A 54,894-nucleotide genomic window follows, 5' to 3' on the forward strand; every position below is an offset into this window, starting at 1 on the left:
AGCCCGACAGCGTTAGCTTAGTCGCCGTTTCCGCGACGACCTGGCAAGTACGAGGTCAGCGAGACGGGGATGAGCCAGCCTCCGATATCCTCGGCTACATTCAACACGTCGGAGATACCTTCGAGGCAACGAATCTCATCAGGCCTCTAGAATGCCGTGCCATGTCCACCCTGGCCCGAGCGGTGGAGAGTATCGCCGGGGCGGCAACGAAATGAGCGCCGAAACCCAAGCCCCGACGACCACCTCCCCAGTCTCGCTTGTTCGCCCGGCGGTCGCCGGGCGCTATACGCGCGAGGCCACAGATACTTTCGGTGACTATCTGCGCCGCATCGGCAAGGGCCCGCTCCTCAGCGCCGAGGACGAGGTCAACCTCGCCCGGCGCATCGAAGTCGGACTCTTCGCCGCAGAGAAACTCTCGCACGGGGTCGACGACCCCGAAATCTCCCGGGAACTCTCCTGGCTCGCCCACGACGGCGGCCGGGCGAAGAACCACTTCATCGAAGCCAACTTGCGCCTCGTCGTCAGCATCGCCAAGCACTACTCCGGCCGCGGGGTGCCGATCATGGACCTCGTCCAGGACGGCAACATCGGCCTCGTCCGCGCGGTAGAAAAGTACGACTTCACGACCGGCTACAAGTTTTCCACCTACGCCACCTGGTGGATCCGCCAAGCAATCCACCGCGGCATAGCCGACAAGTCCCGCATGATCCGCATCCCCGTGCACACCGCGGAAAAGCTCAACAAAATCAAGCTAATCCGCCGCGACCTAATGATTTCCCTAGATCGGGAACCAACCATCCAGGAACTGGCAGCTGCCACTCTTCTCACGGCCCAGGACGTGTCCCGGTTACTCAGCTACGACCGCGAACCCATCTCTTTGGACATGCCGATCGGTGATGGTGTCGGGGACATCTCCGAACTCATCCAAGACGGCGACCTGCCCGAACCCGAGGAATACGCGACCCTGACCCTGCGCCGGGCCGATATCTCCTTCCACCTTCACCGACTGCCGTCCCGGGAACAGGCCATCTTGACCGCCCGGTTCGGACTCGACGGCGACGAGCCGCACACCCTCGAACAGGTCGCAGCCGTCCAGGGCGTCACCCGGGAACGCGTCAGACAAATCGAAAAACGCGCCCTCGCACTCCTGCGCGTACCCCGACTCGAACAATACCTCTACGACTAAACCCGATAAGGAAGACAACCCCCGGTCGGTTTCGGTCACGGTGAGGAACTTCGCACCTTCATGCGCGCGTTTGCTGGCCCCGGCAGAATGGGCAGGTCAACAGGATTCCGTACAGCGACGGCTAACCCACGACTGAGCGGCGGCCGATCCCCCCGACAAGTCCAGAGGTGTGAGCTGCTGCGGTAGAACCTTCTGCGCGTGAAGTGGGCCAAGTACAAAACATAGACAACGGTGCTCGTTTGGCGAAATTGGCGGAATTCAACATTTTTCGAGCGGCCCCATTTTCGGGTTGACTACGAGGCTGCTGAGTGTGATTATCACGATCCGACTCGAAAGGCGTACAACCATGAAAGTACTCGCATACATTTTGTCGGTGCTCGTGGCAACCGGCCTCATTATCGGCGGCACCTTCCTGATCCTCGTCCAAGCGCCAACAGGTTCAAGCGGCCTGCTGATACTGGCGATCGGTGCGCTCTGTGTCTTCATCTACGGCCCGCTCATCCTGGGTTCAATCACGTCATATTGGGATGTGAAGAAAACGGGCGAGAGTCGACGGTATTTCAGATGGTGGTTCGGGATAGTGCTCGGGCTCGAGGCACTCGGAGCGGTCGCGATCATTCTCTATGCGCTCCTCACCCACGCGCCTGCTTGGCTGCCGATCGTCTTCATCGGAGCCGGGGTCGTGCTCACCGCGCTCGCACTGCTCGTGGGACAAACGCTCCTCCGACACGAAGAAGCACGTCCCCTCGTCGAACGACCCTGGGTTCCGATCAGCCGAAGGGAGATCGTGCGCAAGATCACCATCGTTGCCATCACCTTTGTAGCCACACTCGTGCTCGCTCTCGTGCTGTTCACCGTTCTCGCCCGTGGGAGCACTTCCGCCATCTCGGAAATCGGCGTACAGCTGTCCTTCGCGGCAGAATCTGCGTTCTTCGCCGCGGCCCTTGCCTGCATACTCGTTGCCCTGCCACTGAATCGCCGTCTTCGCGAAAGCGTCAGCCGGGACCTTGGAAGATTGAGAAAGATGGGCAAGGTAGTGCTACGCGGCAAGCACCTAGAGCTCGATCACGACGAGCAGGTCGCAGCGGCCAAATACGCGGTGCTGATTTCTATAGTCTTTCCCTTCCAACTCGCTTACATCACGCTGCTGTATGTCGGACTCGGAATCCAGCAGTCACAGTCCCTCGTGTCGGGAACCCGATCAGACTTTTCGATCGGGCTACTTATCGCGCTCATCGTCGCGCTGCTGGCTTTCTTCCCTCTGTTCGGTCGACGGATATACCGGGCACGCAAATACGCCCGAGACCACGCAGAACTTCTTCCAACAGATGATGTCACGTCCACCCCCACCACCAACGGCCTCGTCCGTTAGCGGAGAGCCTTTCAAACCTCAGCGCGGAGATACGCGTAAACAGTTTCACGGCTGATACCAAAGTCTCGAGCGAGAGCAGCCTTCGTCACACCGCCGGCCGCCTTCTCACGCAACTCCGCAGCCCGGGCCGCATCCAGAGATGGCGCGCGGCCTCGGTATACGCCACGCCTCTTCGCCAGGGCAATACCCTCACGTTGACGTTCGCGAATCAGAGACCTCTCGAACTCAGCAAAAGCACCCATCACGTTCAGGAGCAAGTTCGCCATCGCATTGTCCTCCCCTGTGAACGAGAGCTGCTCTTTCACGAACTCGACTCGGACCTTCTTCGCCGTGAGCCGGCGCACGATCGAGCGGAGATCCTCCAAATTGCGGGCAAGGCGGTCCATCGAGTGCACGAGAACAGTATCGCCATCCCGGACGAACTTGATCAACTCCTCCAACGCAGGGCGATTCAGGTCCTTCCCCGACGCCTTGTCCTCGAATACCCGATCGACGTCGACACCATCAAGCTGGCGGACGGCGTTCTGATCGAGGGTGCTGACTCGCACGTATCCAACTCGTTGACCCGTCATGAAGCCTCCGGCCCTTTCCGTCAGGTTGAACTCTAAGACCCGACAATGAATGCTGTCAGACAATACAAATATAACCCTATCCTGACGGCATTGAATGCGTACGCTTGACGTCTAGTTGGGGTGTACCCCAAATTGACCCACCCCAATCAAGAACCGAGGTCGGCGCTTGAAAATACACGTCATGGTCAAAAATTACTATTCACAACGGCCACCTGCGTGCGAGCGAGCGAGAATGGATCGGTAGAGAACCACAATGCCGGGAGGCCGCGAAGGCTCAACACGGCGCGCCGGAACATCATCGATCTCGACCATGGGCTGCCGGCGGTCTCCCGAGTCAGCGGATGCCCAGGCAGCTCGGGCCCCCGCCGGGCTGGTGCACCTCCACAACGCGCACCACGTCACAAAGGGACCCGCACGGCGTCACAAAGTGGAGCCGGACATTGGGGGGAATTACCCACGTCCGTGACTCGGAGTACGTGGATGTCAACGGCCAATAGGAACTGCCCGTAGGCGGCCAGCAGAATTTCCCGGTGGCGGCCACGAGAACTGCCCGGTCATCTGCCCACCGGGGAGGGTGAGCCTCCACGAGCCGTTCGACCTCGACAGCGATCTCGTCCGGCTAACGGCGGAGTGCGGCAAGTTGTTCGGCGAGCCCCGGGAGCACGATGCTGCTCGCGTTGGTGCCGGTGACGACCATCTGCTCGCTCAGTGCCCGGGTGATCTCGTCAGCGGCGCGGCGCCCCATCCGGGGTGCCAGTCTGACCAAGCGGTTGCCGAGCCGTTCCCTGTTCGTTTACCGGTGAGCGCCACGGCGTTGCCTGATGTTGGGTATCAGCCCAGCCTCGGATCGGTCGTCGCACCGTGAATCAGAGTGCGATCACCCAGCGGCGCCGCCAGAGTTATTGTCCCTCTCTCTAACGCCAGATCCGCCGTGCAGACCACTCCCGGCTTCTGATCGTAAATCACGTACGGCGTCACAGTGACGGTCGTCGTGGTCTCGGACACCTGGACGTAGCCCAGCGTCGTGCACCCGCTACCTGGACCGACGATCACGATGTAGAGGGTGTTTCCACTGCTGCCCTCGAGCCGCCACGATGCCACGTATTCCGTGGCGGTCGAGGGAACAGCTACCGGCTCGGTCGGCAACGGCGAACTGGCATCGGCCGGGGGTGTGCTGGTCGATACGCCGCTCACCGCTTCTGTTCCTGGAGAGCCATTCTGACTCATGTTCGCCGGCTGGCCTGCACCAAGAACACCTATGCCAATCGCGGCGATTGCGGCCGCGACAGCAACCACAATCCCGGAGATCAGCGTGATCCTCGTTGTTTTCTTCATGTCCGGTCCTCCTTGGCCATGCACTCCGCTAGCCGATGGTCAAACCCCACTCGTTCATTTCTGCGTTGATGTCAGTGTAGTAAAGGGTTGACCCGCACGTTCTGACGGTCTGTGGATACCAGTTCGCGCATCGCGCTTGGGTCCCGCCCAGGCCCGTCACCGTCCCAACCACCTGGTTTGTGCCGCTGCGGATGACCGGACCACCGCTGTCGCCCAGGCCGACATCCTGAGCATTGCTGCCAGTCGCGACCAGAATGTGGCAACGCGGGCCAACGTCGAACGTGACGCAGCCTTGCTGCGCGACCGTCGTATCGCACACCTGACCTTCGAACGCACCATCGTTGCAGACCACGGCGCCAGCCGGCGATCCACCGGGATTGGTGCTGATCACCGTGCTCGTCGGATTCAGCGTGTAGCCGAACCAAATCAGTCCTGAGTTCGCTGTCGTGTGCACCAGTTCTGCGTCCAACCCGTTGGAAGTGCCATCGATATTGGTCACGGTCCCGATCTGGGCGCCATCACCGCGTGGAATCGTCGCGGAGCGGTTGTAGACCGTCGCTCCCACCGGAAAGCAGTGTGCGGCCGTCAGCATGAAGTATCCACTGGCTGCGATGACAGGCACGCCGGTGCTGCAGTCCTCGGCGTTGTCGGTTACCCAGTCGCCACCATCGAACGGAGAATAGTCAGCGCCTCGGTCGGCGGCCGCTATTGGCAACTGACCCACGTTCCCGACCTGAACCAAGGAGCCGAATTCGGTCGCCACGGACGCGTCCTGTGCCGCCGTCCCGTTCAAGATATTCACATCGATCAAACCTGACTGCCCATCAATGGTCCACGACTCTAGCGTGATGCCGCTGGCGCTCAATTTGTCCGCAGCTGCAGTGATTCCATCCATCGTGGACTTGAGCTTTGTCAGGCTCGCCCGGGCTGTAACAAAGGTCGGGACAACCCCCGTCAAGGCTGCGACGGTGTTGATCGCGCTCCTCGCAACCGGACCAATCGACGTCAAATGCACGACAAGCGAGTTCCCGTTGTTGGTCAGAGACACGCCTCCAAAAACGTCAGGCAATGCCGAAGTCGCATAGGAGAGAACAGCATCAGCGGCCTTCCCTGCTCCATTAGTGCCGGCCGAAACAACGCTAGTAACGGTGCCCGGATTGTCTTGCGGGATGGCCAACGCACCAGATGCTCCGCACATCATTGCCGTCACGATGGCGATAGTGGCCACTGCGCTTGCCCTAGGCACGCGCATCTTCCTTACGCTCACTGCTTCTCCTTGCTCGCGACTATCCCCGATGGGACGAGACGGGGAACCAGTGAAGTAAGGGATCCGTCCGTGGCAACTTGCTCCTCGCAGTCTGGCATTGGCGCGAGTAAGACGCTCGTCCCCATTCGAGGGTGCGAACCAACTGAGAGGATCCCGATACCCGGAGGCAACTCGAAGGTACAGCCACTGAAGATCCGGAGGCAGCCGGCGGGAACGCATGGCCGCAAACATCGGATCGGGCCACTGCTAAGCCTCGATCCACCGGTGGGCTTGGGTGAGTGGGGTCGCTCGGGCGTGATCTGAGGTTTCTGGTGGTGGGCATGGCGGTGCGGCCGGCCTTGCTGCCGGTGGTGTTCCTAATCCGGTTGCGCCGTTTGGCTGGGTGGTCAGATGGTCGCGGTTCGCGGCGGGCCGCAGGCCGCAGGCCGCCGTGTCATCTTGTTAATGGGGCAACCCGGGAATCCAGACCCGCAGTACGTAGCCGCGACCTTAAATCCTTGTCAAAGTTGGATGGCGGCTACTATCCCGCGAGTGAAGCCTGAAGACGTCGACCTGCCGCCTACCGCGTCATTTCCCGCGCCCCTCGGCTCGGTCCTTCATCGTCGCATCAGCTCGAAAATCGCCTAATGCTTCGAGAACACTCATGCGCTGCCGGAAGATTATCAATCTGGTCAGGATATTCTTCTCAGAAGATTTCATTCTTGGGGAGATTTGCAGCGATGGGGAGCGATTCAATGGGGCGGATTGTCGACTTAGTTAGAGGATTTGCGGATACGACTCTGACGTACGTGCTCAAATTCGGCGTCGTCGGTCTCTGCGTGGCGCGTCGCCTCATCGGGTAGCGCTGTTCTGACGACCCGGTAGCGTTCTTCTGCGGAAGTGGTAGCGGCCCGGACTGTCTGCCCGGGCCGCTGTGGTGTCACTCCCAGTAGGTATCGTGGCTGCGGGTTTGTTCGTTGCGGTGCCGGCGCATGTCGATCTGGCCCAGGTTGATGATCCGGGCGTGGTTCGCGAGGCGGTTCACGATGGAGTCCGCCGCGACCCGGTCGGGCAGTTCGGCGACCCAGTGCGCGGGTCCGGTCTGGGAGGCGATCATCGTCGGCAACCGGTGTTCCCGGTTCGCCAGCACGGCGAATAAGTCGCTGGCGGCATCGCTGTCGATGCCGACGGTGAGGAAGTCATCGATGATGAGTAGGTCGATGTTGGATAGCTCGTTCAGCAGCTTCTGGTGCGCGATCCCGTTGCCGCGGGCGATGACGAGCCGCCGGGCGAGGTCGTCCATCCGGAAGTAGGCGACGGTGTGCTCGCTCTGGCAGGCGCTGATCCCGAGCGCGCAGGCGAGGTAGGTTTTCCCGCCTCCGCTGGGCGAGATGATGAGCAGGTTCGTCGAATCCGCCCGCCACTGATGGGCGGCATAACGGCGCATCCGAACCGGGGTGATGCCGCGCCCGTCGCGGTAGTCGACTTCCGCGACTGTTGCTCCGGGAATCGGAAGCTGTGCCTGGCGGATCAGCCGCTCGACCTTGTTCACCCGCCGGGATTCCAACGCGTCGTCGACGGCGGTGAGGAACAGCTGCTCCGGGGTGAGGGTGTCGTTGGCCTCGTCCTGGATGAGTTCCTCCAGCCGGGTCGCAACATGGGTGACCCGCAGGGCCCGGAACTTGTCGTAGTCGATGCTCGTGAAGGTCATCGCCCGGTCCCTTCGCCGATCTCGTAGTGGGACGCATCGCGAACATAGACGTCCGGTCCGGAGTCCCGGAAGACGACGGTGCTGCCGCGCTTGCGGGTCGAGGCTGCCGGGATCAGCGGCTTCGGTTTCTTCGCGTCGCTGTCGATCGTGGCCATGAGGTGTTTCAACGTCGTGTAGGTGGGGTGCGCACGGCGGTTCAGCAGCTCCTGGCAGGCGGCGTCCAGCCGTTGCCGGTTGTTCTTGCCGAGCCCGTCGAGGATGTTCTGGCAGGCCAGATACCCTTGCGCCTCGATGCTCTGGGCGTCGAGGATCTGCTCGATCACCGTGACCGTCGCCGGGCCGAAACTACGCGCCCGATCGGTGAACCACCGCCTCGACCACAGCCCGTCGATATTGCGGTGCTGCGGCGGAACATGCTCCGGCAGGGTCGAGTACTGGCCTTTCCGGCCCGTCAACCGCGGGTGTTTGCAAATGATGTCGTTCCCGTCGAACACCGTCACCGTCGAAGCGGTCAGCCGCACCCGCAACAGCTTGCCGGCCAACGCGAACGGCACCGAATACCGTTGGGTGTCGGCGGTGACGTGGTAGTTGCGGCCCGCCTTGAGCTCCTTCCACTGGACGTCCTCGAATGCCGCGTCCGGCAACGCACCCAACAGCTTCCTCTCTTCAGCGTCGAACCTCTCCCACCGGGTCGAGCCGTCAGCGCGGCGGATATCGTGGTTGATCTCCCGCACCCGCTCGACGATCGCGTCGTTCAACTCGGCCAGAGTCGTGAAAACATCGTCCTCGAGATAGCCGATGACACGTTTATTGACGACGTTCACCGCGTTCTCGGCTGACGCCTTGTCCCGGGGCTTCTTCACTCTGGCGGGAACGATCGCGCACTGGTAGTGGTCAGCGAGCTGCTGATATCGGGCATTCACCACCCGCTCCGCATCTCCCGGGTGGGACCGGTTCGTCGCGGTCGTCGGGTTGTCCGGCACGATGATCTGCGGCACCCCTCCGAGGAACGCGAAGGCCTGAACGTGGGCATCGAGCCAGGCCGGCGACTTCATATCAATGAACGCGCGGCAGAACATCAGCCCGGAGAACGGCAGCACCGCGACGAACAGCACCGCCCTCGTGACCTCGCCAGTGACCGCGTCGACCAGCTCGATAGTGTCGCCGGCCCAGTCCACCAGCATCGCCCGGCCCGGCTCGTGGTTCAGCACCGCGACTAGGTCGTGACTGCGGACGTAGTCGGTGAACAGGGCGCAGAACTGCGAATAGCCATACTTCTTCCCGACGTCCTTCGTGTCGACATAGCGGCGCCAGGCCAACAACAAGGTGAAGTGCCGGTTCGCTTTCATCGACGCCAGCACCCGAGACAGGTCGGGCTGGTCATATTCCTCGGACACCTTCCGGCGCCCGTCCGGGAACCACCCGGCTAGGTCGGCGTCGCTGACCGAATCCGCCGCGGTGATGCCGCGCGCCTGCATTTCCTGGCTCACCCGGGCCACGGCCCGGTGAGAGCACCCCGCGATCTCCACCACGTCCCGATAGCTGCGCCCCTCCAGCAACAGCACCAGGATCTTTCGATAATCCGCCATGAACCAGTACTCCAAACGTGAAACGACAACACCCCATGTGTTGTCGTTTCACAGCAGAGCAGCACACCCGCTTCGAGCGCTACCCTGTCCCCGGAATCCTGCTACCGCATCGCCGGAACACCGCTACCCGATAGGGCGACTCGCCATCTGCGGATACGTGGTCGATCTTGGCCTCTTCAATGCTCTCCGACTCGGAGCCCTCGGGCAGAGCCACTATGTGCAAGGTCCTATCGGCGCCACGATCATCTCCGTCGGCATCGCGACTCTCGTGACCTGGTTTGGCAACCGTTACTGGACGTTCCGAGCTCGACGCAGGTCGAACATCGCGCTCGAACTCTTTGAGTTCGTGGTCGTGTCGGTCCTGGGGCTACTCGTCAGCCTCGCGTGCCTGTGGGTGTCGCACTATGCACTGGGCTTTGAGAGCCTCCTCGCGGACAACATCGCTAAGAACGTTGTGGGGCTGGGGCTATCTACTGGTCTACGGTTCCTTCTATATCACTACTGGGTCTACGGAAGCCAGAGGACCGATCAAATCAGCAACCTCGGAGAAAGCATATCCGCGGACGTCGTCGCGTAGACCTCGATCTACTCCCTCGCCTTTGCATCCGAAGCAGACATCCGCACATGGGTCAAAGGATGGAACGAGAATCCGAAGCCATTCATCTGGACCAAGCCCGCAGAACAGATCCCCGAATCCCTCAGCCGACTTCTACAACGAACTACCGCCGCCGGACACTAGCTGGCATCGAGCGTGCACGGCCCGCCCCGTATCGACTGAGACGGAGACGGAGATTGCCGACGAGGATGCAGCCGGGTCTCGACAGCACCCTCGACCTGATCCTGCGCGGATTGGGGAAGGAAGAGGGCGACGCCCCCCCTTTCCTGACTGTCGTCGTGCTCTCGCTCGCCAGTTGGTTGCAGGGATAGTTGGATGCTGTTGCAACGGGATGTGGGTAAGCCGAAGGTGGCCGGGCGGCGCCCAGTTTGGCATGGCCGCTAACAATCGAGCCCGGCACCGAGGCCGCCACAGCCAGAAGTGCCGCGTCGATCACATCGCCACCCCACTATCGGTGTGAGCGCCACTGCCAGCGAGGAACTGCCCCGCAGTAGCCAACCAGCGCCGCCACGAACTCGCTCGGACTCATCGCTCCCCCGCTCTCTGCGCTCATGCCGCCCAGTCTGCCCCCACCGTGACCTCAGCGCACCCTCCCCGACCCGACCGCCGGGATACTCAAATGAGAATGTGGAGCCCAAAGAACCGTCCAAGACGTCGAAAAACGCCGGAAATACGCTGAAGTTCGCGAACCTCTGTTAGATTCAACGCGGTCCAACCGACCAACGGATGCGGCCTCTGGCACCGCCCGCATTGCCCGCATCACCCGTGTACCTGTTTTTTACAGGCGAAGGTCCGAGGAGGACACTCAATGGCTGACAAGTCGCTGAACAAGACCGAGCTCGTTGCCAAGGTTGCCGCAGACTCTGGCCAGAGCCAGGTTGCCGTCGACAGCGTGCTCAACGCTTTCTTTGCCGCACTCGCCGAAACCGTCGCGAGCGACGGCAAGGTCACCATCCCGGGCTGGCTCGGCGTCGAGCGCACCGCCACCGCGGCGCGCACCGGCCGCAACCCGCAGAACGGCGAAGAAATCGCCATCGCCGCCGGCCACCGCGTCAAGCTGACCGCCGGCAGCAAGCTGAAGGCCGCCGCCAAGTAACATCGCCACCCGTTCCACCAGCTTCAGACAGAGGAGGGTGTCGGCTTCGGCCGGCGCCCTCCTGTGCGTACCGGCGTCGGCGAACCGCTCGCCACCCAGTGGCGGTGTGTGGGGTTAGGCAGTTGGTTCACTGTCGAGTGTCATGTGCCGGCGCATGAACCGGTCGAATTGTGGAACCGTGAACTTCGCATACCCGAAGCGAGACGTATACAACAGCCCTTTGGCAATCAGTCGGGATCGTATCGGGCCGAGCTGCTCAGAGGTCTTCTGGAGGACCGCCGCAACGTCGGCGGCTTTGTGTTCAGCGCCGCCGAGTTCGGCCATTGCCCGCAAGTACATCAGCTCGTCCGGAGTAGTTCGTTGCACCCTCGCTTGGAAGAAACTACCGTCGAGCTCTGAATCGACTTGGCTCAACGCGTCTTCTGCGTCGACGAGGGTAATCACTGGCCCGTCAGCGGTGTTCCATGCTGCACGGCCGAACTCCTGAATGAAGCACGGGTATCCCTCCGTATACGCGAGGATGAAATCGATTGCTTCCGGCTGGTAGGTGACGCCCTCCCCTTTGGCCGGCTCAACGATGGCCTGCACGGCGGGCGCAGCCCCGCGCTCTCCCCCACTCAGCAAAAACACCTAGTCGAATTGCACGCCGCCGGCCTGCACTCGATCGCGGAACTAGCGGAGCTATTCGCGGTCGGCCGCGCCACGGGTGACCGTGCTATTGACCGGGCCGCCGCCGCCAACCGGTGACCTACGCTGCTTGAGCTATTCCTAGTCCGCTGGCTCTTCCCCGTCACGCGTAGCCCGGGACACAAAAACCCAGGAATACAGCGGACTGTATTCTTGGCTTCTTTTGCGCTTAGCGTATTGAGCTAACTGCGCGTGATGGACACCAGACTGATCGGCGAGGTGGGGTAGGCCACCCCACCCGCGCTCAGGTTGATACCCGTGGCTCCAGTACGCCACCACGTGGTGTTGCGGTCACCCGCCGTGGTCTTCGTCACGTTGGTGATGGCGCTGGAAAACGTCAACTGTCCGGTGCCCTAGAAGCCCCTGGCCGAATTAGCGCACGCATCAGTCGTGGCACAACCAGGGCCGCGCGGCGTGATAGCCATGGTGGAGAAACCCTGCTCCTCGACATATGCCGCAGTGAACTCGTTGGTCTCTACGTCATACAGCGATACAACAGGGCCGCCAGCTTCGAGGATCTTCTCAACTTCTGTTGCGCTCTGAGTTTTCGCGAGCGTTTCGAGCTGCGCGATCACCGCACTGTTGTCGCTCGGCGATGGAGACCCCTCCTCCGTGGCGGTAATGCCGCTCTGCGCTGCCGTAGCCGGTGACGCAAAGAGTGCCGCCGCGATAGTGAACGCTGCTGCGGTTACTGCTACTGATTTGAATCTCATCTAGTCCCCCCAAACTATTTGCACGCTTTGTGCAACTCGCCTCAAAATGGGGCGAGTACCTTCATGGAACCACGTTCGGCATTAGTCCGGAGCGTCCCTGCCTTGCCATCGGAGGTCGATTCTCAGGTGTGGCGCGTCTATGACGGTGACACATACATAGGAATCGTGACTGAGACCGATGCGACGGCAGCCGAGCCGTGGCCCCACTACACCGAGCACAGCGCTGGTGATGAGATGGACGCCGCCTGCTCTGCGATCTCGGGGGTGCGAATGGAGCCGTGCCAAACGAACGGGGCGTTGTGGTGCTCGCCCATCGCGAAGACGTCAAGGCCGACTTCCTCAGCCTTGACGGCGACCTTCACCGACGCATCGATGCGCTCGTACTCGTCGATGAGCCTTAGATCGGCCGCCGCAACGGGGCCCGGGACGTCGTGTCCCGGGCCCCGCGCATGGTTCGTCGGCTCGGTCAGCTCAGCAGGCCGGACTCCTTGAGCAGCTCGCCGATCTCGGTGTTCTTGATCTGCTTCATCAGCAGATCGCGGACCATGGCTGGGCCGGGCACCTCGATCTCCTTGCCATCACGCAGCAGGCTGGCAGCGGCGAGCAGCGCACGCACGTCGTAGGTGGAGTTGAAGACCTCCGGCACGCCTCTGTCGATCCCGAGCAGCTGGTAGGTCGCCTCCATCGCGGTGCGCACCGAGTACTCGATGGTGAAGATCGTGTCCCGGGAGGGTGTCTCGGCGAACTGGCCGAGGAACGCGAAGTTGACGGCTCCACCAGGGACCACGTCGGGCCGGTCACCCGCCTGCCGGGGCATGAAGAACGCCGTGACGTAGGGCATCATCACCGGCACGCAGGTGGCACTATTCGCCGCGAGCTCGGGGATATCGGCCACGGGGACACCCATGTGGTACAGCCACTCCTGGGTAATCTCCTCGCCGGTGCACTCCTGCATCGACTTCTTCACGTAGTCGCCGGGGACGTCGCCCAACAGCGAGTACACCCAGACCACGATCTGGTCCTCGGGTTGCTTCTTGAAGTGCGGCTGGCGGTTGACTGTCCAGCTGAGCAGCCAGGCGGAGTCCTTGGCCGTGACGATCCCTCCCGTGACGGTCTTGCCGCCGAACGGCGAACGCTTGGCGATCTTCTCGATGTAGGCGGGGATACGCGTGTCGAGCGTGGTGACGGTGGCCGACTGCCACTTGCTCTCCTGGATGTGTGCTCCGAACACGTCCGGGTGCCCGAATGACGGGTCCTTGGCGGCCAACCGCCGCCAGAGGTCCCAGGCCGGGGCCGGTCCCTCGTCGAGCTTCGCCGCCGTGTGCTGGTCGCCGTTGTCGGAGTTCTCGGTGAGAGAGCCGATGGTGGCGAGCACCAGGTCGTTCTCGCCGAGCTCGACGCCACCGACGACACCCTCGCGGATCCAGTGGATGGCGGTGGCCTGCTTTCGGTCGGAGGTGATCGCGAAGTCGATGTCGGTGACCTCGGTGTCGAACTGGAACGTCACTCCTTGGTCTAGCAGCCACCGGTACAGCGGCAGCACCATCGACTCGTACTGGTTGTACTTGAAGAACCGCACGTTGGCGAAGTCCGGCATGCCGCCGATGTGGTGGATGAAGCGGTGCACGTACAGCTTCATCTCCAGCGCAGAGTGCCACTCCTCGAAGGCGAACATGGTGCGCCAGTACATCCAGAAGTTGCTGGCGAAGAACTCCTCGCCGAAGACCTCGTTGATCCGTTTGTTCTCCAAGGACTCACGGGTGGCCAGGAAGAGCCCGATGAGCTCCTTCTGCGCTTGCTTCGAGAGAGTGAAGAGGGTGCCGGTGCCGGCATCCTGACCCTGCTCGACGGTTGCCCGCTGCAGCGAGACGTTCGGGTCGTCCTTGTTCAGCCAGTAGAACTCGTCGAGCACAGAAGCGCCGTCGATCTCGATCGAGGGGATCGAACGGTACAGGTCCCACAGGCACTCGTAGTGGTCGTCCACCTCACGGCCGCCGCGGATCACGAAGCCCTTCTTGGGCTCATCGATCCCGTCCAACGCCCCGCCGGGCAGCTTCAGCCGTTCCAGGATTGTGATCTTCGACCCGTCCATCTGTCCGTCACGGATCATGAACGCCGCCGAAGCCATCGACGCCAGGCCGGCGCCGACGAACCACGCGGTCTTGTTCTCGACTCCCTCAGGCTTGCGGGGACGCGCGAACGCCTCCATAGTTCCGCTGCTGTAATACATAGTCAGTCTCCTTAATATGTTTCGATAATTGATGGCAACGTGGCGAGGAAGCCACGCACGATCTGCGTGACCTGCCCGCGCAGCTCTTCGACGGGGTCCGCTCCGGGATGCGCGCCCGTGGACGGCCCAGCAATCAGGAGCGACAGCGCCGCGAAGACGGTGCGGGCGGCCCGCTGTCCCTCGCGCAGGACCGGAGGGCCATCGACCCCGGCTGACCGGGCCGCCGCGATGAGGCGGGACGCGATCGCGTCCTCGAGCTCGCCGACAAGCGCGAGGCCCGCGGTCCGGTGTTCGTCGGTGGCCGAACCGAACAGCAGCTCGCGCTGGTAGGCGACGGCGTTGGCCGGGTTGCGCGCCGAGCTCGCCAGCACGGCCTGGACGAGCACGTTCACCGATTCGACCGGGTCAGCGGTCTCGGCCGAGGCTCGCACGCCGGTGTTGATCGCGTCGCGCAGTGCGCGGTTGTAGACCATGAGTAGCAGCTCGGCCTTGGACGAGGCGTACCGGAAAACCGTGCCGACAGCCACGTCGGCGCGTTCGGCGATCTCCTGCGTCCCCACAGCGTCGAACCCGCGCTCGGTGAAGAGAGCGGCCGCGGCCGCGAAGATCCGCAACTGCTTGTCCTGCATGCTTCGTTCGCGGCGGCCTCGGGTAGGGCTGCGTTTCGCGTCCGGGTACTCCGGCAGACCGGCCATGACGCCTCCAATGAGTTGACTCATTAAGGACTACGCTCATTTATGCGCGGGCGCAAACCCGCGCCCGACACCAGCGCCCCGGCGTCGCCCACTGAGGCCGGCGCGAGACGCTCCCCGGCCCCCGCACTCGCACACCGAACCGGAGCCCCACCCCTGCGAGGAGACGGGACAAGCACGGCGAAAGGGGGTGTGACGAGTGACCTCTCGCTATCGCAAACCCGACCACTCCTCCACACAAAGCGGTTGTCAGCGGTGCGGCTTCTCAACGAAGAAAGCTGCAGAGTTTGTCGGAGACGGTTGAGAGGAGCCGGCCCGTTTCTGGAACGGTTCCCGGTTATAGCCCTCTATCCGCTCCCGGATCGCGACCCGCAGCTCGGGAAGTGTCCATTTCTGGTCGAGGCCGGAATCCGAGCGGGTCTGTCGATCCAGGGACCCGCTAGCGGCTGAGTCCGCCGCGTTCTCGTTGCAGGCCGGGACTCTGGGAACGGTTGCGGGCCTTGGCCTGCTTGCCTGGCTTGGTTGCCACGGCCGCGCTCGGGTGGGTGCCGTTCTCTCGATCAGCTACCAGGCGAGCCTTCCGCAGCTGGGGGTCGACACCCACCTTTTCCATATCGGCCGCGAACGACTCGCGGCGCCCCGCGCTGTCGTAGGCTTTCGCGGCGTCGTCGCGAGTGACGCCCGCGTTGCCGGTCAGTTCCTCCCGTGAGAGCCCCTCCGCGGACTCATCGTTGGTGTTCGCGGTGCGCTCTTGTTCGCGGTCGCGTTCTTCGGCTTTGCGGTCCAGCTGGTCGGCTACCGTGAGCAGCGATGCCGCTTCGGCGTAGTCCTTACCGCTCTCGCCTCGGCTCTCCGCAGCCGTGCTGCGGTCCTGCTGAGCACGGGCTAACGCCTCGCGCACTGCGGTGGGGTCGGCGTCCAGGTTATTCACGTCGATGCCGTACCGGCCGCGCAGTTCCTCCCGCATGCGATCGGACGTACGCGCAATGTCAGGATCCACGATGCGCCACGCGACGGCCGTCTCATAAGCCGTCGCAATGTCGTCAATCCCGGCGGTGTTCCACCACTGGTGCTGCTGCACGGGAGCCAGGCTGGCTCGTGCCGCGTTCCGCTCCGCATCGAACCGTGCTTGTAGCTCCTTGGTCTGCTGAACGGTTTGCGCCTGGGCGTTCCGGGCCAACTCCTCACGGAGCCGGGCGAAACGCTCTCCCATCTGCGTGGCGACAGTCAGAGCAACACGTATCTGCCCGTCGAACGCTTCGCCGATGCCATCTGATTCTTCAGCCAATGTGATGCCCCTTCGTTATCTCTCGTGACCGTCGCGCTCGTTCGGCGTGACGGTGGTCTGTGGCTTGTGGGACTCGATACGCGTCGGCACGGGCGATCCCGTTCCGGGGATAACCTGGCCGCGCTGCGCAGCCTGGACGATCTTCGCCAGCTCCGGGTCAAGGCCCGCCGCCGGCGCCGGCATCGCGTTACCTGGCTGTCCCGTCCCGGCGCGCACGATGGCCGGCAGACGCTCACGAACCTGCGAGTACTGCTGGGACAAAGTGCGATCCAGCTGGGCTGCGCGCTGGGCTTCCCCGATGGCCGTGTGCATGTCCATGACCGCCTTCACAGTCGATGCGAGCTGGCGCAGCATGATCGCCTCGGCCATCGTCCCCTGGCCCTGGGTCGACGCCTGCAACAACATCATCGTGGCCCCGGCGACTGACACCCGGCCCGCGGGCTTCGGCTTAGATTCATGTGCGCGGATCTGCGCTGTGCGGGACAAGTCCCGTGCGGTCTGCGCCAACGGTCCGGGCGTCACCTCCACACGCTGCGACCACGCAGCGAAAGCCCCCGCGGTATCGCGGGCCAGATGCGCCCAACTGGCGCGATCCTCAAACGGTACCTCGCGCATCTGCACACGCAGCTGCTTGATCTCATCGGTGTACTGCTTCCACAGTTTCGGATCCGGCGTCATCTCTTCACGTCCCGAAGCCACCGGCCGGTACTGCCACGGGTTCTTACTCGTGGCCCTCCACTCATCCACCCCGCCCTGAGCGCTCTGGGGGCTGTCCGGCCACCCCTCGCGCATCCGCGGCAACGTCAGATCGCGGGCAAGCCGGCCACCACCGTACCAAACCGGCTGCACACCCTGCTCCGGCCGCAACGCGACGGAGTAGCCGGCCACAACATCATCACGCCCAGCGACAAAACGGGGCCGCACAAGCGCTCCCCCGCGCCGAAGACGGCGCACGAACTCGCCCTCATCAAGAGACGCCACCGACGCCGCGCGTACGATGCGTTCCAGCTTGTGGGCCTCAACCTCAGTGCCGGTGCGCTGCGCCCGGGCCTGCTCGGCCGGCTTGACCCCGCGCACACCAATGCCGCGTTCCCGCGACTCCAACTGCTCGAGGCCGTAGTCGCGTTCCAGGTCACGGCAGATGCCCTGAGCGCGCGTGAAGTCATTGTGCGTCGGCGCCTTCGTACCGTCCTCGCGGACGAGTGACACAGCGATGTGCACATGGTCGTTACCATTCGTCGAGAGGCCGTGACGCACGGCCACCCAACGGCAGTCGGCCTTGCCACTGCCCGCTTCGGTGAAGCCCATCCGATCCACGAAGTCCTGCGAGATGGCGCCCCACTTCTCATCCGAAAGCTGCCCCTCTTCTGCGCGCAACGACAACGAGCAATGCCACACATCCGCGGCCACTCGCGTCGTGATCGACTCCCCGGTGCCCGGATCAGTGATACGCGCCTGACGCGTGACCTCGACTCCGAGTTTCACCCGCGGCTCATCCAAATCCTTTGCGATGGCCAGGGCCGTATCACGGTCAAGAACGCCATACCCGTGCATGGTCACGACGGCAGAGTTTCCGGCGACTAGGTGCTGCTCTTCGTGCTCGTTCGACTTCCCAGCCCCGGCCAGGTAGACCATGAGCCCACCCATCTGAGCGCCCCGGGTGATGTTAGGCATCATGAGTCGGCCAACGTGTCTATCGCAGCCGAAAGACGCGGGACGATCGCACGGTACTCCGCGATGATCAACTCGGCCTCGGCGGGGAACTGGCTCTCGGTGTTCGCGAACTTCGCGACCTGGTTGGCGTTGTTCGCGATGCTGGCCAACAGCTTACGAACGGCAAACAACTCGACAATGGCCAGCTTGCGGTCCGTTGACGTCTGCACCTGAGAATCCATGGCCGACTCAAACAACAACCGCGGCACCGTCACATCTCGAAGAGCGGCACGGGCCTGCAGCTGAATGTCCTCAGCGTCGGAGACGTAGACGCTGTAGTGCTTCTTACGCGGCGTGTCCGCATTCTTACGCCGCTTCCGGCCAAACAGGCGACCTTCACTCGTGTCAATCACGTCCCACCCACCCCCCAGGCCCAGCGCAGCGAACCCCCGAAAATGAGGGGACCATACGACAAATATGCCAAATCCGGCCGCCCCGCGTCCAGAATCAAAGCAAGTTACCACCGGTAACTCTATAGCTTGCTCCAATCGGACACGCTCCTATTGGAGCACCTTCTCTGAATGCTGACACTTCGCAAAAGCAAAAGCATGCTCTTTCGGGAGCGGTTGCTCTCGCGGTATTCTCGGGCGCACGAGTGAAACCAATGTGAACAGCGACGATGCAGCTGCCCGTGCTCGTTCCTTGATCGAAGCCGACGTGTCGGCCCGTGTTGAAGCAGTACGGCTTGTCGCAGACTCGGGCAACAAATCCGACGCTGCGGAGGCTCGTTTTCGCGACGCCGCTACTGCACACGAAAACGCATGGAAAGCTGCGCTAGCCGCTGGGTGGAGCGAGAAGGACTTACGCGCAACCGGCGTCCGTGCGCCAGGTGCAACACCGGCAAAGACACGCAAGCCGCGCGGAACCCGTGCACACACTTTCATCGGTGACGACAAGCCAAAGACTCAGTGAGCCTTCGGCCCTAATCTGTAACGAAGAAGCCCCGCCGACCTTCGGTCCGCGGGGCTTCTTCGTGCAACTCCGTTGCCGTTTCGACTGGTGATGGTACGAGCCATTCCTCTCTTAGCAAGGGCTTTCGCGGCATATCCTCGCTGCGCTCCGGTATTCCACGGTCCCTTGCCAATTCACCCCTGACTCTGTTTTTCGGCGTGTGCCGAAAGGCAACGAGAGATGTGAGAAGAAGGGTCCACCGTGAACGAGACATTGACCGTCTATACGCTGCCGAACTGCATGCAGTGCACAATAACAAAGAAGGCACTAGCGAGGGCCGGCGCACCGTACGTGACCGTCAACCTGGCCACCGATGACAGCGCGATCGAGACCTTGCAGCAACTCGGCTACACATCAGCGCCAGTGGTGACCGTGGGCGCCGCGAGCTGGTCGGGTTTCAGACCGGACAAGATCAGCGCCGTCACCTCGGCTCGCGGAACCGAGCTGCGCGCAGCGACCGACGAGCTGGGGGGCGCATCATGCGAGTAGTAACCCGTCGGCCCGCCATCGCGGATCCGAAGCGCCGTGCCCTTACACCGTCCGAGACTGCGGCCCGGCTAGGTCTGACAACGGACGATTTACGTCTGCTCCGGCAACGCGGCAGCGGCCCCACGTTCGTGGCGCTGACGAGGAAGAGTGTCCGCTACCTTCGATCCAGCGTCGACGCCTGGGACGCACACAACCCGGTAGCAGACGAAGCCCTATCAGCGTGAAAGAGCGGGCGTTCGCTCCGCCGTCTCGCTCGCTTCCGAGGCATCTACAGGCACGGGCTTGTCGAGCGCGCGACGCACACTCGACACCCCAACCTGCAACGCTCCGGCGATGGTCTCCCACGTCGCCCTCTCAGCGCGCATAGCGCGAGCAAGCTTGATCCGATCCGCAGTCATCACCGTAGGCCGACCACCATGCCGGCCACGCGCCTTCGCCGCAGCAAGACCCGCGCGCGTGCGATCCGAAATGATACGACCGTTCATCTGAGCGAACGCCGCGCAAATATGGAAAAACAACTCCCCACCAGCGGTGGTGGTATCGAACGGTTCCGTAAGCGACGTGAACTCCACACCCCGCTCCCCCAGCTCCGTGACAATCGTCACCACGTCGGTCATCGACCGACCCAGCCGATCGGTGCTGTAGACGAGCAACGTGTCACCACGCCGCAGAAACTTTAGGCAATCGACCAGACCCGGCCTGGCCGCGTTCTTCCCCGTCAACTTGTCAGAATAAATGTGCTCCGCACCCGCCGCTTTCAGCGCGTCAATCTGCGAATTAAGATTCTGGTCCTGCGTCGAAACACGGGTGTAACCAACAATGGACACGCGCGCCTACTTCCTACTCGTCACAACTGTAGAGAACGTCATACGGCTTTATCCCGCGGAGGAGGCGCGCCGGATCCGTACCCACTATCAACGTACGGCGCATCGTAACTACTCGACTCCCGCACTACGTTGCCCGCGTTGATATGAGCGAGAGCTGCGGCGATAGCCGCCTCGGCCGTAAGCGTTTCGGCCGCGACTTGTCTGTTCAAATCCCGCAACACTGGGTCAGTCACTTCAAGGCCCTCTGCCCCCAAAGCGGCATCAGCGAAACTCAAGCGACGCTCAATCTCCGCGTCATCGACGTGACTAGTTGGGACTGCGTCCGGTGCGTCCATCATTACCTCTCCCATCCGTTGTCAGTACTGCGTCCTTGCTGCGACGGTCTATAACCTCGACCCTCGGCGGTGCCCCCATTGGCAGGCCTGCCTATTTCGGTTGCGCTCGTTGGATAGTTGCGTTTGTTCAGGTCAACAATGCGTTGCAGCTCGAGCGTCAGCCTCGGCAAGCCACCGGAGCTCTGGCCCGTTGTCACAAACCGATCGGCCAAGTAGTCAGCCAGTGGTCGGTCCTGACCGGCTACCGCGTTCAGTCGCAGAAGGCGGAGCGTATCGACGTCGATACGCCCCCAATCAATCGGATGACCAGCGCGCTCCGCGATTATCGTGACATAGGTGGACTGTGATCGAGTATTCCCATCACGGAACGGATGGATAGCGGACAGTTCACCCCAGCGATCAGCAAGGCGCTCAGCGAACTCACGCTCGCCCAACCCGCTCAAATAGTCCTCACGGTCGAGCTTACGAAACAGGCCGCCTAAGTTCTCTTCGATGTACTCGGGCCGGCAGTAGGGAATGCCCGTACCAGTCGCCTGCGCATCAACATCACGGATGCGCCCGGCGATACCCGGTGCGACGCGGCTAAACATACGATCGTGAATCTCGACGAGGTAATCACGACCAGGGCGCCCGGGTACCGCTTTGGCATACATTTCCGCCATCGCGAAGCTGGCATAGTCATTCATCGCGGCATCGAGGCGGGCGGCGTCCCGAATACCGAGAGAGTTCACCAACACTCCCCCGCTACCGGGGTAGGTGTATTTGTCGTCCTCGCTCATCAGCGCGAATACTTGGCGTCCAGCTCCGCGTAACCCTCGGCTACAGTCAACTCGCCCTCGAGAAGTCGTCGAGCGCGACCTAGCGCCTCAGCATCAGGAAAATGCCCGGCAAGCTGCTGGCCCTTCTCGATCATCGCCATGGTCTGATCGACGTCAATACGTCGGCCACCAGCGGCAGTCACGCGCACAGTCTTGGTGGCCATAGTCAGCTCTCTTTCGTCAGTCTCAATTCTACCAGAATCGATCAAAAACCTCCATAGCAATGTTTCGGTAGATTTGATTTCGGTGACGACTTTTGGACAGGTCGCCTCCCGCGGAAAATCAAGGGTCCCTATCCGCGGTGTCGACCTGTTGCTAAACGATCGTTAATCAGGATGACACCTCATCGTCAAATATCGTGACGGACAACACCCCTTCCCCGCCTTGGCGGGGGTGTTCCTCTGTCCCTTCACGGCATAGGCCAGGACTCGCTCCCTTCCCCGCGTAGGCGGCGGTGTTCCACCGGCGGCCGCTCAAGACTGCAAGGTGTGAAACCATTGTTTGGGCGATCACTCTACGATTCTGGACGGGCGGAGCTGATCCGTACGGGACTTGTTCCCAGCCAGAGTGAAGAAGATTGGTGGAGCCGAAATCAACGACTTCTGGAAAACTAGTGTCGTCGACGGACCCGTTGCCGTCTTCTTTTTTGTGGCCTCCGGTCTCGCGCTGCTGTTTCTGCTGTTCAAGAGACTGAGCTGGCGCTGGACGGTGATGGCTTCGGCCGCCCTGATCCTCGGAGTGCTCGTTGCCGTCCTGGTCTGGTTCGTGTGTGTCCGGGTCCTTAATCTTTTTGGCATGTCATTGGGGACAGTCACCTATATCTGGCTCGCTGCCGCGTGCGGCGGCTCGAGTGTGGCCATCGCCAACCTGTGGGATTCCCGGCGGGCGCGGAAAGCAGTCGCGGCAGGTTCCATCCTGTTGTTCCTGATCACTGGAGGCCTCGGCATCAACGCGGGCTTTGGACTGAATCGTACCCTCGGCTCTATTTTTGGAATCAGCACGGAAACGCCCATCATTTTGACGGCGCCCACCCAGGCTCCAACTCCGGGCCCTCCAGCCGGTCCGCTTTGGCAAACCTGGGTACCGCCTGCGGGAATGCCCGCCAGTGGAACCACGGGTAGTCAGATCATTCCTAACCCCCGATCCGGGTTCACCTCGCGTCCGGCTGGAATCTATCTCCCTCCGGCCGCTCTCGTACCAAATGCTCCCGCTCTCCCTTTGGTCATCTTGTTAATGGGGCAACCCGGGAATCCAGACCCGCAGTACGTGGCCGCGACCTTGGACCGGGATGCGGCCCTGCATGGTGGCTTGGCCCCCATTGTGATCGTGGCCGACCAACTCGGGGACCCGAGCATTGACCCGCTCTGCCTGGACACCGCAACATACGGGAACGCGGAGACCTTCCTCACCCACGATGTCGTCACCTGGGCAAAGGCAAACCTCAACATCATCCAAGATCACCGGTACTGGACAATCGCCGGTTTCTCTAACGGCGGCCAGTGCGCGATCTCCCTGGCCGCCAAACACCCCGACCTGTGGTCCAACGTCATCGACATCTCCGGCGAGTCCTTCCCCGGATCCGAGATTCAGGCGGCCACTCTCAAGGACATCTTCGGCGGCGACCAGAAAGCGTACGACGCCCAACGACCCGTCAACCTGCTAGCCGCGCACCACTACGCAGACACTGTCGCGATATTCACCGCCGGCGCTGACGACCCCGGTGTACTAGCCGGCCAACGAGTCGTCGCAAGCGCCGCACAATCAGCCGGCATGGCCGTGACACTTCGGGAAATCCCCGGCGGCGGACACTCGGTGCGCGCACTAGACGGAGGCCTGGACATCGGTTTCGAGGTCCTCTACCCACGATTCGGTTTGTCCGCACCAGCGACAGGATGAATGAACTCACAGCGAACCACTACCCGGCAGAACGCGACGAGGACCGAGATAGGCCGTGCGGCACGAGTCGGCCTTACGATCTCGGTGAAGTGGCGAAATCTAGAACGCGCCTAGTCACAGGCTGACTGCCCGCAATCGATCAACTCCAAGCGCACCGAGATCGTAAAAAGCCGACACACGTTCGATTCATGGAATCCTCGGCACCACTCTCCCGCCGCTCGGCATAGATCATGCCGACCAGCTCACGCAGTTGGGTGCCGCGCCCCGCTCTTCCGTGTGCATGACGGCACAGCACCCGGCCGAAGCGGGTCCCGCACCCTCGATGACGAGACACTATTTCATAATTCGTTATCGTTATTCGTATTACGTTTACGTATTGCGTTCTGAGTGATACGATATTGGTATGAGTCTTCCCGAGATCACCGATGTGCGTACCTGCGGTTTCCCCGGCTGTGACGAGCCCGTGGACGCCACGCCCGGTGTCGGCCGGCCTGCCGGCTACTGCATCAACCCCGCCCACAACCGGGCCGCTGCGTGGCGGGCACGCCGCGCGGAGTCCGGCCGCATCGAGCGCACGGTCGAGGACGACAGGCTCCCCGTCGATGCCGCACGTCAGCGGGCCAGCGTGTTGCGCTCCCAGGTAGCCGGCATGGTCGAGCACCTGCAGCAACAGCTCGTCGTCCTCGTCGACGAGCTGCGCACGGTCGCGGACCCCGACGCAGCCGAGGCACAGATCGAGGCCGTCACCGCGGGCGCGGCCGAGCAGGTCGCGTCCGCGGCCGCCCGGACCAACCGGGCCGAGACCGCCACCCGCAAGGCCGAGGCCGAGCGGGCAGAAGCCGATGCGGCAGCCGAGGAATCCGCTGCCCTGGTCGACGAACTCCGCGCCGTCCTGGACGCGCTCGAGCAGCGTGCCGCCGGCCTGGAGGGCGACCTGGTCGTCGCGGGCGAGGACAACGCACGCACGTCCGCAGAGATCGCCGCCCTCACGGTCCAGGTGGCCGCTCTGACCAACGAAAACACCGCTACGACCGCACGGCTCACCGAGGCCCAGGAACTCGTCACCACGGCCACCACGGCCAAAGACGAGGCCCTGGCGTCCGCGCGAGACGCCGCGGCGCAGGCCGACGCCGCCGTGGCGCGCGCCGATCGTGCGGAGACGGATGCTGCTGGCACCCGGGACTTGCTCGACCAGGCCCGGGTCGAGCGCGAGAGCGCACGCGCGGAAGCACTCGTCCTCACCGGGCGCCTGGCCACGGTCACCAGCGAACGCGACAGTGCCACGGCCGAGGCCGCCCGGGAGCGTTCCTACTCTGAGCAGCGCGTCACCGATGTGCGGGATACCCTCGAGCAGCAGCTCACCCAGCTGCGCGCCGACTTGGATCAGTCACGCACGAGCGAACGCGAGCAGCGCACCCGCGCCGACCGCGCCGAAGCCCAGACGGTACGCCCCAAACAGAAGTAGACCGCCAGCCCACTCCCCCGCTGCGCCCCGAGTCGCGAGAGGATCCTCGACAGGCCGTGTGCCTGGTCGTTGTCGGCGCCGGCGGTGGAGGCGGTTCGTGGCGGCTACCGGAAGTTCTTCGTCGAGTCCGTCTCGTTAGGGTGACCGGTCGCGGCCTTCGTGATGTACACGCGTCCTGGCTTCTTCGCCTTCACGTTGGGCTCGTCAACGGCATACCACAGGCGAGCACCGTCAGTGACCTTGTACTGCCACTGCGGCAGGACCACGCCATCGACCAGGACCGTGGAGAGATCCCCGCGCAGTTGGTAGCAACGATCAGGGTCGTACCGCGCAGGATGCGCGGTGCGATAGTCGTATGCGTCCGCGAGGGCATTCTTCGCGGACGCCTTCAAATCCGTCCACCCGCGTTGGGCTGCAGTGTTACCAAAGAAAATCTCGTACTCGGTGCCCTTGATCGGCCGCGGAACCGCGACACCACGCTTCCCCGCCACCTACGGGCGTTCGACGCGAACCGGGGCGGCGGGCAACTCGATCGGCTCGACAAGTCGCATGCCCATCGCGTAGGCGACGGCCGTTTCCTGCCACTCCTGCTGCGCCCGCAGCAGACGCTCGAACGTGCCGAGCTCACTAGCGGCATAAACGAGCTGCTCAATCTCAGCCGCGTACGCGGCGAGCTCCCCCGGGGTGAACTCCCCCGCCCAAGCGAACAGATCAGTCAACGCCGCCACGACGTCGCCCTTGTTCCGCCCGATCGCCCGGATCAGCCTGCTCGAGAGCGCGATACCGTTCTCGAGGACGTCGAGATCGTGACCGCGCAGGATCACGAGATCGTCACCATCACGACGCGTGATCCGGACCTGACCCTCATCAATGTGAGCCAGAACCTCCTTGGGCTTACGCAAAAGGTCAGTAAAAGTCGCGATACTCATGCCACACACTACATCAGATAAACATCTGTTTAGCCGTGCGGGCGCTGTTGTCGCGGTCGGCTAATTTGACGAGGTGCTGCCGTAGCGGGTTCGGATTGCATCCTCAATGACGCTGCGGATGGTTCCATCCGCTGCGCCAGAAGCAACAGCCAGGTCGATGAGGTCGAGAACGTCAGGTGCAAGCCTTGTGCTGAATGGCACCGTCACCTCGCGACGAGGTCTTCCGCGACGCGGCGCCGGCGCGGGTGCAGCCCTAATTGCAGGAGAGGGACTTGGCTGCGCCGTTGCCTTTGCCGGTGTGGACTGGCGGTAGTCGACGGGGTCCACACGCTCATCGGCGGCCGGACGGGGTGCGCGGCGGCGCGAGCTGAGATCTGGTCTGTCCTGCTGGTCGCTCATCGAATCACCTGGTCCACGATTGCCTGGTATGCCCCCAAGACGGGTGCACCCTTCCTGAAATTGCCGTACCAATCACCGGTCAACCGAACTTCCTGAATGATGGCCCTCTCCGGAACGAGGGGAAGTAGGAGCATTCCTGTTTCCCGGAGTTCCTCAATGCTGGCCACCGCGGGGCGCGACATGATCGTTTCCCGCACTCCCCCACATACGATCCCAGCCTCGGTCAATGTCACGGGCGCCCCTATGCGCTCTCGACTGTGGTGGAACTGTGCAACGGTGCGGCGCGCTCCTGCCACGCCGTCCACGCCGTCACTGGTGGCGGTGGACGCATAGACGATCGTGTCCGCGGCATTCAGCGCAGACAGGGTTAGCGGTCCTCCCTGACGATTCGGGCAGTCGATGATGACCAGATCGGCAGAGATTCCTTCAAGAGCGGTTCTTAGCCGCAACTCGGCATGATCAGCGCGGTCTGCTTCGCGGTTGGACACGTTGCGTGCTGATGGGATTACGCGCAGGTTTTCTGACCAGGCGGTTCGAACTGCCAAGTCCTCCCCCCAACCTTGGGGATCTTCGTCACCGAGAATGGCTCCGACGTGGAGCCCGTCGCCAGCTGGGACGACGTCGAGCCACTTGGTCGATGCAGCGCGAGGATCGAGGTCGACCAGGACGGTTCGCTTCCCCTGCTCGGCGGCAATCATCGCGATCGACACAGCGGTAGTCGTTTTCGTTACTCCACCGGATTCGCTGTAGACCATCACTGTTTGCATACTTTCAAGCATTCCAGCCAGAATGCATTCTGTCAATCTTGAAGGAATGCAAACTTTCTTGCAAGCATGCATTCTTTCATTCATTCATTTTTTAATTAGCCTCGATCGAATCGTGTCTCCCATGCCGCTATGCGCTGAAGAGATGTCCCTCGCCGCGCTGGTGGGGGAGTGTGAGGGGTCGCCCCTCACCGGCTGGCCCGTGAGGGCCAGCCGGTTGTCGCGGTTAGATGTTGCGCAGCATGCCCACGATGGTGGGGAAGGGGGACAGGCTTTCAACGAGGGTGTCGATGGTGCCTGGGTCGGGTGTCTGGGCGAGTGCAGTCTGGATCCTGGTGAGCTGGCTGTGGGTGAGGCCGACGGTTTCGTCGTCTGGGGTGACGCTGACGGCGATCGCGGTGCCGAAGATGACGGTGGGGGAGCCGAGCCGGTGGGCGAGCACGGTCGCGGGCAGGTTCAGGGTGGACCCGTTGATGAGTCCTTCATCATCGACGAAGAGGTCGATGTCGTCGGCCAGGCCGACGACGTCGAACATCGAGCAGCCGATGGCGGCGCTGATGTCCGTCCCGATGTTGCTCTGGCCCAGGTTCAGGGTGGTGATGGTGTCGGTTGGGGTGATCTTGATGCTGCGGATGGTGGTGGTCATGGGGTTCTCTCTCTCGCTTGGTGAGTGGCCCGGGGTCCCGGGTTCTCTGGGCAGTGGTTGTTGGGTCGTCCACCGTTTTTCTGCCCTGGGTGGCAAGAGAAATCGATTGAGAGCGGGAGTGCCGTAGTGCCCGCAGCCTCGTGCGAAATAAGGGAGCCTGCGACCGCGTGCGAGAGTGTGGGTGACGCAGGCACGAAGCGAACTACGATGACCAGCCACCAAGGGAAGAAAAGTCTTGAAAAGGGCTGGCCGGCGTAGCCGGGTCCGCGGGGATCCGGCCTCCGTGGCGGGTTCACCTGGTGGGGGAGTGTGAGGGGATGCCCCCTCGCGGCCGGCCCTTGGGTGGGCCGGCTGCTGCAACGTGCTTACTCGGGCTGCACGAGCTGCTGAATTTCCGCATACGGGGCGGTATCCGTCCACGTGTAGCCGGTGGTGACGCTGACCGTTTTGACGTTGGCGCGCACGACTTCGCGCCACTGGCCGCGGATCTTCACCCGGTCTCCCTTCTTGACCGTGGAACGGTCGTAGCCGGTGGCCTTGCCACTCTCAACCTGGGCGGCGCGCACGGCCTCCCAATAGGCGATCTGGTCGCGCTTCTCCTCGATGTGCGGTGCGAGGCGTGCCGCCCGGGCCGTCAGCTGCTCGGCCGTGGCGTCGATGTAACCGCGGGTGTCGTCGTAGCACGGGGCGGTTACGCGGCGCTCGAGCTTGCGGAGCTCAGCGCCCAACGTCTCGATGCGGTTGGCCACGGTGACCGGGCTATATCGGGCGGTGGTGGTGTGGGTGGCCGCGTCGGCGCGGGCCTGGGCGGTGGTGGCATCTGCGCTGGCCCCGATTGACGTGCGCATGGCGTTATCTGCTGTGGCGATCGCGTTGCGGTGGCGTACTTCGGAGTGGTGGCCAACCTTGATCGGTTCGCCTCCTTCGGGCAGGCGATTGTGTGCGGCGCGGGCGTTGGCCCATGCGGCGTCTTCGGCGCGGCTCTTACGCTCTGCCTTGGCGGCCAGGGCGTCGACCCGGTCGGCCTGACGCTCGATCTTTCCGGCCTCGACCTCAGCGGTCGGGCGGTGGCTGCTATCGATTTCCGTTTCGACCTCGCACCCGGCCGCTTCTAGTGCCGACTTGGTGCGGGTGATGGTGTGCAGCTTGGGCAGGCGGTCGCGGGACTGCGGGACGAACCAGGCGTTGATGCTGCGCCCCCAGCGCCATCCGGCGGACTTGAGAACCTCGGCGGTGCCGTCGCCCCGGCTGGTGCCCGCAATCAGGGTTCCGGCTTCGTGGGTGTGGGTGATGGTGAGCATTAGCGGGTTCCTCTCGGGGTTGCGCAGGCGTTGACGCGGGAGCCGTTCGGGGTCATGACGATGACGAACCGGCTTCTGGGGTTGGGGTAGCTCTGGCTGTTCCAGAACGTCGACATGTCGGCGCTGCTGAGCAGGTTGTCGGCCCCGAGCACTCCGGGAGTCAGGGGCGGAATCTGAATTGTGAGCATGAGTTTTTCCCTCGATCTAAGCGACGCTGTCGGCGTAGCGGGTGGCCGTGCAGGTTTCGCCCGGCTGAATGTCTACGGCACCTTCGGACCGGCACCCGCTGCAGGCACACCCGCTGGCGTAGCGCTCCCGGGGGTAGGTGTTCTCGTTGTAGTAATCGGTCTCAGCCATGGGTTCTCTCTCCTTCGTGAACAACTGTTTTTTTGCCCTATCTGGCAAGAGAAATCGATAGCGACCGGAAGTGCCGGAGTGCACGAATTCGCGGGCGAAATAAGCCCGCAGGGCGCGTCCGAGAATTTGGGTGACGCAAGGCACGGAAGGCAGCTACGGTGAAACGCCAGAAAGGACAAAAAGCCCATCGGACAGTGCCGTGCAGCGGCTCCAATTGCTCTTGACGGCATCACCGTCACGGTTTCGAGACTGGTATCACGGTGATATTCCGCCCGGGGGAGCGCGAGAGGGAGAGAATTGTGGGGTATCCGGGGCCGTGCACCGCGACTTCGGGAAAGGACACCCATGACCAACCTCACGGCCGACCCGACCAAACCCCACACACCCCGCACCTCACCCGACAAAGAGAACACCCTCCTCGGACGGGTGTTCGAGGCAGTGTTGTTCGATAACGACGGGACGCTCGTGGACTCGACCAACGCCGTGAACCGGTCCTGGCTGAGCTGGGCCAAAGAAGCCGGCCTTGGCACGTCATTCCGGGGTGCCAGCCACGGGGTGCCGGCCCGGCAGATGCTGGCCACGTTGATTCCGGCCGATCAGATCGACGACGCGGTCATCCGGTTGACCCAGATCGAGCTCGCCGACACGATGGGCATCAGGGTCCTCCCCGGTGCCGGGCCCCTGCTCGCGAGCATCCCCGAGCACCGGCGGGCGATCGTCAGCTCCGCCACCCGAGAGCTCTGCCTCGTTCGCCTGGCCGCCGCGGGCGTCCCGACACCGGCGACCATCATCACTATCGAGGACACGGGCCGGGGCAAGCCCTTCCCCGAACCATTCCTCGAAGCTGCCGCCCGCCTCGGGTTCGACCCGGCCCGCTGCCTCGTCGTCGAGGACGCACCGGCCGGCCTCGAAGCCGCGCGCGCGGCCGGCTGTGCCACCATCGGCGTCGAAGGAACCCATGACGCAGCCGACCTGGACGCCGATCTCGTCGTGACCAGCCTGGACAGGCTACGCATCGTCGTGCAGCACAACGGCGTCAAGTTCGAACTACTTCCCGAGTAACGCCAGCCAATACCGAGAACACCGCAGGCACACAAAAAAGCTACGGCGGATACCCTCTCCGATCTCAAGATCGTCACCGGTGAACGAAACACCCTGTATTACCTGCGAGACGACGCGGCGCGCTGCAAGACGCCATGGTGCACTGCGGCAGAACGCTCCTTCGAGAGCAGACATTGTCGGCATGACTACCAGCGTCCCTGACGCACACTATTGGCCATTTACGTCCTTGCTGAAGTTATCAATGCGGTACCGGCTGAATTGACAACGCAGCAGACTGAGAAGATCACACCGAGACGAAACTAGCCGCCACAACTTCCACTGGTCTTATTCGCCTTGACAAATTCCGCGAACATGGTTGGCTAGTTTCACGTGCCAAATTCCGGAACAGTAGTCCGACCGTGAAAGGAGGTGGCTCGTGAGCCACCATGCCGTTGTCAACCCCGCCACAGGCGAAACCATCAAAACTTACCCCCAGATTTCTGATGATGAAATTGAGCAGGTCATCGCATCGGCCGATGAGGCCCACCGCGGCTGGTCACGCAGCTCTTCAACCGACGAGCGGGCCGCTCTCCTGCGCAGGGTCGGCGATTTGCATGAGGAGCGCCGTGACAAGCTGGCGGCCATCATCGTGCGCGAGATGGGAAAACCCGTCGACCAAGCGCTCGGCGAGATCGATTACTCCGCCGACATCTACCGTTACTACGCCGACAACGCGCAGGAATTCCTCAAGGACGAACCAATTACCCTTCTCAGCGGCGAGGGTTCCGCCTTCATGCGCTCCAACTCTCTCGGCGTGCTGATTGGCGTCATGCCATGGAATTTCCCGTACTATCAGGTTGCGCGCTTCGCCGGACCTAACCTCATGATCGGCAACACGATCATCCTCAAGAATGCGTCGCAGTGCCCGGAGTCGGCGGCGGCGATTGAGCAAATTTTCCACGATGCAAGCTTCCCGGCTGGCGCTTACACCAATGTGTATGCGGACAGCGAGCAGGTCGCCACGATCATCGCCGACCCGCGGGTACAGGGCGTCTCTCTCACCGGTTCGGAGGGCGCCGGCGCGGCCGTTGCCGAAGTGGCCGGTCGCCACCTCAAGAAGGTCGTGCTGGAACTGGGTGGGTCAGACCCGTTCATCCTGCTGAGCACCGACGACATGGCCGCAACAGTAGCTGCCGCCGTCGCCGGTCGCCTCCGCAATAGCGGGCAGGCCTGCGACGCAGCTAAGCGATTTATTGTGATCGATGAACTTTACGATGAATTCACGGAGAAGTTCACCGCCGCCATCCTTGCGAACTCACCCGGCGACCCCACCATTCCCGGTGCAGACTACGGACCCCTCTCGTCCCTCGGCGCGGCCGAGCATCTTGAGGAGCAGGTAGAGCGCGCGGTCGCGCAGGGAGCGACCCTGGCGACCACGGGCAAACGCTCTGGTGCCTTCTACCCGCCTGCCGTGCTCACCGATGTCATGCGGGACAACGACACGTACCACGAGGAGTTTTTTGGCCCCGTAGCCTCCGTCTACCGGGCAGGCTCAGAGGATGAAGCTATTACCCTCGCGAACGACACACCATTCGGGCTTGGCTCCTACTTGTTCACGACCGATCCCGAGCAGGCACTGCGGGTCGCCGACCGTATCGAAGCCGGCATGGTCTACGTCAACCTCGTCGACGCCGGCAGCGCAGAACTGCCGTTCGGTGGGGTGAAAAGAAGCGGCATGGGACGCGAACTCGGACGATACGGTGCCAGCGAGTTCGTGAATAAGAAACTCATCCGTATCGGCTAGACCCAACACAGACCCCGGCGAACACCGTTCAGTCGCCGAGCCTGCGGCGCGCGAAAACTGCTTGTGCCGCCTCGTGGTCGTCCTGACGTTCACGTTGCGTCTGGCGCTTATGGTCCTCACGTTTTTCGTGGGCGACCGCGAGTTCGACCTTCACGTGACCATCGTGCAAAAAACAGCGAGAGCAGTACGATCGTGGATCCACCACTGTCGCCTTGTTGTGGATCTTCACAATCCGCGCCCCAGGCAGCAGCTTGCTCTCGCGCCCGGGCGGGTAGTTGTTCCAGTGTGTGTGATCAACTCTTTGTAGGCCGTTTCGGCACAGGAAACCGGCCAAGTTAGCGGCTGGTTTCCTGCCAAAAGAGCGGTAAAAATCAGGCCAGGCAATCCCCCTCCACGACGTTGGATTTGGGGAATGCGCAGAGTTTGAGATCACCCGGTGGCCGGGGCCCTCTCCAGCGTGTTGGAGACAGGGGCCCGCCACCCCCCGATAGGTTCCATTCGACGTGTCTACTGCCAAGCGGTCGCGCCGGAAGGAACTAGGAAGCAGATGACGGTACCCATGTCCGTGCAAGAAAATATCAGATCACTCGACTCCCAAGGAATTGCGGGCCGTGAAATCGCCCGCCGGCTCGGAGTCAGCCGCGACGCGGTAGTGAAATACACCCGGCAACACGACTACTCACCGAAGCCACCAGCTCTCGTTCCCCGGCCCGCCGGGTCGGTGTTGACCGGGTTCGAAGACACGATTGAGCTGTGGTTAGGCGAGGACCAGCGCCGGCCGCGCAAGCAACGCCACACCGCCCAACGGGTCTTTGACCGCCTCGTCGCCGAGGAGACCTACACCGGCAGTTATTCCCCGGTGCAACGCTTCGTCAGGAAGTGGAATGCCCAGCACCGGCACGCCGGGGAAGGTTTCACAGAACTGGTCTGGCCGGCGGGGACCGCGCAGGTCGATTTCGGCCAGGCCGAGGCCATCATCGCCGGGGTCCGGCAAATCCTGCACATCTTCGTCGTCACGTTCCCGTTCTCGAACATGCGTTTCGTGCAGGCCTACCGGGGTGAAACGGCCGAGTGCGTCTGCCATGGCCTGCGCACCGTGTTCGACCACATTGGCGCTGCGCCTCGGCATCTGGTCTTTGATAACGCCACTGGCATCGGGCGGCGGGTCGGCACCAAGGTCGTCGAGACGAAGCTGTTCGGTGCATTCAAGATGCACTACCGGTCCGAATCTCGGTACTGCAATCCGTACTCCGGTCATGAGAAGGGGAACGTGGAAAACGCGGTCGGGTTCCTCCGCCGCAACCTGATGGTCCCCGAGCCCGAAGCGGCCACACTGCAGGGCCTCAACGAGGTGTTGCTGGCCAGGTGCCTCGCGTTGGCTTCGACCGTGCACTACCGCAAGGGCCTGCCCATCGGCGAGCTCTTCGCCCAGGACGTCGCGGCGTCTCTGGTGTTGCCCGGCGTCGGGTTTGACCCGGTGCGTTATGAAAACCGCACGGCCGATAAGAAGGGGAACCTACTCATTGACGGGAACACCTACGCGGCCGGGTCTTCCTTCCACAGCCGCACCCTCACCGTTGGGTTGCGGCACGATGTCGTCGAGATCCTCGACGAGCATTCCACGCCGGTGCGGTCTTTCCCGCGGGCCTTCGGAGTGCAGGCCGAGACCATCTTCGAACCCGCGGCCCTGCTGCCGTTGCTGGTGACTAAACCCGGCGCCTGGGGCCACTCTCAGCTGCGAGCCCTCGTCCCCGAGCCGGTGCGGGACTGGCTCGACACGGCCACGGCCACCAACCGGCGCCGGCTCCTGAGCGCCGTCGATGCTGCCTCAGGATCGGCTGGTTTCAACGCCGCGATTGGCGCTGCCGACATGCTCATCCAGCGCGGAGACGCCCCCGACACCGCCGCACTAGGCATGCTCGCCCGGCGCCTCGCCGACGGCACCACACCGGCAGTCGAGAACGTGGATTTGAGCGTCTATGACATCTTCACCACCGACATCTTCTCGGCCGTCAACACCGCGACGGGAGAAATCGCATGACCCTCGTCACAGTCCAGGACATCATCGAGACCGGCCGACAGTCTTCCTTGACTGGCACGGTGCTGGCCGAATGGGCAGAGAAGGGCACCCCGAAACAACGCGAGTACCTGCACGGGATGCTTCTGGCCGAGCGCGAATCCCGACAGGAATCACGCCGCCAACGGCTGCTGAGCGCCGCCCGACTGCCGGCGCTGAAGTCCTTGACGGGGTTTGACTACACCAACGTCAAATTCCCCGAGGACTACGGCCGGGAAGCGCTGACGTCGCTGGAGTTCATCAACCAGGCCGAGGACCTCGTCCTCTATGGCGACGTCGGAACCGGCAAAACCCACCTTGCCTCTGCGTTGGTCGCGGCCGCCTGCCGCCAAGGTATTCCGGCCCGCTTCTTCACGACGTCGTCGTTGGTCATGCAGCTGCGCCGCGCCAAGGATGAAGGGCGTCTCGATCGGGAACTTGCCTCGATCGCGAGAAACCGGCTCGTCGTCATTGACGAACTGGGGTATTTGCCGATCGATACCGACGGCGCCCGGCTCTTGTTCCAGGTCATCGCCGACGGTTATGAAAAACGAAGCCTGATCATCACGACAAACCTTGAGTTCTCCCGCTGGGGAACCGTGTTCGGCGACGACAACATGGCCGCCGCCGTCATCGACCGCATCGTCCACCACGGCCGGCTCCTGCAGTTCCGCGGCGAGTCCTACCGAGTCAAACACGCCCTCATGAAATGACCCGCCACCAGGCCGGCCACCCCGGAACGCGACCCACGACGGTCCCGCCAACCACCGCACGCACCCTCAGCAGTCAGGACTTCTTCATGAAGGATCACACCCAACCAGAGCGCCCCCACGCGCCAGCCGACCACGAGACAGGCTGGTGGGACGACAACGGCCGACCAGCCCCCTGGCCAGACGACTTCGCCGATCCCGACGCCGGATGGACCACCGAAAACACCGCCGTCCCCGCCGATGACGGCGACGAAACCGACCCCACAAACCAGCCGTTCTGACCACCTGATCAAATGGCCGGAAACCGCGCCACAATGGCAGGTTAATTAGCGCTCAAATGGCCGGTTTAAAGTTGACAAAACACATCCAGGTGCTCTGGTTGGGTTGCCGTGTAAATTCGTCGGATATTTCACGGATTCACAAGCCGCCCTTGGCCGAAGGTGGCACAGCCAGGAGGCCCACGAGTTGGGTCTCCTCGTCGGTCCCGGTGCCGATGAGCGAGGGCATGAATCGAGTTAGAGCGGCGAAGCCGGCGGCATGGTTGGGGTGCACACCAAGCGACATCGCATAGGTGCTCCCGTTCGACGTAGTCAGCTCCGCGCAGGGATAGTGCTCTTCTGGCGCGATGCCATCTCGCACAACAGCCGCGAACATGTTGCTGTCGAGCTGTTCATCGACCAAAACAACCTGGTCGAAATTGCTCCACACATCGTCCGCGCCGATGATCAGCCGGGTGCGGTCATGCCCATAAATACTGACGGCCAGTATGAAAAAACTCATAGGGTCTTTTCACGATTCGTGGTGGGCCTTGACGCTTCGGCGCCGGTGGTGGCGAAGCGGCGGTGACGGAGTCATCTGTGGATAGCGTCGCGCAGTGGAGGCGTGTGAGAGGGACGTTCCCAGTTTCAGTGCGCGGTCGTAGCTGATTCCCGCTGGTCGGACCGCTCCCGGCATGAATCGTTGAAACGTGGACAGTCGGAACGTCCCGGCGTATCCATCGAGGGCGTCGTGCTGGGGCCGTGATTGCGGCGGTTAAGGCGCTGTACATGGAACGGTGGTAGACATAAATTATGCGCGATTCGCGGGCGGCTTGAGGTTGCCCGGGCATTAATCTTTCGTACACCTCCGAAAGTGAAGACGGACCTTCCGCCTTCACGGTCCAAAATTCGAGGAGTGAAGAAAAAATGAAAGCCGTCGTTTACAAAGGCCCCAATGAGGTCAACGTTGAAGAAGTTCCCGATGCCAAGATCGAACGTCCCACTGACGTTCTCGTACGCATCACGGCCACAAATATTTGCGGTTCAGATCTACACATGTATGAGGGACGCACCGATTTCGAGGTTGGACGCACGTTCGGTCACGAAAACATGGGCGAGGTCATCGAGGTCGGTAACGGCGTCGACAAGGTAAAGGTCGGCGAAATCGTCGTGCTGCCATTCAATATTTCTTGCGGGTTCTGTAAGAACTGTGAGCGCGGTTTCACTAATTACTGCATGACAACTCAGCCAGACCCGATTGGCGCGGGAGCGGCCTACGGCTTCGCTGGAATGGGCCCGTATCCCGGCGGGCAGGCCCAAATGCTGCGCGTGCCCTACGGCGACAACAACTGTTTGCGCTTGGGAGAAGATGCCATAGAAAAGCAAAACGACTACGTGATGCTCTCGGACATCTTCCCTACCGGCTACCACGCTACCGAGATGGCCGGCGTGATCCCCGGTGACACCGTCGTGATCTACGGGGCCGGTCCAGTCGGGCTGATGGCCGCCCTGTCTGCCACGATCAAGGGCGCAAGCAAAGTCTGGGTCGTGGACCGACGCCCGGACCGGCTGGCCCTTGCCGAGCAGATCGGTGCGATCGCCATTGATGACTCGAAGACGGACCCGGTTCAGTTCGTGCTGGACCAGACCAAGGGTATCGGCGCAGACCGGGGATGTGAATGCGTGGGTTACCAAGCCCACGATCCCCAGGGCGCCGAAGACCCCGCGATGACGCTGAATCAGCTCATCCAGTCCGTGCGCATCACCGGAGGAATCGGCGTTGTTGGTGTCTTCCTGCCGGCAGATCCCGGCGGCTTCGACGAGAACGCCAAGCAGGGCAAGCTTGCCATCGACTATGGCCTGCAGTGGCTCAAGGGCCAAAATGTTGGCAGTGGCCAATGCCCGGTGAAGAAATACAACCGGCAATTGCGTGACTTGATCGCCGTGGGCAAGGCCAAGCCATCCTGGATCGTTTCCCACGAGATCCCCCTCAGCAAAGCCGCCGACGCCTATAAAAACTTCGACGAACGCACCAACGGGTGGACAAAAGTCATCCTCAAGCCCGAATAGGCCAAAGCCTCACCAGCCCGGTCAACACCGCCCTCGCGGCGCAAGTCACGACATGACACGGCAGCGGGAAACGAGCCCGCAAAGTTACCCGTTCTGCCTGGCGTGTGAAACACAAGGGGAGGCTGTGTGATTGGTACAGATGTTAGATACCTGCCCTCAATCCGGGGGCTCTCCCAAGCCACAAGCAACGAAACATCACGGCAACTTACCCGAAAACAGGCTTCACCAAACGGTGGCACCCACACCTTGAATCTCGGGCAATGACGTCCCCGAAATTTAAGACTTAATGGACAACTTCCCGTCCTCGAACGGTGCCCGTTACGCCGCCTCACCCAAGTACTGCCACCGGTTCTCCGGATTGAGCACACCCGCACCCACCAACTCGAGCGCAGCACGGTGATCAGCACGATTCGTACTGGCCCGCGGATACCGCGGCCACACCCGCTCACCCCGCCCGCTCACCTCAAACAAAGGCCGGCTCGACACATGCGGGCGCCTCGGCCGACTCCTCGGGGCTGAATACATCGTGGACAGTTCCGCTTGCCACCACGCCCACACTTCCCGCTCGATTCGATACCGCTCCGACCGAGCCAACAGGGTTCCCAGCACGTTCAGCTGCGACGCCGCCTGATTTCGGAGATCCTGCTTGGACCTGGCCCACCCGTCACGGTGAACAACCAGGAGCTTATAACGACGCAAACGACTAAGGATCGTGGCCGTATGCCGGGCCGTGACGCCCAAAAGACCAGCAGCGGAATCAACAGTAAGACTCGGGTACTGCCGCAACAGGGCATAAAGCTTCCCCGCCAGATGCCCCAGGCCCCCACGAGTGAAGAGATCATGTCGTTGATCCGTGAGTTGCTCCTCCAACACGGCCACAAGGTGGGTCCGGGTGTTAAAGAGCTCAGCCACAGAACGACCCGGCGCTGACGTGTTTTCGTGCGGGGGGCGGGGGTTATCTATTGGTTGTGACCGGACTGTGCGAGGGGCTGTGGATAACGTGGACGCTAGGCGCCATTCAGCGGCGTTGCCATCCTCGCTAGCACTGATCCGTTCGACATACCCGGCCTTGGCGAGGGCTATGAGAGCCACTGCTGCGGTCGTACGTCCCAGGCCCCCCATCGGGCCCAGGTCCCGGATCGCGGCGGCCACAGTGCGCTTACCCGTCTGCAAGGTCAGGTAGGCCAGGGAACTGAGAATGGTTTGCTGATTGGAGGACGCTTCCGTGCGCCCCCACCGGCCCGGGCTGACCCGGAACCGGGTCAGGAGGGCCTGAACGTCAGTCACGATCCCGTCCAGCTCGGACAGGTCCTGCGGCTCCCGCGCAGCCGGCAGGGGGCGTTGGAGCGCGGCGTACTGCTGAGCTTTATCCCACTGCCGGCCGAGCCGGGCACGCGCCTCACCCGTAGCCCGGGGCCGACGGGAACCGCGCCCGGTGTTCTTCGTCCGGAAATGCTCCAAACCAGGTGCCGTTTTCACGGCGTGTTCCACGTCGGCCAGCTGCCAACCCGCGTTCGCCGCCGCCAGCAAACACATAAACCCCGTCCAGCTCGGGTTGCTGCCACCATCAATAGTGGCCATATGCGCGGTGCCAGCGGCACTCAGTCGCCGGTGCGACCGGTGGTGCGCGGTGACCGGTCCCGACGGTGCACTATCCTCCGCCCGAACGGAAGGCCTACGCGCCTCAAGCACCACGGCCAAAGCGGCCAAGTCCGCGATCATGGTCGACGGGGCAATCAAACTGTTCACACTCCCACGCAACACGATGGAACTGCTCCCATCCCGGTGCGGAGACAAGGGCGGCCGCGCCGCACCCGTGACAGCGTTGAGCAACATGCCATGATCCAAACGACGAAAATTCGCCCGCGCCGCACCCGCCACCAGGGCAACCGCACCCTTCGAAGCGCCCTCTTGGAGCGCGATCCAAATATGGCGGCCACCCGTTCCCGAGGACTGACACACCACGTGCTCGATCGAGAGGGCATCCAATATGCGGGAGAGCACGTCGCACTCATCGACGGCTTCCTCCATCAACTCAGGGTCGACGCCGTGCTTATCCTTGCCATCAAAGTCAAAACAAAGGACCCGGAATAACCCGGTCTCATCAGCCAGGTTCATCGCCCACGGCGTCGTGGGTGCGGCAGGACCAACCCGGTGGATCAGAGGGTAACTATTCTCATCCACACGCCCATACGCGTCGCGCTTCATCACACGAACCTGACCACGCGGGCTCATCCGACGCGTCAAAGCCCACGCATCCCATCCTTCGGAAGACACGCCCACAAAAGTCGAAGAGTCAGGTACTAGGTCATAAACGTGCACATCGGTTACTATGAGAACACCTCCTCCTCGGAGTGGGTACACAAAAGCCTCCGGTTCATCCGGATCTTTTGATTGGCTCCAACCTCTACCGCCGGGAAGCAAGAGAAGGTTTGAGCTACGAAACTTAGAAGGCCCGTCGCGAAAGCGGCGGGTCTTTTCGTTTAAGCGACGTCTGCGATAGGCAGCTCCATCTGACGAATAAGGATGTTGGTCTTGGGGGCGTACTCCGGCATGCCGAGGTCGTGGGCAAGCAGAATCGCAAGATAGTCGCTCATCGAGATACCGAGCTCATCGACTCGGCCTCGCGCGGCTTCCGCCAGCAGCGAGGAGGGCCGCGTGCCAAGAAGCTCGCGGGCTCCCTTGGACTTCCTTCCACCGTTTGATGTACGCATGGGTCTACTCAACCGCTAACCGGTAACAGTTATCTCGACATTGGTTCGGCGTGTCGGACATTAGTCCTCCCGGCTAACTTGATTGCTTGTCTCGCGGAGCTTCTGTCGCAGCTGAGATTTGCGGATGATCCACCGGTTAGCGACGTGGAACGCGGGAATCTCACCGTTGTGCAGCCAGGTGTAGATCGTCTGCTTCGTTTTGCCCATGAGTAGCATGAGGTCGCGGTAGCTCATTTCGTCGTCGTAGCCGGCGAGCACATCGACGGGCGGCGGCGGTTCGGAAGAGGGCTGGTTGCTCGTTGATTCGAGCCACGCGCGAATCTCGACCTTGAAGAGGACCCAGGAGCCGACAATTAGGTGCCCGGGAATGACTCCACTTTTCAAGCGGGCAAGCACAGCAGGTTTCCCCACGCTGAGTATCTTCGCAAGGTTCGTGGTCGAGAGCGTTTCGGGGAAGGCTTCCCAGTAGGCGTCATCGTCCATCATGGGCGGTGTTGTCTCATTCATGTTCCGGTCGGAGTCGGCGAAAAAGCGGTCAGCTGGTCGGGTAAAGCTAAGACCGGCGGCGACAAACCGTCCGTCCGTTCTCTGTCCTGCATTATCCCAGCAGCTGGCACCCATCATGAGCGGTGCACCGTTCGCGGGTCCAGTACCACGGCGGCGTTGATAACCGGGTAGTTAGAGATCGATGCGGAGGCCACTAGAAATTCCTCCTGCAGGAGTCAGGAGCGCACAGCTCCATGCCGAATAGGGCGTAGAACTCTTCCGGGTTGACATACCCGGCGGTGGAGGCTGGGCCTCCCTGGGCTACGCCGTCGGTGAGGGCAGAAACGGACGCGTCGGTGCTTCCAGTTTTATTGATTCGAATGTCGAGATGACATCCGGTGGAGGGGCCCTCGTTGCCGACGAGCGCGATCGGCTGGCTGGGGGTTACACGGTCTCCTTCTGTCACGGAAACATCGGAAAGTTTCATGTGCATGTACGTGACGTCATAGCCGGCGGGGGATTTGATGGTGACCTGGTAGCCGCCAACGTAGGTGACAGTGCCGCTGGTGATCGAGTAGATCTGGTCGCCGCACGGATTGGGGAAGTGCTGTAGGTCGTCTGCGGGGTGCCAGCTGCTTGCTCCGTGTGTGGGCGAGCTGCGCGGCCCGTAGTCATCGGTCATGGTGAAGCCAGGCGAGAGCGGAAACACGATGGATCCCGAGGTACAGCCTCCGCCGGCCCCTCCAGCAAGAGCCCTCACAACCTGATCAGCCGCGGTGAAGTATCTCGCGTAGTGGTACGGATCCGCGTTGCCCTGAACTTTGTGGGCGGCGATTGTGGGCTCGAGGCTTTCCCAACCGGATACCGGGATGAGCGCCTTGAAGAAGTTGGTGGCGCTGATTGTCGGGTCCATCCGGTCTTCGTAGGACCCCCACGCGCCGTTGCCGCGTTGCTGGAACAGCCCGCGGCTGTCCGGACCTGCGGTATCACCTCTGTCCAGCGCAACCAGGCTGGATTCGCCCATGGCGACCATCACTCCGATGACCTGGGCGTTGCGGCCCAGGTCCAGTGCGCTGGCCGCGTTCATTATGTGCGCGGCGTTTTTCAGTTGGGCGCTGGCATAGCCAGCGACAGGTTCCGCGGGCACGTGCTCAGGGTCGGCGGTTCCCGCCGGCCCTGAGCACGCGGTAGCCGCAGTCCCTCCCGACAGGAGCAGGACAATGAGGACGAAGAAGGCCAACAGGAGCACGAGCGGCGCGCCAATCAGGATCAGCGCACCCTTCCCTCGTGGCTCCGTCATGTTATGCGCCTGCTGGACGGATGCGGTCAGCGAGCCACGGCGCGGTCGGACTCGTACGGCTCAGGCTCACGTTGTAGAGGCCGGCGTCGGTGGGAACCTGCACGATGAGCGCGAACTCGGTGGAGCCGTCGTGAATCATGCCGGCGCCAGTTACGTGATGAACAGGCACGTTAACGGGGTCGGTGCCTTCGTAAGCAGCGGCGCCGGCCTGCGTCATGAGCGGGTAGAGGCCATCGATCCATGCCCGGTAACGGAGGCCGGGCTGACCGAATGCGGTGACTGCTTTTTCGGCGGCAGCGATAGCCGCCGTCTGACTCGCCGCGGCGGCTTCCGGTACGGGAGCCACCGCCGCGTCATCCTTGGGCGGGGCCGGGTTCGGGCCGCGCGTCAGCGCCGATGCGGTATTCGAGCCATCGGGACTGGAAGACGACGACGGCGTGGTGCCGACGCACCCGGACAGCGTCAGGAGGACTGCGACGGTCATCGTTGCTGCTGTGGCACGCTTCATAGCCCGTTCGCCACTGTCGCGGTGACCTGGAGCCACGCTTCGCGCGTCGCCGGGGAGAGCGCGTCAAAGTTGAGGGTACCGCCGTCGACGAGTGCCTGGTCATGCGGCACGTCGAGCACGGCGCGGGTCAGCGAAGCGAAGTGACCGTGGAGACGACGGCTCAGTTGTGGGTCGACCAGCTTCGACGGGGCCGCGAGCACGGTGACAGCGTTACGCACCTTCTCGGCGTGGCCCTTTTCATAGAGCCCGTCAACAAGCCATGCAGCGCTGGCGGCAGTGTCCTCACGGATAGTGGAGACGATCACGACCTGATCGGCTGCGTCCAGCGCAGCTTCCCAATTGGAGGCCCGCATGTTGTTGCCCGTGTCAACGACAATCACCCGGTAGAACCGGCTGAGCGTGGCATGTAGCTCATTGAACGCCGTGGCATCGATGGTCGATGATGCCTTAGCGTCCTCGTCGGAGGCAAGCACGTCGAACTGCATCGAGCCCTGCGCTCGAACGTAGTTGTCCAAATCTCCGAGCTGGGCGTTGCGAACGTCGTTGAAGCGGGTGAGGTCGCGGAGCAGGTCGACGGCCGTGTTCTGATGGCGCGCCGGGATGGCCCGCCATCCAAGCGTGCCCCGAGTCTCGTTGTTGTCCCACGCGAGCGTGGAGCCGCCGCGGTGGGTTCCAAATGTGGCTGCGAGGAGGAGCGTTGCGGTGGTCTTGTGAGCTCCGCCCTTTGGATTGATGACGACGACAGTACGCGGGCCGCGCAGAGAGCGTTGAACGCTCTCAATCGCGACCCGGTGGCTTAGCTCGAACGCGCTGGGTGAGGGCGAGACCAGGCCGCCGGTGAGGCGCCTCACTACGCCCTGCCAGCCCATCGCTGCGGGGCCCACGGGCGCCGGCGGCCGCGACTGCAAGAAATCGTTGAGCGTCAACCTCGCTGTTACCGCAGCGGGGGGTAGAGCCTCAACGGAGGTGGGGGGTGTTGGCGTGATGACAGCGGCAGATGCGTCGAGGTCAGTCAGAGCCTCCACACGCCCATCTGGGTGCACTGCCAAGAGTTGCTCACCGAGCGCGTCACGGGTGGTGAGTCGCACGGGGCGCCCCAAGTCGTTTGCGGCGGCGGTAACGAGGGCGAGGATTTCCGCCCTCACCGCCTGGCCATCAGCTCCCGACACGGACTGGGATATGCCGTTGATCGAAACGGATCCGGTCGCGTCCGCGGCAACCGTGGCCTCGATCTTGGGAAACAGGGGAACGGTGTCGATCATGACAGGCCTCTCTCGGCGACGGATGAGCTGAGTGCAGCGTCTTGGTTGTGATGGCTAAGCAGATAGGTGCGCAGTTGGTCGCGGGCGATCCGCCAGCTCTTACCGATTTTCACGCCCGGCAGCCGCGTGCTCGCGGCGCTACTCGTCAGGAGGTTTCGCACGTTGCGTTCCTCCAGATTGAGGACGTGCGCGACGTCACTGACACTGAGCATGTCGCCATAGGCGCGCAGCATAGTGTCGGGCCAGCTCGACGCCACTGAAATGTCTTCCACGCTCCGATGATATCCGAATTGGTCAAATTTGCACACATAAGTACAAATGAGACCATTTTAGGTATTATGCTTTAAAGCGTGAGGCACCCCGAAATGGGGGGACGGATGAACTCATTATGGGGGCTGGCGGTGTGACAGCAAAGAATTGCTGTCGACCACCACTGGAGGGGGATGAACGCATGACCAACGAGAACCCGTGGCTCATTGGCCCAGAACAGCCGCCTGAGCCGGGCGTTGCCGCCGAGCCTCAGCCGCGCCGTGATGCACGATTCGGGGCCACTGCACCTCAGCTGGGAGTACCCGAACCGGACACCGCCGATCGCCTGCCCCGCCGCGAGGCGGTGTGGCCGGCAACGGTCTGGTGGCTCGGAGTCCATGGCGGTGCGGGCGAATCAACACTCACGACTCTCGCCGTCGGCACACGCCCCGCCGATCACGCGTGGCCCATGCCGGTCACGCCCGGTACGACGCACCGCGTTGTGCTCGTGGCGCGCACCAACTACTCGGGGCTGACGGCCGCACAGCGGGCCGCGACCGAATGGGCCGCCAACACTCTCGGTAACAGCGTGCAACTCGCTGGCCTCGTGCTCGTCGCGGATGCGCCCGGCCGCCGGCCGAAGGCACTCCGCGATTTGGAACAGCTCATCGCCGGGGGCGTGCCCCGCGTCTGGCATCTGCCTTGGGTAGACGCCTGGCGTCTCGGTCCCGCGACCGCTGACGATCAACTCCCCAAAGAATTCCGCGAACTCTTCGCAGATCTTTCCCTGGCCCTTCCGAACGCTCCCACTCACAACCGAAAGGCCTAACAATGTCCCTCTCTACTGCCGGCGTAGACGTCCTTAACGCCCTGGGGCCTCTGCTGGCCGCACTCCCAGACCCGGCGCCTGTCGCCCCTCCCGGGTTCGAGGCCGTAGGTACGATCCTTGCCTGGGCCAAGTGGGTCGGCCTGATCGCGGCCATTCTTTCTCTGATCGCGGTCGCCGTGATGTTCATGTTTAACTCACGCCGCGGCGAAGGGGGCGAGCACGTCAAGACTTTCGTATCAATACTTGTCGGCGTCATGATCATCGGCGCGGCAACCGCTCTCGTCGGATTCATTTCCGGCTCCTAGCCACTGTCCCCGCTCTCGAAGGAGTGACGCATGACCAACATTGAGCCAAGAAGCCCGTTCCGCGGACGAGGCTTCATCGCCGCTTCAATCGTGGTTGGCGTCATCGCCCTCGCCGCGATCATCGTCCTCATATCATCCCTTGCCCGCAGCAGCGATGACCCCAAAGCAACACCATCAAACGTGCCCTCGTCGACGTCAACTGCCGTTGCGGGCGACAAGAGCGTATGCGGTCTCGACGGGTTCGAAACCAAGAGCACGCTCACTCAAGCTCCCAAAAATGAATGGGAACTCGTCGGGACGGTAGCGGCACCAACCGAGCCGACGTCCGCTGGGCCTGGAGTCACTGACGAGGGCTTCCGCAGCTGCTATGCCCACACCGCCAAAGGTGCTTTATACGCGGCCGTTAATTGGTTCGCACTGTCGTCAGACGCTCGCAATATTCCCAAGCTTCCCTCCCTAGTGGAGCCAGGGGCGGGACGTGATGCAGCCATTGCGGCCGCCACATCGTCGCCCACAGCGCCCTCGGATACGCGCCTCCAAGTGGCCGGGTTCAAGATCAACTCATACGACGGCCAAGAAGCCGTCATTGATGTTGCGTGGACTGTGACCTCAAAAAACGGCGTTCTTGTGAGCCTACCCACAGTCCTGCACTGGATAGGTGGTGACTGGAAGATTGTGCTGACGGACAAGGGCACCTTCCCCTACACCTCCTCGCCGCTGAAGAACTTAGGCGGATACATTCCGTGGGCAGGAGTTTGAGATGTGCAGTCCTCTAGTCGACCCGCTGGGTTGCTTGGGCGAAGGTGCGAGCGGCATTATCTCCAAGGCGTCGAATGACGCCGTTCAGGAACTAACCAACCAAGTTCTCGAGGGCTTCGGGAAGGTCATGGCCACGATCGGAACGATGTGGGTGTCCGTTCCGACCCCTGTACTCACTGCCGGCAATGCCACGAACAAGGCGCTGAGCGCGCCTCCTGGCTCGGACGCGTTCACGACGATTCTGAGCTACGTGACCTACATCGGGTTGGCCCTCGCGGTGCTTTCAATCATCGCCCTCGGGGCGTTGATCGCGTTGCGCAGCCGCCGCGGTGAAGGCATGCGCAGCGTGGGCACACTCGGCATCATCTTCATTGCCATCATGCTCATTTCGGGTGCGTCCGCGCTTGTTGGCGGGCTGCTCGGCGCGACGGCCCCGGGAGGGTCATCGTCGGCGGTCGGTTTCCTGCAAAATTCTCTCTGGTACTACGTGGGGGCACTCGCAGTGCTGTCAGTGATCATCGGCGGCATCCGCATGGCCTGGGAGCAGCGCGCACAGCCGGGCAAAGATCTACTGCAATCGCTCATTACCCTCATCGTCGTATCGGGCACAGGATTAGCGGTCATCACCCTCGCTGTTACCGCGGCCGACGCGTTCTCGATCTGGATTCTCGACGGTGCAACGAATTGCAGCGTCTCGGACTCTGGCGACTCAACCTGCTTTGGAACAAATCTGGCCAAAATGCTCTCCATCGGAACGGCGGTCAGTCCCGGTGTGGGACTGATCGGGACGCTGATTCTCGCGTCCCTCGCGCTGCTGATGACCTACGTGCAGGTTGCGCTGATGGTCGTCCGCGGTGGTCTGCTCGTCATCCTCGCGGGCGTACTTCCCGTGACGGCGAGCTTCACGAACACTCAGACGGGCAAGCAGTGGTTTGGCAAGGTGATTGGCTGGACGATTGCGTTCATCCTCTACAAGCCCGCCGCAGCGCTGATCTATGCGGCCGCGTTCCAACTCATCAGTTCTGACGCGTTCACCAAAGACGGTCAGGGCTTGTGGTCGATCCTCACGGGTTTGGCGTTGATGATGATGGCCCTCATCGCGTTGCCGGCGCTGCTGAAATTCGTGGCCCCGATGACGGGCGCCGTGAACGGCGGCGGAAACGCTGGGATGGCTCTCGCTGCAGCTGGAGGTGGAGCAGTCGGAGAAATGGCATCCGGGGCCGTGAAGCGGGCAGGTAGCGCGTCCTCGCAGTCCAGCGGTCGCAGCGAGAGCCCGCCCAGTGGCGCGGGTGGAGGCGGAGCCAAAACCGCTAGTCCCTCCCCTTCGCCAGCTGGTGCGAGCAGTGGAGGCGGCGGAAGCGCGGCTTCCGCGAACGGTGCGGGGGCCGGAGCTGGTGCTGCGGCCAGAGGCGGAGCGTCCGCTGGTGCTGGCGGTGCGGGCGCTAGCGGTGCTTCGGCCGCGGCTGGTCCTGCCGCGCCGATCGTGATGGGCGCACAGATTGCGGGCAGCACTGCCAAGGCGGCATCCAGTGCCGCGAGAGGCGCCGTGCAGGGCGCTACCGATGATTCGTACGGCCCTAGCGGCTCGTAGTAGGAGGTTCACTGATGACAAGCGAAAGCGCACCGCGTAGCTACGGGAACTGGACGAAACCGAAAACCGCGGGCCTGTTGGGTCTGAGCGCGATCGGCACCACCATTCTGTTCGTGGGGACAGGTTTCGCCGTTGTGATCACAATGGCGTCGAACATTCTCAACGGCGTGTTGACCGCCGCGATGTTCGCCTTGTTCCTGCTGACTGTGGCGGTCAAGGACAAGCACGGTCAAAGCATGCTGATGCGCACGGCCACACGGGTGGGATGGATGGTTACCAAAAGTCAGGGGACACATCTGTATCGGTCGGGGCCGCTCGGCCGCGCAGACTGGGGCACAGCCCAGCTCCCGGGCTTGGCCGCCGGTTCACGCCTGACGGAATGGCGTGACAGCTACAACCGGCCCTTCGCGCTCGTCCAGGTGCCCGCGACGTCGGACTACACAGTGGTCGTCGGGACGGAGCCTGACGGTGCGGCGCTCGTTGACCGTGAACAGGTCGACGTGTGGGTTGCAGAGTGGGGCATGTGGCTGGCGAGCCTCGGCGATGAGCCAGGCATCGAAGCGGTCTCGGTCACGATCGAGACAGCCCCCGACACGGGAACCCGGTTGCGCCGTGAGGTCACGAGTCGGATAGACCCGAATGCACCGGAATTCGCCAAGAGCATTCTCAACGAGCTGGTGGAGCAGTATCCGGCCGGCTCGGCAACGATCAAGGCGTTTGTGGCCATCACGTTCAACGCTGCAGCTCGTATGGGCGGTAAAAAACGCACCGCTGATGAGATGGGCCGGGAGCTGGCTTCGCGTCTTCCTGGGCTCACTCAAGGCCTGTCTGCCACGGGCGCTGGAGCGACGCACCCGCTGAGCGCACAAGAATTGTGCGAGGTCATCCGGGTCGCTTACGACCCGGCTGCAGCTCGCCTCATCGACGACGCGAACGCGGCGGGTGAGCCGCCAGAGCTCTATTGGCCAGAAGTTGGCCCGACCGCCCATCAAGCGAACTGGGACACCTACCGGCACGACTCCGCTGTCTCAGTGACGTGGATGATGAGCGGCGCCCCGCGCGGCAACGTCCCCTCGAGTATCCTGGCCCGTTTGCTCGCACCTCACCGCGACGTAGCCCGCAAGCGGGTCACTCTGCTCTACCGGCCGATCGACGCAGCGAAGGCCGCGGCGATCGTCGAGGCAGACGTGAGGGCGTCGACGTTCAACTTGCAGTCCTCGGACAAGCCGACCGCACGGAGCATGACCGCAACGCGGGCAGCCCTCGCCACGGCCCAGGAAGAAGCCTCCGGTGCGGGCCTGGTCAACTTCGGGATGCTCGTCACCGCCACGGTGACGGACGCCGCTCACGCGGCTGACGCGAAAGCCGCGATCGATAATCTATCCGCCACCGCACGGTTGCGTCTGCGCGTCGTTCATGGTTCGCAAGACTCCGCTTTCGCTGCGGCACTTCCGCTTGGTCTGGTACTGCCCAGACACCTCCGTGTCCCGTCCGAAGTAAGGGAGCAGCTGTAATGCCAGCGATCGATCCCACCCGCCGGAACGCCGCCAGGTCGAAGCCTCGGAAGCTAGCCCAGCCCAAGAAAACGAGAGCTGACCTGGCTGCTGCGAAGAAGCCGTCGATCAAGCGTCCGGGCCCGCGCGGCTGGCTCGGCCGCGGCCGCGGCGAGGCGAACGTTATCCAGCCCGCCGACGAGTGGCGTGGCACGACAGTTCAGGTGTGCGGAATGCACCCATTCTCGGTCGGTACGGGAACGCCGATGATCGGTGTTCCTCTCGGCTTACAGCTCTTCACCGGGGCGACGGTGTGCGCAGACCCGATTTCGTGGTTCCAGGATGCTGGCCTCATCTCCAACCCCTCGGTCTTCGTGCTCGGTCTCCCCGGCCTCGGGAAGTCAACGCTGGTGCGCCGTATGGCGGCCGGCGGGGCAGGCCTGGGGAATCTGCCGCTGGTATTAGGCGATTTGAAGCCCGACTACGTAGACATGATTCGCGCCTTGGGCGGGCAGGTCATCACCCTCGGCCGCGGTCGCGGACACCTGAACATTCTCGATCCAGGCGAGGCGACTGCGGCCGCCGAGCGGCTGCGCCGTGCTGGCAAGGAAAAGGAGCGCCAAATGGTGCTCGCCGACGCTCACGGGCGCCGACAGACAATGGTGTCCGCTTTGCTGACGATCCTGCGGAAGGAACCACCATCTGCGCGTGAAGAGTCGATTATCGACCGCGCCCTCACCGTGCTCGACGAACGCAACGAGGGCGTCCCCGTGCTGGGCGATCTGCTACGCGTCATCCAAGAGGCGCCCTCTGAGGTTCGGGCTGTGGCCCTGGACCGCGGCGACGATGAGCAGTACAAGCGAATCACGGAAGAGTTGGAAGCTTCACTCATCAGCCTCACCACCGGCGGCCGTCTAGGCGAAGTCTTCTCCCACCACACCGACGTGCCCATGAGGCGGGACCTTCCCGTCGTCTACGACGTGTCCTCGATCGATGATTCCGACACCGATATGCAGGCCGCGATCCTCCTGGCCTGCTGGTCGGCAGGATTTGGAACGGTCAACATCGCGAACGCTTTAGCGGATGCCGGCTTGGAACCACGCCGGCACTACCTGGTCGTGCTCGACGAGCTGTGGCGGGCGCTGCGCGCCGGCCAGGGCATGGTCGACCGTGTGGACGCGCTCACCCGGCTCAACCGGCAGCGCGGTGTCGGGCTGGCAATGATTTCACACACAATGAGTGACCTCCTCGCACTCCCCACAGAATCGGAACGGATGAAGGCCCGCGGATTCGTTGAGCGCTCCGGCATGGTCATCGCCGGAGGCCTCCCCGGCGCTGAAATGCCCATGCTCACCAGCGCGGTACCGCTCTCCCGCGCCGAACAGGAACTGCTCACATCATGGCAAGACCCCGGCGCCTGGGACTCCGGATCAGGCCGCGAGTCCGAACCTCCCGGCCGCGGCAAATTCCTCATCAAAGTCGGCGGACACCCCGGCATCCCACTCAAAGTCGAACTGATCGAATCTGAACGCGCGATCAACGACACCAACAAGCTCTGGCACGCTCAGGCACCTTTCCCAGAGCCAGACGAATCAAACCCCGTCATCGGACTCGAAGACGCGGCGAAGGTCGCGCACGAGTTCGATACAGAAAGTCACAGCGCCGCGATCGAAGAAGAAGGCGCAGCGTGAGCGCATCGAACCGGCGGAACCAAAATGGAATCGACGGGCAAACGATCCTCCTGATCGTCGCCCTCGCACTCGTCACTGTGACGCTGAGCACGATCTGGCTGGCCGTGACGTGGGGATCACAACTGGACGGGGTAAACCCCGGCCTCACATCAGACCCGTTCGTCCTGTTCTTCGGGCTCCTCCGCGGCAATTTTCGCTGGCCCGCATCCGGCACCTGGATCCTCGTGGGCACACTCGCCGGCGTGGTCGTGCTCGCCGTCCTCCTGGCTGTGGCCATCACGCGCGCGCGACGTCGACGCAGCAACGTCGACGGGGCGGCCACGCACATGGGCAAGGGCCGTGACCTGCACGCCCTCTCTGCCACCGGCGCCAAAGCGACAGCGCAGCGCCTCGGCATCACCGACTGGCTCGGCGTGCCCATCGGCATCACCGTGGCGGGTCGGCGGAAACTCTACGGATCCCCTGAGGATATGCACGTGGATATCTGGGGCCCCCGCACCGGAAAATCAACGAGCCGCGCCATTCCCGCCATCTTGTCGGCTCCCGGCGCCGTTCTCACGACCTCGAACAAGCGCGACGTGCTCGATGCCACCCGCGACGTGCGCGCGGCGAACGGCAGCCACGTGTGGGCCTTCGACCCGCAACGCATCGCGCTCGAGGAACCAACCTGGTGGTGGAACCCCCTCAGCTACGTCACCGACGACGTGAAGGCAGCGAAGTTGGCCGAACACTTCGCCACCGGTTCCCGTGCCGGCGACGCACGCGCCGACCCCTATTTCGACAACGCCGGCCAAGACCTCCTGGCCGGCTTCCTCCTCGCCGCCGCCGTCGAAGGACTCTCGATCACGAAGGTATTCACCTGGACGACAACACCGGGCGATGAGGCACCCGTCGATATCCTGCGTGCCCACGGATACGACCAAATGGCCGACGCCGTCGATGGCCAGGTCAACGGTGAGGCCCGCCGACGCGACAGCGTATACGGCACCGCAGCACAGATGGCATCGTGCCTGAAGGTCCGCGCGATCGCGCAGTGGGTGACCCCGTTGGGCGGCAACATGGCCTCCGATCGACGACCCCAGTTCGACCCACACACATTCGTGCGCAGCAACGACACCCTGTACAGCCTGTCGAAGGAAGGCAAGGGCACCGCCGGGCCGCTCGTCACCGCGCTCACCGCGGCAACCGTCGAAGCCGCCGAAGAACTGGCCACCACACAGCCAGGCGGACGTCTCACGACGCCCCTGCTCGGCGTTCTCGACGAAGCGGCAAACGTGTGCCGCTGGCACGGCCTCCCCGACTTGTACTCGCACTACGGCTCGCGCGGAATAATCCTGATGACCATTCTGCAATCGTGGTCACAGGGCGTTGAAGTGTGGGGACGGGACGGCATGCGCAAGCTCTGGTCGGCATCCAACATCGCCGTCTACGGTGGCGGTGTGAAGGAGCCGGAATTCCTGGGCGAGCTATCCCAGCTGATCGGCGACTACGACAAACACACACTCTCCACAAGCGTCGGCCGCGGCCAACGGTCAACCTCTCACCAAGTGCAGCGCGAGCGCACGTTGGACGTCGCGGATCTCGGAGCAATGCCGCGCGGCCGCGCTGTCGTCTTTGCCTCAGGCGCCCCCGCCACATTGATCGAAACCGTGCCCTGGATGAAAGGACCACACGCTGACGCCGTGCGGGCCTCCATTGCTGCGCACGACCCCGCCAGCCGCCCCCTCGCCGCTACACCACCGGAGCGCCGGCTGCTACCGGACGGTGGCGCCCAAGCGTGGTTGGACGCCGCTCCGAGACAGGAGGACGAGCTGTGAGCGAATTTGATGATTTCCGCGAGGACGAGAATGCCAACGAAACTGAGCCGGCAGAGGAGACCCCCCAGTTGTTCTACGGCTCGTCTGACGAGTTCGTGCGAGAACGCCTCATCCACATGTACGCCCGTCGCGTCGGGCCCGGTAACGCTAGTTTCCGGTGGGCGGCCGACTGGTGGAACTACCCGGAAGCATTGGCACGGATCGACGCTCTCTGGCGCGCGTGGGAGCACCTAAGACTCGACGCCGCAACCGGCTCAAGTGTCTGGTGGATCGAGCACGCCGATCACCACATGCCCATCCTGATGAGTACCGAAGGGCCATTCGCGAAGTCGGAGGACGCGAACAAGGCGGGCGAGCCTCTGCCCTACACCGTGCCGCCCGCGGGTCTCTTCCCCGATATGCGCCTCGGCTGACCTCTACTCAGCCTCAATTCGACGCTCGAATCTGGGGCCGGCTGCGGCGGCGGACGAAGAAGGGGCCGCACATGTGCGGCCCCTTCTTCGTTGTGCTCAGTTCAACAGCTCGACCTCGTACGTCTTCCTCAGCAGCGAGTCGCGCGGGTGCCCGCCAACGTCGCTCCATACCTTGATGAACTTGCCCTCTTCGTCGACGTAGTTCACTTCAACGTTCTCCCAATTGGGAAGTTTGTTCCCTTTCACGTACAAGTTCACGCGATCACCTTCCCGAAGCCGAGACCAGTCCGCTACGAAGTTCAGCCTCATCGGGATAGCCCTCCTCGGGCGCGCTGCGGCACAGCGCTCTTGCTTTTGTTGCGGACCTTGGCAGCCTTGCCTGTCGTCGATGCGATTGCCTCGCGTGGATGCTTAGCGTTCTCCCCGTCAGCGAGGATGCGCGCCGCGATCGTTGCCTGTGCGATGCCTTTGCTCTCCAGGCTGCTCGCGAATCTTTCACGACGTTCGGAGCTGTCGTACTGCTGCGCTCCCTGGTCGTTCTCGGCGGCGCCGACCCGGTCTAGGTCGGCCGCCGTTCGCGCTGCTGGGCTGTCAAGCGATTCGCCGGCCTGTCTCCAGTCGGCGTCGCGCCGGGAAAATTCGCTCGCGTCTGCAATGTCGGCTCCATCGAAATCACCGGTGTTCCAGTCCTTTGCGGCCCACTCCTGAGCCTCGCGCTCGTGCCGGTCGATCTGGGCAAGGAGCATCTGACTGGCGGTGAGTTCTTTTCCCGCCTTCGAACGCTCGGATGCCGCATCTGCACGGTCCCGTTCTGCCTGCGCCAGGGCCGCGGCGACGGCGTCGGCGTCGGCTCCTGGTGCGTCGGCGTCGATTCCGTAGCGCGTCTGAACCTCGCTCTTGATTCTGTCGGCGGCGTTCCTGGCCCGGTCATCGAAGTCGCGCCAGGCGGTCGCGGTTTCGTGCACGTCGGCTATGTTCTGCGGGCTCGCCTGGTTCCACCATTCGGCCTGCTCCACGGGTGCGAGGCTTGCCCGGGCGGCTCCACGCTCGGCCTCGAACCGTGTTGAGAGTTCGCGGGCTTCCTGCACCGCATCAGCCTCGCGCTGGCGTGCGGTCTGTTCCCGCAACCGGGAGATGCGTTCTCCGAACTGTGAAGCGATGGTGAGTGCGACACGCAACGAGTCGTCGAACGTCTCGCCTACACCGTCTGTTTCCTCGGCCATAGTCCTACTCCTTCTACTCTCTGCCCCGGCCGTCACGCTCACGAGGCGTGGCTGGTGTCTTGGGCTTGCTGGAATGCAACGTGTTCGGCACTGGCGAGCCGCTTCCGGGTGCTGCCAGTCCCTCGGTGGCACGACGCATGACATCAGGGACCGCAGTCGTTTGCGTACGTGAAGCGGGATGAGCGTCCGTGCTCGGAACCGCGGGCAGACGTTCGCTGACCGCCGCGAACTGGTTGCGCATCATCGCCGTGACTTGCTCCGCCCGGCGGGCGTCACCGACCGCGGTGTGCATATCGAGGATCGCGACGGACATCCGACCGAGCTGGCGGAGCATGATGGCCTGGGCCATGCTCTCCTGGCCGCCGGCTACCGCCGCCGCCTGCATGAGGATCATCGCCGCGTTCGCACCTGAACCCAGATGCACGGGCTTGGGCCGTGACTGGTGTGCTCGAAGGTGAGCCGACCTGGCTAGCTCTCGCGAGGCCTGGGCGAGGGGCCCTGGTGTCACCTCAACGCGCTGCGACCACGCAGCGAAGACGCCGGAAGTCTCTCGCGCGACGTGGGCCCACGTGGCCCGGTCGGTCACGGGTACGTCGCGCAACTGCTTACGCAGCTGCCCAATTTCGTCGCTGTACTGCTGCCACATTTCCGGCGCCGGAGTCATCTCTTCTCGGCCCGGCGCAACAGGTCGATACTGCCACGGGTTCTTCGCCGTGGCCCGCCACTCGTCAACGGCGCCCTGCGCTCCCTCGGGGCTGTCAGGCCATCCCTCGCGAAGGCGCGGCAAGGTCAGGTCACGAGCAAGCCGCCCACCTCCATACCAAATCGGTTTCTCACCTGCACGCGGACGGACGGCAACGGAGTAGCCGGCAACGACGTCGTCGCGCCCCGCGGCGTAGCGGGGCCGGATGAGCACTCCCCCGCGTCGGAGGCGGCGAACAAACTCGCCCTCATCGACCGACGCCGTCGCGGCGGCCCGCACGGTGCGTTCCATCTTGTGAGCGTCGACCTCGACGGAGTGGGTGCGTGTGGCGCGTTCTCGCTCGGCGGGCTTGACGCCGCGCTCTCCAATTCCTTGGCTACGGCTCTCCAA

The 54,894-nt window shown here is 63.1% G+C and carries 58 protein-coding genes and 3 pseudogenes (1 of these 61 cut by a window edge); 26 read left to right on the top strand and 35 right to left on the bottom strand.

What is annotated here, in order from left to right:
- Window positions 1-211: 211 nt before the first annotated feature.
- Both RCH22_RS20750 and RCH22_RS20755 read left to right on the top strand, forming a co-directional pair.
- Window positions 212-1,186, top strand: a complete 975-nt coding sequence (locus RCH22_RS20750; RefSeq protein ID WP_327015628.1) for a sigma-70 family RNA polymerase sigma factor — start codon at window positions 212-214, stop codon at window positions 1,184-1,186.
- A 346-nt stretch (window positions 1,187-1,532) separates the two neighbouring features.
- Window positions 1,533-2,558 (top strand): hypothetical protein, encoded by a 1,026-nt coding sequence (locus tag RCH22_RS20755; RefSeq protein ID WP_327015629.1) that lies wholly within the window; start codon window positions 1,533-1,535, stop codon window positions 2,556-2,558.
- A gap of 11 nt (window positions 2,559-2,569) precedes the next feature.
- Here the strand turns inward: RCH22_RS20755 and RCH22_RS20760 are convergent, their stop codons facing one another.
- The 6 genes and pseudogenes from RCH22_RS20760 to istA (RCH22_RS20785) form a co-directional block, all read right to left on the bottom strand.
- Window positions 2,570-3,130: a recombinase family protein gene (locus RCH22_RS20760; RefSeq protein ID WP_327015683.1), complete on the bottom strand. Its 561-nt coding sequence runs from the start codon at window positions 3,128-3,130 to the stop codon at window positions 2,570-2,572.
- A gap of 622 nt (window positions 3,131-3,752) precedes the next feature.
- Window positions 3,753-3,961 (bottom strand): annotated as a pseudogene (locus RCH22_RS20765) (IS110 family transposase); the annotation flags it as partial.
- Complete coding sequence (locus tag RCH22_RS20770; protein WP_327015630.1) at window positions 3,962-4,465, bottom strand: hypothetical protein; 504 nt, start codon at window positions 4,463-4,465, stop codon at window positions 3,962-3,964.
- Between the two features lie 28 nt (window positions 4,466-4,493).
- Entirely contained in the window at window positions 4,494-5,693 is a 1,200-nt protein-coding gene (locus RCH22_RS20775) for a hypothetical protein (RefSeq protein ID WP_327015631.1), read from the bottom strand.
- Window positions 5,694-6,651: 958 nt separating this feature from the next.
- A complete protein-coding gene (locus tag RCH22_RS20780) occupies window positions 6,652-7,422 on the bottom strand; it encodes an ATP-binding protein (protein ID WP_327015632.1) in 771 nt (256 codons plus the stop codon).
- Entirely contained in the window at window positions 7,419-9,026 is a 1,608-nt protein-coding gene (gene istA, locus RCH22_RS20785; protein ID WP_327015633.1) for an IS21 family transposase, read from the bottom strand. The genes RCH22_RS20780 and istA (RCH22_RS20785) overlap by 4 nt, the downstream gene beginning before the upstream one ends.
- Before the next feature lie 142 nt (window positions 9,027-9,168).
- On the opposite strand from istA (RCH22_RS20785), the gene RCH22_RS20790 reads away from it, so the two are divergent.
- The 4 genes and pseudogenes from RCH22_RS20790 (at window position 9,169) to RCH22_RS20805 (ending at window position 10,723) form a co-directional block, all read left to right on the top strand.
- Entirely contained in the window at window positions 9,169-9,588 is a 420-nt protein-coding gene (locus RCH22_RS20790; RefSeq protein ID WP_327015634.1) for a GtrA family protein, read from the top strand.
- Between the two features lie 30 nt (window positions 9,589-9,618).
- A pseudogene (locus RCH22_RS20795) lies at window positions 9,619-9,750 on the top strand (IS630 family transposase); the annotation flags it as partial.
- 65 nt (window positions 9,751-9,815) lie between these two features.
- Window positions 9,816-9,938 carry a hypothetical protein gene (locus tag RCH22_RS20800; RefSeq protein ID WP_327015635.1) on the top strand — a complete coding sequence of 41 codons (123 nt, stop codon included), beginning with the start codon at window positions 9,816-9,818 and terminating at the stop codon, window positions 9,936-9,938.
- Between the two features lie 497 nt (window positions 9,939-10,435).
- Window positions 10,436-10,723 (top strand): HU family DNA-binding protein, encoded by a 288-nt coding sequence (locus RCH22_RS20805; protein WP_327015636.1) that lies wholly within the window; start codon window positions 10,436-10,438, stop codon window positions 10,721-10,723.
- 114 nt (window positions 10,724-10,837) lie between these two features.
- Here RCH22_RS20805 and RCH22_RS20810 read toward each other — a convergent pair whose 3' ends face one another.
- Window positions 10,838-11,311, bottom strand: coding sequence for a hypothetical protein (locus RCH22_RS20810; protein WP_327015688.1), 474 nt, complete (start codon window positions 11,309-11,311; stop codon window positions 10,838-10,840).
- A 3-nt stretch (window positions 11,312-11,314) separates the two neighbouring features.
- Between RCH22_RS20810 and RCH22_RS20815 the strand changes: the two are divergent.
- Window positions 11,315-11,470 (top strand): annotated as a pseudogene (locus tag RCH22_RS20815) (helix-turn-helix domain-containing protein); the annotation flags it as partial.
- 122 nt (window positions 11,471-11,592) lie between these two features.
- Here the strand turns inward: RCH22_RS20815 and RCH22_RS20820 are convergent.
- Window positions 11,593-11,751, bottom strand: coding sequence for a hypothetical protein (locus RCH22_RS20820; RefSeq protein WP_327015637.1), 159 nt, complete (start codon window positions 11,749-11,751; stop codon window positions 11,593-11,595).
- A gap of 12 nt (window positions 11,752-11,763) precedes the next feature.
- Window positions 11,764-12,123, bottom strand: coding sequence for a hypothetical protein (locus RCH22_RS20825; protein ID WP_327015638.1), 360 nt, complete (start codon window positions 12,121-12,123; stop codon window positions 11,764-11,766).
- A 278-nt stretch (window positions 12,124-12,401) separates the two neighbouring features.
- Between RCH22_RS20825 and RCH22_RS20830 the strand changes: the two genes are divergently transcribed.
- Entirely contained in the window at window positions 12,402-12,524 is a 123-nt protein-coding gene (locus RCH22_RS20830; RefSeq protein WP_277871735.1) for a hypothetical protein, read from the top strand.
- Between the two features lie 65 nt (window positions 12,525-12,589).
- On the opposite strand, the gene RCH22_RS20835 is transcribed toward RCH22_RS20830, so the two are convergent.
- The 5 genes from RCH22_RS20835 to mobC form a co-directional block, all read right to left on the bottom strand.
- Entirely contained in the window at window positions 12,590-14,353 is a 1,764-nt protein-coding gene (locus tag RCH22_RS20835) for an oleate hydratase (protein ID WP_327015639.1), read from the bottom strand.
- Window positions 14,354-14,364: 11 nt separating this feature from the next.
- On the bottom strand, window positions 14,365-15,048 hold the full coding sequence (locus tag RCH22_RS20840) for a helix-turn-helix domain-containing protein (RefSeq protein WP_327015640.1): 684 nt from the start codon (window positions 15,046-15,048) through the stop codon (window positions 14,365-14,367).
- A gap of 436 nt (window positions 15,049-15,484) precedes the next feature.
- Window positions 15,485-16,333 carry a hypothetical protein gene (locus RCH22_RS20845; RefSeq protein ID WP_327015641.1) on the bottom strand — a complete coding sequence of 283 codons (849 nt, stop codon included), beginning with the start codon at window positions 16,331-16,333 and terminating at the stop codon, window positions 15,485-15,487.
- A 15-nt stretch (window positions 16,334-16,348) separates the two neighbouring features.
- Entirely contained in the window at window positions 16,349-17,968 is a 1,620-nt protein-coding gene (locus RCH22_RS20850) for a relaxase (RefSeq protein WP_327015642.1), read from the bottom strand.
- Window positions 17,969-18,006: 38 nt separating this feature from the next.
- Window positions 18,007-18,399, bottom strand: coding sequence for a plasmid mobilization relaxosome protein MobC (mobC, locus tag RCH22_RS20855; protein WP_327015643.1), 393 nt, complete (start codon window positions 18,397-18,399; stop codon window positions 18,007-18,009).
- Window positions 18,400-19,198: 799 nt separating this feature from the next.
- On the opposite strand from mobC, the gene nrdH reads away from it, so the two are divergent.
- On the top strand, window positions 19,199-19,486 hold the full coding sequence (gene nrdH, locus RCH22_RS20860; protein WP_327015644.1) for a glutaredoxin-like protein NrdH: 288 nt from the start codon (window positions 19,199-19,201) through the stop codon (window positions 19,484-19,486).
- 215 nt (window positions 19,487-19,701) lie between these two features.
- Here the strand turns inward: nrdH and RCH22_RS20865 are convergent, their stop codons facing one another.
- From RCH22_RS20865 to RCH22_RS20875, 3 genes are all read right to left on the bottom strand, one after another.
- Window positions 19,702-20,313 (bottom strand): recombinase family protein, encoded by a 612-nt coding sequence (locus RCH22_RS20865; protein ID WP_327015645.1) that lies wholly within the window; start codon window positions 20,311-20,313, stop codon window positions 19,702-19,704.
- A 337-nt stretch (window positions 20,314-20,650) separates the two neighbouring features.
- Window positions 20,651-21,427, bottom strand: a complete 777-nt coding sequence (locus RCH22_RS20870) for a Fic family protein (protein ID WP_327015646.1) — start codon at window positions 21,425-21,427, stop codon at window positions 20,651-20,653.
- Window positions 21,427-21,630 carry a hypothetical protein gene (locus RCH22_RS20875; protein WP_327015647.1) on the bottom strand — a complete coding sequence of 68 codons (204 nt, stop codon included), beginning with the start codon at window positions 21,628-21,630 and terminating at the stop codon, window positions 21,427-21,429. Before RCH22_RS20875 ends, RCH22_RS20870 begins: the two co-directional genes overlap by 1 nt.
- Window positions 21,631-22,033: 403 nt before the next feature.
- Here RCH22_RS20875 and RCH22_RS20880 point away from each other — a divergent pair, with 403 nt between their 5' ends.
- Window positions 22,034-23,362: an alpha/beta hydrolase-fold protein gene (locus RCH22_RS20880; RefSeq protein WP_327015648.1), complete on the top strand. Its 1,329-nt coding sequence runs from the start codon at window positions 22,034-22,036 to the stop codon at window positions 23,360-23,362.
- Between the two features lie 403 nt (window positions 23,363-23,765).
- Window positions 23,766-24,827 (top strand): hypothetical protein, encoded by a 1,062-nt coding sequence (locus tag RCH22_RS20885; protein ID WP_327015649.1) that lies wholly within the window; start codon window positions 23,766-23,768, stop codon window positions 24,825-24,827.
- Window positions 24,828-24,931: 104 nt separating this feature from the next.
- Here RCH22_RS20885 and RCH22_RS20890 read toward each other — a convergent pair whose 3' ends face one another.
- The 7 genes from RCH22_RS20890 to RCH22_RS20920 all read right to left on the bottom strand — a co-directional run bounded on the left by RCH22_RS20890 (window position 24,932) and on the right by RCH22_RS20920 (window position 29,223).
- Window positions 24,932-25,318: a hypothetical protein gene (locus RCH22_RS20890; RefSeq protein WP_327015650.1), complete on the bottom strand. Its 387-nt coding sequence runs from the start codon at window positions 25,316-25,318 to the stop codon at window positions 24,932-24,934.
- Window positions 25,319-25,756, bottom strand: coding sequence for a hypothetical protein (locus tag RCH22_RS20895; protein WP_327015651.1), 438 nt, complete (start codon window positions 25,754-25,756; stop codon window positions 25,319-25,321).
- Between the two features lie 395 nt (window positions 25,757-26,151).
- A complete protein-coding gene (locus RCH22_RS20900; protein WP_327015685.1) occupies window positions 26,152-26,910 on the bottom strand; it encodes a ParA family protein in 759 nt (252 codons plus the stop codon).
- Between the two features lie 235 nt (window positions 26,911-27,145).
- Window positions 27,146-27,565, bottom strand: coding sequence for a DUF3846 domain-containing protein (locus RCH22_RS20905; RefSeq protein WP_327015652.1), 420 nt, complete (start codon window positions 27,563-27,565; stop codon window positions 27,146-27,148).
- Between the two features lie 365 nt (window positions 27,566-27,930).
- Window positions 27,931-28,866, bottom strand: coding sequence for a DUF3560 domain-containing protein (locus RCH22_RS20910; protein ID WP_327015653.1), 936 nt, complete (start codon window positions 28,864-28,866; stop codon window positions 27,931-27,933).
- Complete coding sequence (locus tag RCH22_RS20915) at window positions 28,866-29,054, bottom strand: hypothetical protein (RefSeq protein ID WP_327015654.1); 189 nt, start codon at window positions 29,052-29,054, stop codon at window positions 28,866-28,868. The genes RCH22_RS20910 and RCH22_RS20915 overlap by 1 nt, the downstream gene beginning before the upstream one ends.
- A 16-nt stretch (window positions 29,055-29,070) precedes the next feature.
- A complete protein-coding gene (locus RCH22_RS20920) occupies window positions 29,071-29,223 on the bottom strand; it encodes a hypothetical protein (protein ID WP_327015655.1) in 153 nt (50 codons plus the stop codon).
- Between the two features lie 345 nt (window positions 29,224-29,568).
- On the opposite strand from RCH22_RS20920, the gene RCH22_RS20925 reads away from it, so the two are divergent.
- Both RCH22_RS20925 and RCH22_RS20930 read left to right on the top strand, forming a co-directional pair.
- Window positions 29,569-30,285 (top strand): HAD-IA family hydrolase, encoded by a 717-nt coding sequence (locus RCH22_RS20925; protein WP_327015656.1) that lies wholly within the window; start codon window positions 29,569-29,571, stop codon window positions 30,283-30,285.
- Window positions 30,286-30,700: 415 nt separating this feature from the next.
- The gene (locus RCH22_RS20930; RefSeq protein ID WP_327015657.1) at window positions 30,701-32,068 is read left to right on the top strand and encodes an NAD-dependent succinate-semialdehyde dehydrogenase; all 1,368 of its coding nucleotides are present in this window, start codon (window positions 30,701-30,703) and stop codon (window positions 32,066-32,068) included.
- Between the two features lie 28 nt (window positions 32,069-32,096).
- Here RCH22_RS20930 and RCH22_RS20935 read toward each other — a convergent pair whose 3' ends face one another.
- Window positions 32,097-32,549 (bottom strand): SsrA-binding protein, encoded by a 453-nt coding sequence (locus RCH22_RS20935; protein ID WP_327015686.1) that lies wholly within the window; start codon window positions 32,547-32,549, stop codon window positions 32,097-32,099.
- A gap of 78 nt (window positions 32,550-32,627) precedes the next feature.
- Here RCH22_RS20935 and istA (RCH22_RS20940) point away from each other — a divergent pair, with 78 nt between their 5' ends.
- The 3 genes from istA (RCH22_RS20940) to RCH22_RS20950 are packed head-to-tail and all read left to right on the top strand — an operon-like array spanning window position 32,628 to window position 35,115.
- The gene (istA, locus tag RCH22_RS20940) at window positions 32,628-34,109 is read left to right on the top strand and encodes an IS21 family transposase (protein ID WP_327015455.1); all 1,482 of its coding nucleotides are present in this window, start codon (window positions 32,628-32,630) and stop codon (window positions 34,107-34,109) included.
- The gene (gene istB / locus RCH22_RS20945) at window positions 34,106-34,837 is read left to right on the top strand and encodes an IS21-like element helper ATPase IstB (RefSeq protein ID WP_327012999.1); all 732 of its coding nucleotides are present in this window, start codon (window positions 34,106-34,108) and stop codon (window positions 34,835-34,837) included. The genes istA (RCH22_RS20940) and istB overlap by 4 nt, the downstream gene beginning before the upstream one ends.
- Window positions 34,834-35,115 carry a hypothetical protein gene (locus tag RCH22_RS20950; RefSeq protein WP_327013000.1) on the top strand — a complete coding sequence of 94 codons (282 nt, stop codon included), beginning with the start codon at window positions 34,834-34,836 and terminating at the stop codon, window positions 35,113-35,115. The genes istB and RCH22_RS20950 overlap by 4 nt, the downstream gene beginning before the upstream one ends.
- A 136-nt stretch (window positions 35,116-35,251) precedes the next feature.
- Here the strand turns inward: RCH22_RS20950 and RCH22_RS20955 are convergent, their stop codons facing one another.
- On the bottom strand, window positions 35,252-35,614 hold the full coding sequence (locus RCH22_RS20955; RefSeq protein WP_327015658.1) for a hypothetical protein: 363 nt from the start codon (window positions 35,612-35,614) through the stop codon (window positions 35,252-35,254).
- A 404-nt stretch (window positions 35,615-36,018) separates the two neighbouring features.
- Between RCH22_RS20955 and RCH22_RS20960 the strand changes: the two genes are divergently transcribed.
- Both RCH22_RS20960 and RCH22_RS20965 read left to right on the top strand, forming a co-directional pair.
- Window positions 36,019-37,161, top strand: a complete 1,143-nt coding sequence (locus RCH22_RS20960) for a glutathione-independent formaldehyde dehydrogenase (protein WP_327015659.1) — start codon at window positions 36,019-36,021, stop codon at window positions 37,159-37,161.
- Between the two features lie 1,839 nt (window positions 37,162-39,000).
- The gene (locus RCH22_RS20965; protein WP_327015660.1) at window positions 39,001-39,255 is read left to right on the top strand and encodes a hypothetical protein; all 255 of its coding nucleotides are present in this window, start codon (window positions 39,001-39,003) and stop codon (window positions 39,253-39,255) included.
- Window positions 39,256-39,644: 389 nt separating this feature from the next.
- Here the strand turns inward: RCH22_RS20965 and RCH22_RS20970 are convergent, their stop codons facing one another.
- From RCH22_RS20970 to RCH22_RS20995, 6 genes are all read right to left on the bottom strand, one after another.
- The gene (locus RCH22_RS20970; RefSeq protein WP_322135128.1) at window positions 39,645-39,875 is read right to left on the bottom strand and encodes a hypothetical protein; all 231 of its coding nucleotides are present in this window, start codon (window positions 39,873-39,875) and stop codon (window positions 39,645-39,647) included.
- Window positions 39,876-39,935: 60 nt separating this feature from the next.
- A complete protein-coding gene (locus tag RCH22_RS20975; protein WP_327015661.1) occupies window positions 39,936-40,499 on the bottom strand; it encodes a helix-turn-helix domain-containing protein in 564 nt (187 codons plus the stop codon).
- A 76-nt stretch (window positions 40,500-40,575) separates the two neighbouring features.
- The gene (locus RCH22_RS20980) at window positions 40,576-41,661 is read right to left on the bottom strand and encodes a M23 family metallopeptidase (RefSeq protein WP_327015662.1); all 1,086 of its coding nucleotides are present in this window, start codon (window positions 41,659-41,661) and stop codon (window positions 40,576-40,578) included.
- 1 nt (window position 41,662) lies between these two features.
- Window positions 41,663-42,145, bottom strand: a complete 483-nt coding sequence (locus RCH22_RS20985) for a hypothetical protein (protein WP_327015663.1) — start codon at window positions 42,143-42,145, stop codon at window positions 41,663-41,665.
- 20 nt (window positions 42,146-42,165) lie between these two features.
- On the bottom strand, window positions 42,166-43,431 hold the full coding sequence (locus RCH22_RS20990) for a chromosome partitioning protein (RefSeq protein ID WP_327015664.1): 1,266 nt from the start codon (window positions 43,429-43,431) through the stop codon (window positions 42,166-42,168).
- A complete protein-coding gene (locus RCH22_RS20995) occupies window positions 43,428-43,703 on the bottom strand; it encodes a helix-turn-helix domain-containing protein (protein ID WP_327015665.1) in 276 nt (91 codons plus the stop codon). The genes RCH22_RS20990 and RCH22_RS20995 overlap by 4 nt, the downstream gene beginning before the upstream one ends.
- 179 nt (window positions 43,704-43,882) lie before the next feature.
- Here RCH22_RS20995 and RCH22_RS21000 point away from each other — a divergent pair, with 179 nt between their 5' ends.
- The 8 genes from RCH22_RS21000 to RCH22_RS21035 all read left to right on the top strand — a co-directional run bounded on the left by RCH22_RS21000 (window position 43,883) and on the right by RCH22_RS21035 (window position 52,578).
- Window positions 43,883-44,509 carry a DUF6668 family protein gene (locus RCH22_RS21000; protein WP_327015666.1) on the top strand — a complete coding sequence of 209 codons (627 nt, stop codon included), beginning with the start codon at window positions 43,883-43,885 and terminating at the stop codon, window positions 44,507-44,509.
- Window positions 44,510-44,511: 2 nt separating this feature from the next.
- Window positions 44,512-44,814 (top strand): hypothetical protein, encoded by a 303-nt coding sequence (locus RCH22_RS21005; RefSeq protein ID WP_327015667.1) that lies wholly within the window; start codon window positions 44,512-44,514, stop codon window positions 44,812-44,814.
- A 30-nt stretch (window positions 44,815-44,844) separates the two neighbouring features.
- The gene (locus RCH22_RS21010; RefSeq protein WP_327015668.1) at window positions 44,845-45,573 is read left to right on the top strand and encodes a hypothetical protein; all 729 of its coding nucleotides are present in this window, start codon (window positions 44,845-44,847) and stop codon (window positions 45,571-45,573) included.
- A gap of 1 nt (window position 45,574) precedes the next feature.
- On the top strand, window positions 45,575-47,164 hold the full coding sequence (locus tag RCH22_RS21015) for a hypothetical protein (RefSeq protein WP_327015669.1): 1,590 nt from the start codon (window positions 45,575-45,577) through the stop codon (window positions 47,162-47,164).
- 14 nt (window positions 47,165-47,178) lie between these two features.
- Window positions 47,179-48,678, top strand: coding sequence for an SCO6880 family protein (locus RCH22_RS21020; RefSeq protein WP_327015670.1), 1,500 nt, complete (start codon window positions 47,179-47,181; stop codon window positions 48,676-48,678).
- A gap of 212 nt (window positions 48,679-48,890) precedes the next feature.
- Window positions 48,891-50,348 (top strand): ATP/GTP-binding protein, encoded by a 1,458-nt coding sequence (locus RCH22_RS21025; protein ID WP_327015687.1) that lies wholly within the window; start codon window positions 48,891-48,893, stop codon window positions 50,346-50,348.
- Window positions 50,345-52,165, top strand: a complete 1,821-nt coding sequence (locus tag RCH22_RS21030) for a TraM recognition domain-containing protein (protein ID WP_327015671.1) — start codon at window positions 50,345-50,347, stop codon at window positions 52,163-52,165. The genes RCH22_RS21025 and RCH22_RS21030 overlap by 4 nt, the downstream gene beginning before the upstream one ends.
- Complete coding sequence (locus RCH22_RS21035; protein WP_327015672.1) at window positions 52,162-52,578, top strand: DUF4913 domain-containing protein; 417 nt, start codon at window positions 52,162-52,164, stop codon at window positions 52,576-52,578. Before RCH22_RS21030 ends, RCH22_RS21035 begins: the two co-directional genes overlap by 4 nt.
- Window positions 52,579-52,674: 96 nt before the next feature.
- On the opposite strand, the gene RCH22_RS21040 is transcribed toward RCH22_RS21035, so the two are convergent.
- The 3 genes in view from RCH22_RS21040 to RCH22_RS21050 are tightly spaced (each overlapping or abutting the next) and all read right to left on the bottom strand, a layout consistent with a single transcriptional unit that may run on beyond the window.
- A complete protein-coding gene (locus tag RCH22_RS21040) occupies window positions 52,675-52,887 on the bottom strand; it encodes a hypothetical protein (RefSeq protein WP_327015673.1) in 213 nt (70 codons plus the stop codon).
- Window positions 52,884-53,843, bottom strand: coding sequence for a hypothetical protein (locus RCH22_RS21045; RefSeq protein WP_327015674.1), 960 nt, complete (start codon window positions 53,841-53,843; stop codon window positions 52,884-52,886). Before RCH22_RS21045 ends, RCH22_RS21040 begins: the two co-directional genes overlap by 4 nt.
- Window positions 53,815-54,894, bottom strand: the 3' portion of a protein-coding gene (locus tag RCH22_RS21050; protein WP_327015675.1) for a relaxase/mobilization nuclease domain-containing protein. The gene runs 570 nt beyond the window's last position; 1,080 of the gene's 1,650 nt are visible here — the last part of the coding sequence; its start codon lies off the right edge, out of view — the gene reads right to left on this strand; the stop codon is at window positions 53,815-53,817. Before RCH22_RS21050 ends, RCH22_RS21045 begins: the two co-directional genes overlap by 29 nt.

Origin of the sequence: Cryobacterium sp. GrIS_2_6, assembly GCF_035984545.1 — a bacterium.
Taxonomy (GTDB): Bacteria; Actinomycetota; Actinomycetes; order Actinomycetales; family Microbacteriaceae; genus Cryobacterium.

What these genes read in the sequence shown, in the direction of transcription:
- RCH22_RS20750 (WP_327015628.1), top strand. Translation starts at nt 212, where the DNA reads ATGAGCGCCGAAACCCAAGCCCCGACGACCACCTCCCCAGTCTCGCTT.
- RCH22_RS20755 (WP_327015629.1), top strand. Translation starts at nt 1,533, where the DNA reads ATGAAAGTACTCGCATACATTTTGTCGGTGCTCGTGGCAACCGGCCTC.
- RCH22_RS20760 (WP_327015683.1), bottom strand. Translation starts at nt 3,130, where the DNA reads ATGACGGGTCAACGAGTTGGATACGTGCGAGTCAGCACCCTCGATCAG.
- RCH22_RS20770 (WP_327015630.1), bottom strand. Translation starts at nt 4,465, where the DNA reads ATGAAGAAAACAACGAGGATCACGCTGATCTCCGGGATTGTGGTTGCT.
- RCH22_RS20780 (WP_327015632.1), bottom strand. Translation starts at nt 7,422, where the DNA reads ATGACCTTCACGAGCATCGACTACGACAAGTTCCGGGCCCTGCGGGTC.
- RCH22_RS20800 (WP_327015635.1), top strand. Translation starts at nt 9,816, where the DNA reads ATGCAGCCGGGTCTCGACAGCACCCTCGACCTGATCCTGCGCGGATTG.
- RCH22_RS20805 (WP_327015636.1), top strand. Translation starts at nt 10,436, where the DNA reads ATGGCTGACAAGTCGCTGAACAAGACCGAGCTCGTTGCCAAGGTTGCC.
- RCH22_RS20825 (WP_327015638.1), bottom strand. Translation starts at nt 12,123, where the DNA reads ATGAGATTCAAATCAGTAGCAGTAACCGCAGCAGCGTTCACTATCGCG.
- RCH22_RS20835 (WP_327015639.1), bottom strand. Translation starts at nt 14,353, where the DNA reads ATGTATTACAGCAGCGGAACTATGGAGGCGTTCGCGCGTCCCCGCAAG.
- RCH22_RS20840 (WP_327015640.1), bottom strand. Translation starts at nt 15,048, where the DNA reads ATGGCCGGTCTGCCGGAGTACCCGGACGCGAAACGCAGCCCTACCCGA.
- RCH22_RS20850 (WP_327015642.1), bottom strand. Translation starts at nt 17,968, where the DNA reads ATGGTCTACCTGGCCGGGGCTGGGAAGTCGAACGAGCACGAAGAGCAG.
- RCH22_RS20870 (WP_327015646.1), bottom strand. Translation starts at nt 21,427, where the DNA reads ATGAGCGAGGACGACAAATACACCTACCCCGGTAGCGGGGGAGTGTTG.
- RCH22_RS20875 (WP_327015647.1), bottom strand. Translation starts at nt 21,630, where the DNA reads ATGGCCACCAAGACTGTGCGCGTGACTGCCGCTGGTGGCCGACGTATT.
- RCH22_RS20885 (WP_327015649.1), top strand. Translation starts at nt 23,766, where the DNA reads ATGAGTCTTCCCGAGATCACCGATGTGCGTACCTGCGGTTTCCCCGGC.
- RCH22_RS20895 (WP_327015651.1), bottom strand. Translation starts at nt 25,756, where the DNA reads ATGAGTATCGCGACTTTTACTGACCTTTTGCGTAAGCCCAAGGAGGTT.
- RCH22_RS20900 (WP_327015685.1), bottom strand. Translation starts at nt 26,910, where the DNA reads ATGGTCTACAGCGAATCCGGTGGAGTAACGAAAACGACTACCGCTGTG.
- RCH22_RS20905 (WP_327015652.1), bottom strand. Translation starts at nt 27,565, where the DNA reads ATGACCACCACCATCCGCAGCATCAAGATCACCCCAACCGACACCATC.
- RCH22_RS20910 (WP_327015653.1), bottom strand. Translation starts at nt 28,866, where the DNA reads ATGCTCACCATCACCCACACCCACGAAGCCGGAACCCTGATTGCGGGC.
- RCH22_RS20915 (WP_327015654.1), bottom strand. Translation starts at nt 29,054, where the DNA reads ATGCTCACAATTCAGATTCCGCCCCTGACTCCCGGAGTGCTCGGGGCC.
- RCH22_RS20920 (WP_327015655.1), bottom strand. Translation starts at nt 29,223, where the DNA reads ATGGCTGAGACCGATTACTACAACGAGAACACCTACCCCCGGGAGCGC.
- RCH22_RS20925 (WP_327015656.1), top strand. Translation starts at nt 29,569, where the DNA reads ATGACCAACCTCACGGCCGACCCGACCAAACCCCACACACCCCGCACC.
- istA (WP_327015455.1), top strand. Translation starts at nt 32,628, where the DNA reads ATGTCCGTGCAAGAAAATATCAGATCACTCGACTCCCAAGGAATTGCG.
- istB (WP_327012999.1), top strand. Translation starts at nt 34,106, where the DNA reads ATGACCCTCGTCACAGTCCAGGACATCATCGAGACCGGCCGACAGTCT.
- RCH22_RS20950 (WP_327013000.1), top strand. Translation starts at nt 34,834, where the DNA reads ATGACCCGCCACCAGGCCGGCCACCCCGGAACGCGACCCACGACGGTC.
- RCH22_RS20955 (WP_327015658.1), bottom strand. Translation starts at nt 35,614, where the DNA reads ATGAGTTTTTTCATACTGGCCGTCAGTATTTATGGGCATGACCGCACC.
- RCH22_RS20960 (WP_327015659.1), top strand. Translation starts at nt 36,019, where the DNA reads ATGAAAGCCGTCGTTTACAAAGGCCCCAATGAGGTCAACGTTGAAGAA.
- RCH22_RS20965 (WP_327015660.1), top strand. Translation starts at nt 39,001, where the DNA reads ATGATCCAAACGACGAAAATTCGCCCGCGCCGCACCCGCCACCAGGGC.
- RCH22_RS20970 (WP_322135128.1), bottom strand. Translation starts at nt 39,875, where the DNA reads ATGCGTACATCAAACGGTGGAAGGAAGTCCAAGGGAGCCCGCGAGCTT.
- RCH22_RS20975 (WP_327015661.1), bottom strand. Translation starts at nt 40,499, where the DNA reads ATGATGGGTGCCAGCTGCTGGGATAATGCAGGACAGAGAACGGACGGA.
- RCH22_RS20980 (WP_327015662.1), bottom strand. Translation starts at nt 41,661, where the DNA reads ATGACGGAGCCACGAGGGAAGGGTGCGCTGATCCTGATTGGCGCGCCG.
- RCH22_RS20985 (WP_327015663.1), bottom strand. Translation starts at nt 42,145, where the DNA reads ATGACCGTCGCAGTCCTCCTGACGCTGTCCGGGTGCGTCGGCACCACG.
- RCH22_RS20990 (WP_327015664.1), bottom strand. Translation starts at nt 43,431, where the DNA reads ATGATCGACACCGTTCCCCTGTTTCCCAAGATCGAGGCCACGGTTGCC.
- RCH22_RS21000 (WP_327015666.1), top strand. Translation starts at nt 43,883, where the DNA reads ATGACCAACGAGAACCCGTGGCTCATTGGCCCAGAACAGCCGCCTGAG.
- RCH22_RS21005 (WP_327015667.1), top strand. Translation starts at nt 44,512, where the DNA reads ATGTCCCTCTCTACTGCCGGCGTAGACGTCCTTAACGCCCTGGGGCCT.
- RCH22_RS21010 (WP_327015668.1), top strand. Translation starts at nt 44,845, where the DNA reads ATGACCAACATTGAGCCAAGAAGCCCGTTCCGCGGACGAGGCTTCATC.
- RCH22_RS21015 (WP_327015669.1), top strand. Translation starts at nt 45,575, where the DNA reads ATGTGCAGTCCTCTAGTCGACCCGCTGGGTTGCTTGGGCGAAGGTGCG.
- RCH22_RS21020 (WP_327015670.1), top strand. Translation starts at nt 47,179, where the DNA reads ATGACAAGCGAAAGCGCACCGCGTAGCTACGGGAACTGGACGAAACCG.
- RCH22_RS21025 (WP_327015687.1), top strand. Translation starts at nt 48,891, where the DNA reads ATGCACCCATTCTCGGTCGGTACGGGAACGCCGATGATCGGTGTTCCT.
- RCH22_RS21040 (WP_327015673.1), bottom strand. Translation starts at nt 52,887, where the DNA reads ATGAGGCTGAACTTCGTAGCGGACTGGTCTCGGCTTCGGGAAGGTGAT.